The organism is Burkholderiales bacterium (assembly GCA_035518095.1).
In the GTDB taxonomy this organism is placed as follows: domain Bacteria; phylum Pseudomonadota; class Gammaproteobacteria; order Burkholderiales; family JAHFRG01; genus JAHFRG01.
Genome location: DATIXX010000057.1, coordinates 1 through 56,621 on the forward strand (window position 1 = coordinate 1; position 56,621 = coordinate 56,621).

Sequence of the window (56,621 nt, forward strand, 5' to 3'; positions counted from 1 at the left end):
AAGGCGCGGCGCATCGAAAAGCTTTTCCGGGGTTTGCGCTTGCATGCTGTAATTGCCCTTGCTTGCCAGGGTGCCACTCGCGATGATGTGGCTGCTGAAAACGACCATCACCTGCTCCACGTCCATTCCTTTGACATCATAGTCGCCGCTTAGCCCCCACCCGCTATCCCAGTGGATGTCGGCGGTACCTGTTGCCGTGCCCCCATAAAGTCTTGCGCGGATACTGCTCAACTGCATTTCACTGCTTGTCGCCACGCCTTGGGCCTCCAGGGAATCGAACGCGAATTCCGGGCCGATTGGCGATTGCCAACCCCTCGCGCTTAACTTAACCTCGTACTGCCGGTCCTTCCCGGTTACTTCCGCACTCAACTTGCCGTCAGAAGTCTGCAATGAGGCTTGCCGAACTGCTCCGTCCGGCGCCAGGCTGATTATTCCTTGCAACGGCGCCAAGGGAATATTTCGCAGTGCAAGTCTCACGTTTTTAAAGTCGACGCGGCTGATCTGCAGCGCTGGCGTGCCGCCCGTTGCCGTAGTCCACCGCGCAAGCCTGGGGAGTGCGTCCTGATCCAACGCGATGGTATCGACCTGCACATCGCCTAACTGGGTGCTTCCGCCCAGCACCAGATCCAATCCAGGCACGCGCACCGTTTCTATCTTGATATCTTTAAGCGTGCCGATCGTGAAGCCTTCGAGTTTGACTTGTGGGGATGGAAAAAGCGATACATACAGATTATTAATCGAGACGGGTTCATGCAACGTATCGGATGCCAGTTTTTCGATACGCGGAATATAATTATTCAGCGGGATCAACTGAACTAAGCCGACGGCCGCGGCAATAAGCAGTCCAAGTATTAACGCAGCGGGTTTCCAGTTGAACGGCTTCTTGGAGGCTCTCATTTTTTTTGCCGCCTCCCGCTCCTTGGCCTCTTCCTCGGCCTTGGCTTTCGCCTTTGCTACACGCAAGGCCTCTGCGTCCGCCTTGGCTTTTTCTTCTGCCTTGGCTCTTTCCCTGGCCTGGAGCTCCTCCCGTTCCTTGGCTTTTCTTCGTTCTTCCTCTTTTTCAGCCTCTTCCATCCGGCTCGATTTTGCTTTCCCTTCTTTTTTGGCGCTTTCTCGAATGCTTTCCCGGATTTCTGCTTCGGCCTTCGCCCAGGCCGCCTCTTCCGCCTTGGCGCGTGCTTCCTTACGCAATTTTTCCTCGTCTTGAGGTTTGACCGGTGCGCCTTCTCCAGCTCCAAGCTGCGCCTGGATTTCTGCTTGCATGCGTCTTTCTGCTTCGATTTTCGATCTCGCCTCGGTTTCTTCTCTTGCTTTCATTTCCGCCTTGGTTTTGGTCTCGGCCTCTCTCCTGTTCCGGGCTTCTGCCTCTATTTTGGATTTAGCTTCGTGCTCGTACTTAGCGGCTTCGATTTTCGATCTAGCCTCGGCGTCTTCTCTTGCTTTCATTTCTGCCTTGGCTTTGGTCTCGGCGTCTCTCTTGATTTGGGCGTCTGCCTCTATTTTAGCTTTGGCTTCCTGCTCATACTTAGCTGCTAGAGCGGCCTCCTCCTTTTTTCTACGTGCTTCGGCCTCGGCTTTTTCTTCAGCTTCTTTCCGTGCCCTGGCCTCGGCCTCGACTTTCGCGCGGGCTTCAGCCGCGGCCTTGGCTTTGGCCTCTGCTTCGAGGCGCGCCTTGGCTGCGGCCTCTTCTTTTGCTCTTACTTCCGCCGTCGCCCTGGCCTCCGCTTCAGCCCTTGCCTTAGCGTCGGCCTCTGCCTTTGCTTTGGCTTCGGCTTCCGACTTTGCTTTCGCTTCGGCCTCTGTCTTTGCTTTCGCGTCCGCTTCGGCACGTGCGCGTGATTCCGCTTCCGCCCGCAAGCGCGCTTCGGTCTCTCGCTTTGCCTTTGCTTCTGCCTCTACCTTGGCACGTGCTTCGGCTTCCGCCTTTGCTTTCAGTTCGGCCTGTGCCTTTGCTTTTGCTTCCGCTTCGGCACGTGCGCGTGATTCCGTCTCCGCTTTAGCGCGCGCTTCCGCATCATTTTTGGCGCGTGCGTCGGCTTCCGCCTTCGCACGGGCTTCTGCTTCTTTCCTGACTTTTTCTTCAGCCTCTTTTTTGGCTCTTGCCTCCGCTTCCGCGCGCGCCAGGTCGGCAACTGAAGGTGCAGCGGGCGCCGGCCTCGTGGGCTGAGTCAATCCGCCCCGAGGAGGCGGTTGCGTTAATCCGGGTCTAGGAGGCGGTTGCGTTAATCCGGGTCTAGGAGGTGGCTGGGTTCCTACTCTAGGAGGTGGCTGGCTTTGTTCTATCTGACGTGCCTTAGCCTGGTTATAAACATCGGCCTTGACTTCCGAGACGTCAATTCCCTTTCCGCCTTTGGTGAAGTCAAGGTCAGCCTGAAACAGGGTTTCCGGACCGCTGGAAAATATGCGGATGTAGCCTTCGTCCTCCAGCTTTTTCAGCATATCGCGCAGTTTGCTCTCGGTAAGTTTATCGTCTTTGCCGAGGAGACTGCCGACAGTGGATTTGCCGTCGACGAGCGTCAAGATCCGGCTAATGTCCTTGGGCAAGGCCTTGTTCTTCATTTCGAGCATGCCTTTGCCGGTCTTGGTGAATATAGTTTTCAGATTCATTTGCTCAAATAGATTCTGACGATTCCGAACTTTAGCTATGACAACTGTGATTAACGGGCGTGCCCGACCGCGCTCATTGGTTTTGAGCCCATATTATATGCACCTTAGGGTCTTACCGATAGCGGGAATGCGCTTCTGAACTCCAGGCATTACTGGCCATGCCGTGGACGCCCCGGCATCGGGCCCGCGCAGCGTAAACTGGGAAAAGGGGCAATTCACCAATGCGAGTTGCGGTAAAATGCAGAGCCTACCTCGTGCTCCCAGGAGCGTGGAATCTCCGGGTATGCCACCGGTAGGCGAGCGTTGGCCTGCGTATGCACAATCAAGAGTGCGCTCTGCAGTCCGCCTCGCCGTACTGTCTCACAGGAGCGACGCTACGCGAGCGCTGTTCGGCTCGGTAATCCGGGCAATGATCTTCTTCGCGCCTCGCGTTTTTTCGATGCCCCAGGAATATTTCCACGAGCGAACAAACCATGTTCTTAATAGCCCATCGCGGCTACCATCACTCGGTTCCGGAGAATACGCTTGCCGCCTTTGAGGCTGCAGTACAAATGGGTCTGGATGGGATCGAAACCGACGCGCGCTTAAGCCGCGACGGGCAAGTCCTGCTGATTCACGACCGCGTGCTTCACGATCGGCAAGCGGTGGCGGAACTGACCCGGCGTGAAATCGAGCAGGCGCTCGCCCACCCTGTTCCGGCATTGGCCGACGCATTGGAGCAATTCCCTCACGTCATGTGGAATGTCGAAATCAAAACTCGGGATGTTTTTCCGAGAGTACTGGAAGTTCTGCGGCGTTATCAACGAAGCCACAAGCTATTTGTGACCTCATTCCTGCACGAGTTGGTCGTGCGTTGCGCTGAATTGCTGGATGTGGACTGCGGGTTTCTCGTCGCGCATCGCCCCGTGCAATTACAGGAATTGCTAGGCGGCCGCGGCAACCACCCGAAGCTCCGGAGCATCGTTTGGGACTACAATACGCTCGACGAAGATATGCTGCGAGGCGCTGCAGCCGAGGGATGGAGTTCATTTGTATACGGCGCAGTGACGCCATCCGAACATATGAGCTGTGCCGAATTGAACCTTGCGGGCCTGATTACCGATTTTCCACAATATTTGAAAAAGTAAATCCATGTCCTTCATCCTGGCTCTGGACCAAGGCACGACCAGTTCGCGAGCCATAGTCTTCGACCATACCGGATCAATTCGGGCACAGGCGCAGCATGAGCTTACGCAGCATTATCCGAAACCGGGCTGGGTGGAACAGAATCCGAACGAGATTTGGTCAACGCAATTAGCCGTGGCACGCCTGGCACTGCAGCGCGCAGGCGTTCCGGCATCCGACATCGCCGCGTTAGGCATCACCAACCAGCGGGAGACCACCGTGGTGTGGGAACGCAAAAGCGGCGAACCTTTATGCAACGCCATCGTTTGGCAGGACCGCCGCACGGCGACTGACTGCGAGCTACTGCAGAACAAGGGCTTTAGCTCGCTTGTTTCCGTCAACACCGGGCTACTCCTCGACCCCTATTTTTCAGGCACAAAATTGCGCTGGATTCTAGATCATGTCAGCGGCGCGAGGAAAGCCGCCGAATCAGGAAGCCTGGCTTTCGGAACAGTGGATAGCTGGCTCATCTGGAAACTTACCGGAGGGGCCGCGCACATCACCGATGCCAGCAACGCGTCTCGTACCTTGCTGTACAACATTCACACTGGCAACTGGGACGAGAAGCTGCTGGCAATGCTTGACGTGCCGCACGCTGTGCTTCCGGCAGTGTGCCCGTCGAGCGGCGTAATCGCTGAAACCAAGGCGGACGTGCTGGGCGCCCGCATCCCGATCGCGGGAATTGCGGGCGACCAACAGGCGGCGCTTTTTGGACAATGCTGCTTCAGGCCGGGCATGGTGAAGAATACTTACGGAACCGGCTGTTTCATGCTATTGCACACTGGACACAAGCTGGTCAAATCGCATAACCGACTTTTGACGACGGTCGCGTGGCGCTTTGGTAAGCGCCTCGAATATGCGCTTGAAGGCAGCGTCTTCGTCGCGGGCGCGGTGGTACAGTGGCTGCGTGAAGGTTTGGGCATCATTCGTTCCTCGCGCGAGGCGGAAACGCTGGCGGCGAAGGTTCCCGATAACGGCGGGGTGTACTTGGTGCCGGCGTTTACAGGCCTCGGCAGTCCGCACTGGGACGCGTATGCGCGAGGCGCTATCCTAGGTCTTACGCGTGGCACGAATGCGGCGCACATTGCCCGTGCAGCACTGGAGAGCATCGCTTTTCAGAGTTCTGATCTGCTCGATTCCATGCGGGCAGATTCCAGGACTGGATTATCGGAGCTGCGGGTGGACGGCGGTGCGACGCAGAACAATCTCCTCATGCAGTTCCAAGCGGATTTGCTCGGTGTGCCGGTGGTCCGCCCCAAGATTTTCGAAACCACTGCTTTGGGCGCGGCCTATCTCGCGGGTCTGGCCGTGGGCTATTGGAAAAACCGGAAGGAAATCGCAGCGCAATGGCGGGCGGAGCGCAAGTTTGAACCCAAAATGAACCGCGCTGAAGCGCGGCAGATGCAGGCAAAATGGCAAAAAGCAGTTCACCGCGCCAAGGGTTGGGCGCGCAAATGATATTTCATTGGTTCTCGTACAACCGGTGGCGCTTGTGCCAGTTGATAATAGCTTCTCTGGGAAATTCGCCGAAATATCTGTCGCGCTTACGTTTCGGGACTTCTGCCCAGGGCGCCTTGTAATTTAGCATCACGTAATCGTGCCAGGGTGCGACCGGAAGCGGTGTGTCAATGGCCGAAGCAAAGGGGTAGACCCATTGCTTCCAACGCGGATCGGCCAGCCATAGCGCGGAGCCGCATTTGCTGCAGAAATACCTGCGCGCAGAGCTGAGGATATTCTTCCCGTTTTTGCCTTCAATCCGTGCCCTATATACGGAAAGATTTTTGCGGCCTGTCACTTTGAGAGTGTCTGATTCACCCAGGATGTTAACGGCATAACCACCGCCCCCCGCAGTCTTGCGGCAGATTGAACAGTAGCAGTACATGTAGGGATATGGAGTGCGGGATTCAACAGTGAAACGGCCAGCCCCGCAGTGACAAGAGCCCTTGAGCAGCATGATTTGTCTCCTTCGCTAAAGTGTGAAATGCATCTTTGCCAAACTTTGAAAATTGGCGGATATTATATTTTCGTGGAGAAAATCCGGATTATCCAGTCATGGCCAAGCTTGCGGTTTTCAACCAGAAGGGCGGGGTGGGGAAAACCACCGCTACGCTAAATCTCATGTCGGCTCTTGCCAGACAGGGTCGCGAACCGCTGGCAATAGATCTCGACCCGCAGGCGCACCTATCGTCGATCAGCGGCGTGCAGATAGCCTCAAGCGCGGACAGCATTTATGGATTCTACAACGATGGGCGCACGCTTACCGCGCTGATTTGCGACGCCAGCGTTGGCTGGCAGATTATCCCCTCGCACCTGGAACTCTCGAAGGTGGATACGCATTTCGGCAAGGGACCGAATGCGCTCAATCGGCTGAACACGGGTATTGTCAACGAAAACCTCAACACGGGCCGGCCGATATTAATTGACTGCTGCCCGATGTTGGGGGTGTTGTCGCTCAACGCAATTTTCGCAAGCGACAGAGTGCTGGTGCCGGTTTCGGCTGATTATCTTGCACTGAAGGGAGTGATGCAGGTCGAAAAGACCCTCAAAGCCCTGGAGCATGTGTTAAAAAAACGGGTGGAGCGGCGCTTCGTGATCACCCGCTTCGATGCGCGGCGCAAAATGTCGTGGGAGGTCTGCCGGCAGATCACGGACAAATTCGGTTCCGACGTCTGCGAGACGCGTATTTCGGAGAACGTCAGCGTAGCCGAGAGCCCGTACAACAACAAGGATGTGTTCGCGCACGCCCCGGATAGTCGCGGCGCGCAGGATTACCACGCGTTGCTTTGCGAATTGATCGCCTGCGGCTTCGTTGAATAAAACGCTAGCCTGCCTTATCCTGGTTGGCAATAAGAGAAACAATGTCCTCAAACGCTACTTTTTCTTTGGCCGTGATTTCCTTGGCTGCTGTATTTCCTGTTTCCGGAATAACGCTGCGCTCTAGAATTTCGAAATGCAGATACATTTGGCCGAGCTTGCGTTCCGCATCGGCCTGATCTCTTCCGTGGATCACCAAGTTTTGTATGGTGAGCCCGTTGCGGGTCCGGATTACGAAACCGAATTTAGTCATTGACGAATTTACTGCAATACCGCTGCCCCGGCCTCGGCAATCTGGGCGTCTTCAGCCGATTTCACACCGGAAACGCCGATGCCGCCTATCACCTCGCCGTCCGCATTAAGTGGCAGACCGCCTTCAAGCAATACCACGCCCGGTAGCGAAAGGTAGCCCATGCGACCGTCGGCAAGCCGCTCCTCCCAGCTTTTGGTATGGCGCTTGAACGCACTTGCGGAATACGCCTTGCCAATCGCCACTTTGACGCTGCCGAACTGTGTGCCGTCGGCACGCTGCAGATAGACCAGGTGACCGCCGTCGTCGACTATGGCGATCACTACTTTCCATTTATTGGCATTGGCCTTGGCTTCGGCCGCCGCCGCAACGCGCTTGGCCATTTCCAGTGTCAGGGCTTTTTTTTGCATTGTGCACTCCCAAAATCAACGCGTTTCAATCTTGAGCTGTTTCTGATATCGTTTGAAATTTTTTACGTAATCGTCCGCGTTCCATCTAATTAGCTTTATTTCATCCGCCGTTACCCGGCGCACGATTTTGCCCGGCGAGCCCATGACCACGGAACCTTCGGGAATTACCTTGCCCTCGGTGATCAGCGTGTTCGCGCCGATGATGCAATTTTTGCCTATGGAGGCGTGATTGAGAATAATGCTTTTGATGCCGATCAGGCAGTTGTCGCCTATGGTGCAGCCGTGCAGCATCACCAGATGACCTACGGACACATGCTTTCCGATAGTGAATTCGACGCCCTTGTCGGTATGCAGCACCGCGCCGTCCTGGACATTCGAGCCCTCGCCGATAGTGAGCGTTTCATTGTCGCCACGCACCACTGCATTGAACCAGACGCTGGTGTTGTTCTCCATAACCACGTTGCCGACGACCACGGCGTTGTCAGCGACGAAATGATGCTCGCCAATAAATTTGACTTTGTGTTCCCCGAGCGAAAAAATCATAGTTTTTTTGGCTGGTTAATAGATGCTTTGAAGCCACACCATTATAGCGCTGCAGCCGGTAAAATGGCTTTATGAATTTGTACCATTTGCTGAATCTGCGAGCTGAATCTGGCAAACCGCTGCGCGTGGGATTGATCGGAGCGGGCAAGTTCGCCTCGATGTTTCTCGCGCAGGCACGGCGCATGCCGGGAGTTCAAGTTACGGCCGTTGCCGACGTAGCGCCGGAGCGTGCGCTGGAGGCGTTGCGCCGCTGCGGATGGAAGGACAACCAGTTCGATGCCGCGAGTTTCGCTGAGGCGGCCAAGCGCCGCGCGGTTTATGTTGGCGGCGATGCGCTGGGATTAATAGGCGCGGAAAGCGTTGAAATCGTGATCGACGCGACCGGCAACCCGACCGCGGGCATTCAGCATGTTTTGGCGTGCTGCGACCACCACAAGCACATCATCATGGTCAATATTGAGGCGGATGCATTGGCGGGGCCTTTGCTTGCGCGCCGTGCCCGCGAAGCCGGGATCATTTATTCGCTAGCCTATGGCGACCAGCCGGCGCTGATCTGCGAGCTTGTGGACTGGGCGCGTGCTGCCGGCTTTGAGGTCATCGCAGCGGGAAAGGGAACGAAGTATCTGCCCGAGTACCATGCTTCCACTCCGGACACCGTATGGGATTATTACGGTTTCAGCGAAGATATGGTGAAATACGGTGGCTTCAATGCGCAAATGTTCAATTCGTTCTTGGACGGGACCAAGTCGGCGATTGAAATGGCGGCAGTAGCGAACGCCACGGGGCTTAGTCCGCCGCGGCAGGGCCTGAGTTTTCCGCCCTGTGGCGCCAATGAGCTGCCGCAGGTGCTGCGCCCGATATCGGCAGGCGGCGTGCTTGAAAATCCCGGAATGGTGGAAGTGGTTTCCAGCTTGAAGCGCGACGGGACACAGGTTGCGCGCGATTTGCGCTGGGGCGTATACGTCGTTTTTGCCGCGTCGAGCGAATATGTGGCGCGCTGCTTCAAGGAATATGGCTTGATGACCGATGATTCGGGACGCTACGCCGCGATGTACAAGCCTTATCACCTGATCGGATTGGAACTCGGCATCAGCGTAGCCTCGGTCGGCCTGCGCAATGAGCCGACCGGCGCGCCCACCGATTTTCGCGGCGACGTGGCTTCGGTGGCCAAGCGCGATTTAAAACAAGGAGAAATGCTTGACGGGGAGGGCGGCTATACAGTTTACGGTAAGCTCACACCTGCGCGCGACTCGCTTGCCATGGGCTGCTTACCCATCGGTCTTGCACACGGCGTGAAACTTAAGAATTCGATTCGCGCCGGCGCGCTTCTAACCTGGGGCGATGTGGCAATCAAGGAAGAAGATCCTGCGATTCGCTTCAGGCGGGAGATGGAGCTGCAGTTTAAAGAGCATTGGCGAATTGGATCCACTGCAGCGCAAGCAAGTTGATTGCCTTGTTGCAACAAAATCAGAAACTATTGCAGCACTTCTTCTAATTGCTGGAGGAACTGCAATACCGCAGCCTCGTCGCGCCGCAGCGCGGCGGTGCCCCGCTCGCGGCGTTCGGGTTTTGGTAACGGACCGGAGGGGAGCGGGGCGATGAGTCCCTGGAGATAAGCCACCACCAGCCCCGGGTGCACATAGTATTTCCGGCACACGGCGCGCGTGTTGCCGAGCCGCTTGGCGACCGCGTCGATTGCCCGGGCTATGTTTCGCTCCGCGTCTCTGCGGGTCTTTGCGGGCCCCATCGCGCACAGTTCCTTGGCCGCCAGCATCGTCCCGGCCCAAGTGCGGAAATCCTTAGCGGTGATGTCGCGGCCGGTAATTTCGCGCAAATAGGCGTTAACGTCGTCCGATGAAATGATCTGGCGCTTGCCCGATGTGTCGAGGTATTTGAACAATTCCTGCCCCGGCAAATCCTGGCATTGCTGAACGATGCGCGCAAGCCGCCGGTCGGTGATGGCTACCGTGTGATTGATGCCGCTCTTGCCGCGGAAATTGAAGCGCAGTTTTGCACCTTTGACCTCGACGTGCCGGTCGCGCAGCGTGGTGAGCCCGAATGAGCGGTTCTCGCGGAGGTACTCGTAGTTGCCGACGCGAATGAGCGTTTTGTCCAGCAGGCGCACGACGGTGGCGAGAATCTGGCGGCGCGTCAGGTCGCGCGCGCGCAGGTCGTGTTCCACCCGCTCTCGGATTTCCGGAAGGATTTCGCTGAACTCAAGTATGCGGCTGAACTTGGAGCGGTCTCGCGCTGCGCGATATGAAGGATGGTAGCGGTATTGCTTGCGCCCACGCGCATCGCGCGCGGTCGCCTGGATATGGCCTTTGGGATCGGGGCAAATCCATACGTCGGTCCACGCCGGCGGAATCACCAGCGAATTGATACGATTCTTCTCTTCGCTGTTGATACGCGAGCCGTCAGGAGCGAAGTAAATCCACCCTTTCCCCGCCCGCTGCCGCCGGATTCCGGCAACACCGTCCGTTACGTAATTGAGCCCGGCACGAATTGCCGCCTGGCGATGTTCTTCCGTAAGCCGCGAGGTCAATGCATGCTCCTTTTTTTGGCGGCTTATATGATAAAGGACGGACTCACGGCACGCCATGATCAAATGGCGATCGTTATTTCTCGCTTAGCCAACGTATTGCCGAAGATATTCCTGGGCGGCGCATATTCTCAGGAATCAAACGAGCTTAAATCCCGCAATGGGTTCATTTTCACGGGAGTCGTCCAAGTTTTGATGTCTGCCATATTTCCAGGCCTGAAGCGCATTTCTGTTTCTGTGGTTTCCAGGTTCTGGGTCAAGGCCTTATCCGCATATGTGGTTATCGAGATGGAATAATCGAAATTGGTGACCATCTCTTTCTGCAAACAGGTATAGCCGGCCGCATCCTGCGGAGCGAGTTTTTTTACAATTGCGCAACTCTGGCTCGACTCAGGCGAAGAAAAAGTGACCTTGACCCAAAGCGTCCGTGCCGTTTTGTTTTTCAGCATCAGCATCAGTGCCAGCTGTCCTGCTTCTTCACTGACCGTGGTGCCGTTAACAATAACCACCCAACGGGAATTAAACGCGCTCTTTGGCGGTCGAAATTCCTGCATGGCAGCATACCCGCTGCCGACGCATAACGCGAAAATAATTAATTTGGCAATTTGTCGATGCATATGCTCTCCTTGTGGCAATTGCAGTATAAAGTTTGCGATTAAGCAGGCGCTCGCTCATTTTTGCCTGCGCCACACGCTCGCCAGCCACGGCTGCTGTTCGCGCGGCAGGCCGGCAGGGCGGTAATAATGCGTCAGCTCAACGAATCCCGCAGCCGACACAAAGCAGCGCCAGGTTTCGAGATCATGATACGCGCCATAGCGCCCACGGTTCCAGCCTTCCTCGTTATGGCCGCGCGGGTTCGAGCTGAATAGCACCCCGCCCGGTTTCAGTGTCGCATGCAATTCCGCCAGGACGCGCGGCAATTCCTGGCTGGGCACATGAAACAGCGCAGCATTGGCGAACACGCCATCGAAATGGTTATCGGGCAGATCGAGCTTGAGGAAATCCTGCTGCCATACCTCGCGGCCGCTGTATGCGCGCGCCATTCCGACGAAGCGCGGCGCGCCTTCCAAACCCACGGCGACGTGGCCGAGGTCGTCAAATGTCTTGAGATCGCGCCCCGGTCCACACCCAAAATCGAGTATCGTGAATGGCGGTTTACTTTCGATGTATTGCAAAAGTGCCGCGATGTTCTGGCTGACGTCGTGATCCCGCGTGCCCTCCTGGAAATCCTCGGCGCTCCGGTTGTAATGTTCCAGCGTGAGGCTTGAGATTTTTTCCAAGTCTTGCGGATTGAGTCTCAAGGTCGAAATAGTCATGACCGTAGGACCGCCGAGAACGGTCCCAATTCGGCGCGAATGGTCGTCTTACGATGTGCTTTTGTCAGCCGCGAAATCAACACATGCATCCTTCTCTAATCGATTTGCACAGTGTTCAGTGGAGTCGCCAGGTGGTGGTAAAGAACTGCTAAAGACGCAACCGATCCTAGATGTGGTCAGGTAAATCAAGAATCCGCGTCCCAGATGCGCTTGCGAAAGTAATCTCGCCAACCTTTGGGAAGCGCGGGCAAATTGGTTACGCGGCGCAATGTGTCCTGATTTGCTGCATCAGCCGTATACAGATTGACGATATCGGCTACCGTAACGCCATGCTCGTCGTGGGCCAGAAGATCTATCGGGTCGCCGGCGATAACCTCTCCTTCCCGAAGGACAGCAAGATAGAAACCCGTACGGCCGCTGTGCAGGAAGCGCTTTACCATATCCGGACGGCCGAACCGAATGCCGAGCTTGTAGCACGGCATTCGAGGTTGCGTGACCACAAACTCGGCAGATCCAGCCTTGATGCGATCGCCAATGTGAACCTTGTCTTCAAGCATGCCTTCGGTCGTGAAATTCTCACCGAACATCGCCCAAGGTAAATCCATCTCCGGCAGTTCCTCGCGCCAATATGGATAGTGTTCGGATGGATAAACATAAACAGCCTTATCGGCTCCGCCGTGTACCGACAGATCGGATTGCTCGTCGCCGTTTAAGTTGAGCTTCGCAACTTGAACACTGCCGTTAACTGGTGCCTTGAAGATGGAGGTGCGCACCGGCTTTCCGTTCCAAAAGACTTCGCGCGGAAGCCCCACATTGACGGATAAGAGTTTCACCGGTATTGGATTACATCCTTATTGGTTATCGTGCAGTGCGCGGCGCCAGCTTCAAATTACACACCAAAAAGCGATTTTACGTCAGGCATTTTGCATCCGCTTTTTTTATCGCGCAACGGGATATGATTTTATATGCCGGCCACGAGAAGCGGCATGATAGCAAAAACCCCGAGCGTCACTATCTACACCGTTCCCGCTCTGGAGTCTCTGCTCGCAAAGTACTCGCGGATCGTCAGGCCGCGAAGCCAAAAATCAACCGTGAACTGCGCGGCGGGCAACACGCCATGCACGACACACGCCAAGGCGTTTAGTCAGATTCTGCACGACTGTTTTCCGTGACCCAGTGGGCCCGGCGTCAATCCGGCCGGCAACTCCATGGCGCCCAAGACGTTACTCAGCGCCGGGCCGCCCGCCGCTCGCCCTCTCCGTAACCTAAAGTCAAGCCGTTTTTCCCGGGCAGCACTTCAATGTCGAATTGTAGATCCAACCAAACAACAAGCCTCCAACCGCACCATCCACCAACGCGTAGATCGTTCCAATTATGATTTGGCCGATTGTGGGGCCGGAGTTGTAGCCCGGATATATTGAAGCAGCGAGATCAAGGAAAGCCTGGCCGTAGGGCGGCCAAATTGCATTTGCCACAGTAGTAAGCAGGACCGCGGCGCCCCAAAGCAATCCGGTTGTGATGGTCAAAGCGATAACATTGAGTCGCATAATGCCTCCTCGCAGAGCAGGTGAGTTAATACGCTATTTCATTCTTGAAGGCAGCTTGATGCTTCGTCCCGCCACCATGAAGTTGCCCCCGCCGCGGTGGTGTATGGTCCGCGGGTCTTTCCGCGAGGGTTCTTTCCACGCTTTGACAACCTCGAGGATGAAAAAGTTGTATTTTACAGCCAACCGCGCATCGACGACTTTGCATTCGAGATTGGCGTGGCACTCGGCTATGAGAGGTGCCTTAACGCGCGACGCTGCAACTGGCGTCAGACGAAATCTTTTGAACTTATCTACGTTTCGCCCTGACGTGTTTCCGCAGCCTACCGCCTTCATTGCGAGCTCAACTGTCGGGATATTGATTACGCACTCTTTGGTTGCCTTCAAAATGCCGAAGGTAAAGCTCTGGTCGCCGATTACGCAGCCCACAATCGGAGGCTCGAAGTCCATCATCGTGTGCCAGGACATGGTCATGATGTTGGCTCGCCCATTTCTTTCGGTGGTCACCATTACAACCGGCCCCGGTTCAAGCAGGCGGTAGACCCTGGACAAAGGCAGGGTTCTTTTCATCGTCACACCATCAGCGAGCCCCGTTGTCTTTATTGTTTGAAAAAGCAGTAAGCGGCTATTTTGCCGGGTCAGCGCACCCGTTCGGCGCTCAACTGCAGCAAAGAATTTTTATAGCTGAGAGCGAGCCCGGGCGCCTTGATCTAAATCAACAGCGAACCCCTGTTACTTTTCACGGCTCAGCGGAAATGTGAGGCGAATTGCGAGCGTGAACTCCCACCTTCGATGATTAGGAAAACTGTAGCTGCGACGCCGGCAAATGCTCCGGTGGATTGAAAGATCAGTTCAGGTCAATCTTTTTACCGTTTACGGCGCGCCACCAGCGCCACCAGGCCAGGGCCGATAGCACTATCATCATGATTGCGCCCATTCCAAAGCCGATGCGTTCCAACAGATCATGCGTGCTGCTTAGGAAGGCCAGCGTTTCGATGGAAAAACTTCCGCCAGAAGATACGTGTGCCCATACCGCGGCCCATGAAAATATGGCCGCGAACGTAGAGCACATGAGCGCGGCAACCAGCATATAGAGCGCGGGGTACGAGTAACGATACTTGGCGATCAAAGTCAATACGCCCATACAGAGGAACACAATCCCGAGCCCGAGCACGACCAACCTTGGTGCGGTGAGCCTTGAATGGCCTAAATGTATGAAATCGACGGAGATCAGCAGTAGAACCGCGCCCGCCAGCAAGAAGACAAGTTTCCCCAAGAGAGGAAAGTCCATTATGTCAGGAGATTTTTTGATGGTTTTCCTCTTCGGCAATAGTTTGCTAAACAGAGTTTTCGTGGAGCGCTTTTTGCGTGCTTTAGCCATACGGCGACTTGGTTGATTTTTACAAGCTGAACGCGATTACCTGTTAACAATGCGGTCAAGTTCGCGGAACCGGGTCAAAGCCCGTCCCCGCTTCTTTATTCTGCCGAGTCGTAGCATCTTGTCTTTAAGCCTGCATTTTGCCTCTTTCCGCGGCCCCGAACTTGACGGCCAAATCGCCCGCAGAACAACCTTTGATTTTGCGCGTCCATGCTACGTCATTCTGATTCTGCGCGATGTGCATTGCTTCATATTCAAGCGGTTTTGCCCACATTACAATGAGTTGCTTTCAAAGATTCCTCGGTCCACGGGTATTTTTGAGACGAACCGAACCAGAAAATAATTCCAGATTGCCGTTTGAGATCGCGCCCCCCGGTTCCTGAGTACAGGCGAGGCTATTAGGCTGGAAACCAGTCGCATATTCCCCGCGGCATGCTCAAACGGAATGGTCATCTATCCGACAAATCGCATAATGGCTTTACTCCATTGAATATAAACTTAAAAGTTACACAAAAGGCTGGTTTTGGCGGCGAGGGGATCAACATGAACAGCTTCGCAGAGATTCAATCACCGGTAACGTGATTGTCTGCTCAAGTGGTTAGGTGCCGTTCAATTTCCCTGCAACGGCGTATCACGCATGAACCGCAACGAACATGCCCATCGAGAACATGCAAATGAGCTGAACAAAGAAGAACGCGAAGCGGATTGCGGCCGCAAGATTGGTCGGTTTCAGGGAGATATGAACGAGGGTTTGAAATACGCGCGCAAAGATCAAGACAATGGCCAAAGTGTCCAGGACCGGATTTTGCACCCCGGTTGCAACGATTGCCACGACGATGGCCGCGTATACGGCGAGGTTTTCCACACAGTTCGCGTGGGCGCGCATCGCGCGCTGATACCATTCGCTGCCTTGAGGCAGGTCTGCCCGCCATTCACTCATTGTGGCGCGCTTGGTCAAGATTTGGCTCCATCGGTACACACCGTCGCTGCCAAGCAGTGTGACCAGCGTCCAACCCGCAAACCCGAGCAGCACCCACACCGGAATGCTCATTTCAACCGCCTTCGTTTATCGAAAGCGGCGCACCGTTGTCACATGACGAAGCATTCGCATATTGGTTCTCCTGTTAGAATTGGGCGACCTTTCCCAATCTAAAAAACGCCGCAGAAAACGGCTTTGTTGCGCGGCCCGTCGCGTGCAGGTTATTCGGAATTGATTTAACGCCTAATCCGCTGAGGTCACTTCGCCAATATGTCGATGAGCTTCTTGTCATTCAGCAGATTTTGTATTACGTCCGCGAGGGCCTTGTTGATCAGCTCCTGGTTTTTGTCCTGACTTGGCGGGATAAGCAGCGTATTTTTATTTACCACCTCGTACAGGTTCTCGTAAGTCGTTGTCCCGTTTTTAACATCGGCCTTGAGCCTCGCAAGAGTACGGATATAGTCGGTCCAGGAACCCGTTGGCGTGGAATATTGCAGTGCTTGAATTTCCACTTTTAGCAGAAGTGGGGCATCCCCGGACACAATGTTTACTTTGAAACCGTATTTTTGCAATCCTTCATAAATTTTTTCTTGCACAACATCGGCGACATTGGAATCGGTGAGGATGATTGAATCCTTGTCCAACCGCGTGGTGCGATAGCCCAGAACCTTGTCCTCGCGAGCGTCGGTAACCATTAAGGCCACCGTTTTGCCTTGTCCGACACCGGAACTCAGCACTTCGACGTCGGGGTTAATCAGCACTTTCTGCGGGGTAAGGGCGCAACCGCCTAAGATTAACAGCAGGGAAACTGAGAATAAGGATTTGTTCATGATGACCTCGATCTAATTTAACAACACACCAGGCTGACATGCTGGGCGCGCCGCGGTTCCCGCATAGGAGAAATCGCGGTTCAGGGCTCGGCGCGGTTCGCCTTGAACGGCATAAGCGGGTTACAGCAGAGGAACGATCAATAGCGCGACAATATTGATAATCTTTATTAACGGGTTGACCGCGGGGCCGGCGGTGTCTTTATACGGATCGCCGACGGTGTCACCGGTGACCGCCGCCTTGTGCGCGTCGCTGCCCTTGCCGCCGTAATGCCCGTCCTCGATATATTTCTTAGCATTGTCCCATGCTCCGCCACCGGTGGTCATGGAAATCGCTACAAAAAGGCCGGTCACGATGGTGCCCACCAGCAGTCCTCCCAGCGCCTTGACACCGGCACCGGGCCCCAGGATCAAGCGCATGACAAACGCGACCACGATCGGCGTCAGCACCGGCAGTAGCGAGGGTATCATCATTTCCTTGATCGCGGCGCGAGTCAGCATGTCCACCGCGCGTGAGTAATCCGGCTTCGCCGTTCCTTCCATGATGCCTTTGATCTCCTTGAACTGGCGGCGCACTTCAATGACCACTGATCCCGCCGCCCGTCCCACGGCTTCCATCGCCATTGAGGCAAAGAGATAGGGTATAAGCCCCCCAATGAACAATCCGATGATGACTGCGGGATCAGAAAGTTGAAACGGAACATTTTTGTGTACAGATTCCAGCGCATGCGTATAGTCCGCGAACAGCACCAAAGCCGCCAGGCCCGCGGAACCGATGGCGTAGCCCTTGGTCACTGCCTTGGTCGTATTTCCCACTGCATCCAGCGGGTCAGTGATGGCGCGAACTTCGTCGGGCAGTTTCGCCATTTGCGCGATGCCACCCGCGTTGTCGGTAATTGGACCGTACGCGTCAAGCGCCACGATGATGCCGGTCATGGACAGCATCGAAGTCGCCGCAATGGCGATGCCATAAAGACCCGCAGTCACATAGGACGCCCATATCGACAGGCAGATCGCCAGCACAGGGAGCGCGGTAGCCTTCATCGAGACGCCGAGCCCGGCGATGATGTTCGTGGCGTGACCGGTCGTGGACGCTTGTGCGACATGGCGTACCGGACTGAATTCGGTCGCGGTGTAATATTCGGTAATCACCACCATCAAGCCCGTGAGCACCAACCCTACGACAGCCGAGCCGAACAATTTAATCGGGCTGAGAAATGCGTATTGCGCACCGATGTCGCCCATGAGCAGCCAGGTAATCGGGATGTAGCCTATTACCGCGATCGCTCCTGCAACAAAGAGTCCGCGGTAAAGCGCACTCATGATTTTTTTGCCCGGTACCACTTTTACGAAAAGGCAGCCGATGATCGAGGCGATGATAGAAAAGCCGCCGATAACGAGCGGGTACACTGCCGCTTTCCACACAACTTGAGGCGAATTCAGGAGCAATGTGCCTAAGAGCATGGTGGCGATGACGGTTACCGCATAAGTTTCGAATAAATCGGCAGCCATGCCCGCGCAGTCGCCGACATTGTCGCCCACGTTATCTGCAATCACCGCCGGATTGCGCGGATCGTCTTCAGGTATACCGGCCTCAACCTTGCCCACGAGGTCGGCGCCAACGTCGGCGCCCTTGGTGAAGATTCCGCCGCCAAGACGGGCGAAGATGGAAATAAGCGAAGCGCCGAAACCCAGGCCGACCAGCGACTCGATGACCTGGCTTAATACCGCGCCCTGCGGTGCAGTGTTTACCAGGACCACAAAATAGCCCGTGACTCCAAGCAGGGCCAGGCCTACAACCAGCAAACCGGTTATCGCGCCGCCGCGGAAAGCGACCTTCAATGCTTCATTGAGGCCGGTGCGCGCCGCCTCGGCGGTGCGCAGGTTAGCGCGTACGGAAACATTCATGCCAATGTACCCGGCTGCTCCCGAGAGTATCGCGCCGATGGCGAACCCGACTGCGGTTTTCCATGTCAACACAAAGCCGATCACCAGAAACAAGATAACGCCGACCATACTGATGGTTCTGTACTGGCGATTCAGATAAGCCGAAGCGCCCACCTGTACCGCGGCGGAAATTTCACGCATGCGGTCGGTGCCGCTCGGTTGATTCAATATCCACTTGATTGAAATGCCACCGAAAACGATGGCAAGGATCGCGCAGACAAGCGCAAAAGCAAGTGCGAATGCAATGGCCGCTGTCATGATTCCCCCCTCGAATTGACTTCTTTCAATTATGCCACAAAGCCGGAATCGGAATGCTCCGGGCAGTTAAACTTTAAATTCCCCCGAAAGCTTTTTTGGCACCGCTGTGTTTTTTAGCTTGATGTAATCCGGCAATCCGTTTTTGTAGGGAGGATAATCCTCGCCTTTGATGAGCGGTTCGAGGTAAGTCCGGCACTTTCTGGTGATGCCGAAGCCGTCTTCTGAAATGAAATCGCGCGGCATTTTTTTTTCGCGGTTCGCCACGTCCTCAAGTCTCGCCATGCCAATGGTCCATTTGTAAGGCATGTCCGATTTGCGCACCAATGTCGGCATCACCGAATTTTGTCCCCTAACGGCAAATTCGACCGCAGCTTTGCCCACTGCATAAGCCTGTTGGACGTCGGTTTTCGAGGCGATATGGCGCGCCGCACGCTGCAGATAGTCCGCCACTGCCCAGTGATATTTGTATCCCAGTTTTCTTTGCACCAAATTAGCGATTACCGGGGCCACGCCCCCCAACTGCGCATGCCCGAAGGCGTCGCGCAACCCGGACTCCGACAGAAAATTTCCGTCTGCGTTTTTAATGCCCTCGGAAACGGCGACCGTACAATAACCGTATAGCTCCACCGACTGCTTTGCTTTGGCAAGAAATTTATCCTCGTCAAAAGTGATCTCGGGGAAAAGGAGAGCCTGCGGCGCATCGCCAGCTTTTTCCGCCGCAAGTCCGCACGCAGCGGTTATCCAGCCGGCATGCCGGCCCATGACTTCCAACACGAACACCTTGGTCGAGGTCTTGGCCATGGAAGCAACGTCGAATCCGGCCTCGCGGATGCTGGTTGCCACATACTTCGCCACCGAGCCGAAACCGGGACAACAATCGGTGATCGGCAAATCGTTGTCCACTGTTTTCGGTACGTGCACCGCGATGATGGGATAGCCCATTGCTTCCGAAAGCAGCGAAACCTTGAGACAGGTGTCTGCGGAATCGCCTCCACCGTTATAGAAAAAATAGCCGATGTTGTGGGCGCGAAACACTTCAATCAGCCGCTCGTACTGCGCGCGGTTCTCCTCCAGGCCTTTGAGCTTGTAGCGGCAAGAGCCAAACGCACCTGAGGGCGTGTGGCGCAGCGCTCGTATCGCTGCCCGCGATTCTTTGCTGGTGTCAATCAGCTCTTCGGTGAGCGCGCCAATGATGCCGTTTCGGCCTGCGTAGACCTTGGCGATTTTGGTCCGGTATTTGCGAGCGGTTTCAATCACCGCACAGGCGGACGCGTTAATGACGGCAGTTACTCCTCCCGATTGCGCATAAAATGCATTTTTCGGTTTCATGGTCAAATGTGTAAAAAGTAAGGGGCTCGATTCGAGAAATAAGAATCGTAAACGTGTGGGATTTACTTTTGGCCGTCGCGCACCACGCTTTTTTGATCCTCTAGCGCGGCAAGGCACTTTTCACAAATTTCATCAACTCCGCCGATTCCGGAAATCTTCACATATCTGGGCGCGCCCTTGCTACCTTGCGCCGCCCATTTGCAATAGTACTCAATCAGCTGTTTGGTTTGCGAATGATATACGGCAAGGCGCTTTTTTACTGTTGCTTCCTTGTCATCATCGCGCTGCACCAGATCCTCGCCGGTCAAGTCATCTTTGCCTTCGACGTTTGGGGGATTGAACGCTACGTGATAAGTCCGGCCGGAGGCGGGATGCACGCGGCGGCCACTCAAGCGGCGGATGATTTCGTCATCCGGCACGTCGATTTCCAATACCAAATCCAAACTTACTCCCGCCTTTTTCAGTGCCTCTGCCTGCGGGATAGTCCGGGGAAAACCGTCCAGAAGAAATCCATTAGCGCAATCAGGTTGCTTAATGCGTTCCTTGACCAGGCCGATGATGACATCATCCGGCACCAGACCTCCGGAATCCATATATTTTTTGGCCTCGATACCAAGTTTTGTCCCGGCCTTGACCGCCGCGCGCAACATATCGCCGGTGGAAATCTGCGGAATTCCGTACTTTTGCGTGATGTAGGTTGCCTGAGTTCCTTTGCCCGCGCCCGGAGCTCCCAGCAGGATTAGTCGCATGAATTATTTCGCCCTGAAGGCTGAGAAGCGGTGCACCGCCCGAACCTGAATGTGCAACTGCGATAGTTTACTGCAATCAGACCGATTTCGCAGCGCGTCATGCGCGCGCCAGGAGTTCGCGCACTCTTTGCAAATCTTCAGGCGTATCCACGCCGGCCTCGGGGGCGTAGCGGGTTATCACCACCCCGATCCGGTAGCCGTGCCACAGCACGCGCAATTGCTCGAGCGCTTCAAATGCCTCGAGAGGCGACGGTTCAAGTTCTGCATAGGTTTTCAAAAAGGCGGCGCGGTAAGCGTAGATGCCGAGATGGCGATACGCGGGTAATTTTTCAGGCCATTTGTTCTCAGCAAACGCATCCCGGGCATGGGGAATCGGCGAACGCGAGAAATACAACGCGCCGCCCTTTTTATCCAGCACTACCTTCACGATATTAGGGTTGAGCAGCTCCTGGCGCCCATGTATGGAATGGCAGGCGGTCGCCACCTGTGTGTCGGTGTGCTCATCGAGATACTGCGCGACTTCATGGATCAATTCGGGCACAATCAGTGGTTCATCGCCCTGCACGTTGACAATTATCGTCTCGTCGGCAAGCCCTTTTTGCCGGACAACCTCGGCAACCCGCTCGGTGCCGGATACATGTTCCGACCGGGTGAGGCACGCTTTGAAACCGTAATGTTTGACCGCGTCCGCTACCTGCTGGTGGTCTGTGGCTACCCAAACCGAACGGGCGCCGCTTGCGGCCGCTTTTTCCGCGACATGCACCACCATTGGTTTGCCTGCAATATCGAGCAGCGGTTTTCCAGGAAGGCGGGCGGAATTCAGGCGCGCTGGTATCACAACGATAAATTCCATCTTACCCCTTGCGTCTCAATGAACTTCCTCCTCGGGGGGAAGCTTGCGTGCCTCCTCTTCGAGCATTATCGGTATGTCGTCCTTGATGGGGTAGGCGAGGCGGTCTGGTTTGCAGATCAGCTCTTGTTCAGTTTTCTTGTAAACCAGTGGGCCCTTGCATAGTGGACAGACCAGGATGTCAAGCAGTTTGGGGTCCATGATGAATCTCCAGGAATCTCTGATTAAGTCCGCCGCGGATTGCGTTGCCGGCAAAATGCGGATGGATGCGAGGCGCGCGACGAAGGTCGTAGCTTGGACTACGAAGCCGAGGAGCGCAACGACGCAGACACCGCATTTTACCGCAACCCGGAGGGACGGCGGCTTTGCGGGCGGTCTGCTTTGTCGCTCGGCTTGCCAAGGGGAGTGGCCATTGGCTTCGCCTCGCTTCGCGCATCCCTTCCCGCAAAGGCACCGTCGCAGCCGCGTGGGATTTGATCAGAGTTTCCTTAATTTTTTCAGAATCAGTAAGCCCAGTTCGCGCGGCACTTGCGCATCCACCGCAAGCACCCAGTATTTTTCATTTGCGAACGTTTGACATTTTACTGCATCTTTCTCGGTCATGATGATGGCTTCCGCGTCAGGCGCGTACAAATCGTCCGCTTGGTAAGGATAGTGATCGGGAAATGGACGTGCGGCGGCAGTGAGACCGAGCGCCTGCAGTTGGCGGAAAAACCGCTGCGGATGTCCTATTCCCGCCACCGCGTAGGTTTTTTTCCCTCGCAAATCGGCGGCGGATGCTTTGAAGTCGGGGTTGAGCAAATTGTAGAAAATTTCGCCCGCCAGTTTCATGTTGAATGAGTGCGCCGGGGCGCCTGCGGATGGCTCACCGTCCTGTACCACCACCGCGTCAACGGATTCCAGTCGGCCGACCAGTTCGCGCAACGGGCCGGCAGGCAATGGCAGACCGTTGCCGAATTTGCGTTCGCCGTCTACCACCGCGATTTCCACGTCTCGATTAAGGCGGTAATGCTGCAAGCCGTCGTCGCTTATGACGATGTCGCATTCGGAATGCGCAGCAAGCAAAGCTACGGCCGCGGCCGCCCGGTTGCGCCCGACCCAAACCGGGCAGCCGCAGCGCCGCGCCAGCAGTACCGGCTCATCGCCAACAACCGCCGGGCTGCTTTGCGGGGTGACCTCAAGTGGTTCTGTATTTCTGCCGCCATAGCCGCGGCTCACGATACCCGGCTTGAATCCTTCCTGCTGCAGAAAGTATGTCAGCCAGATGACCAGCGGCGTTTTACCGGTACCCCCTACCGAAATGTTGCCGATGACGATCACAGGCACCGGCAATTTAATGGCCGGCAGAAGATGTAGCACGTAGAGAAAGCGGCGCAGGCTGGCCAGGATCCCGAACAGCAGGCTAAACGGAAGCAGCAGAACGTGCCAAGGCGTCAAGCGGTACCAGTATTGTTCCAGCCAGTACACTTTGTCTCCAGGTTGAACGAAAAACGGCAAAGCGGACTATTTTGGCGTTCTGGTCTCGGCGGTAAACGTGACGTGGCTGTAGCCGGCGATCCGCGCGGCTTCCAGGACTCTTATAACCGTCTGATGCGTGGCGTTGGCGTCGGCGTTAATTACGATCACGGGGTTCTTCGCGTTGCCGGCGGCCTTGCGCAATTGCTCGCTCAATTCGTCCGGATCAACGGTGTTGACCGCTTTGTCTTCAATAAAATAATGTCCCGCTGCATCTATGGCGACGTTCACTTCGTTGGGCCGTTCCTCCTGTTTCTCGGCGTTCGCCTTAGGCAGGTTGATTTTCAGTTCCGAGTACTTATTATAGGTAGTGCTGACCATCAAAAAAATCAAAATGACCAGCAACACGTCGATTAGCGGCACCAGATTGATTTCCGGTTCTTCTTTTTGGTAGCCGCGCCTGAAATCCACGCCGGTGCCCCCTCAAGTAATCTACAAGATGATTCCGTTTATTTGGGAACCAGAGCCGTTCCTTTGGCGCCCTGGCGCCACGACGCACAAGCGCATGCGGCTATTCCTGCCGCTCGCCGTGGACGATTTCCATCAGCTTGATTGCCTGCATTTCCATCTCAATCACCAGCGTATCCACTTTGGCTCGATAAAAGCGATAGAAAATCATGCTTGGTACCGCGACCATAATGCCGAACGCCGTGTTATAGAGTGCAATTGAAATTCCATGGGCAAGCTGCACCGGATTACTGCTGGTCGGCGTCTGTGAGCCGAAGATTTCAATCATTCCGATGACTGTGCCGAACAAGCCGAGCAACGGGCTAATGGCGGCAATGGTCCCGAGGCTAGGGAGGAAGCGCTCGAGCTCATGCGCTACCGCGTGGCCCGCTTCATCGATGGCTTCTTTCATTACGTCGCGCGGGTTTTTGACGTTCTTGAGCCCGCCCGCGAAAATCCTGCCGAGCAATGAATTCTGTTCCAGGCGCGCAAGCATTTCCTCGCTCACGCCGTTTTGATTCAAATCGTTGACAAGCGCCGGCAACAATTCCTTCGGGGCTACCAGATTGCGCCTTAACGAAAATGCGCGTTCGAGAATGATGCCTACTGCGATGACGGAAGCGATGATAATGAGCCAGATCGGCCAGCCTGCTGCATCAATGATGGCTAACACGCAACGATTCCCGGTGAAAAGGCGTCACTTTATCGTGCTACATATTTTTCGGCAAGTGTAGCGCCGATTGGTTCGTGCTGATTCGGATCGCGCTGTTATAAATCCGCAGCATCAAAAGGGTTTTTTGTCTTTTCCACATTCTTTGTGGATAACTTTGTGCATAGCTTGTCAAAAATATGTCTAAATGGTTTTTTGCTAAAGAAATTCTCTTTACCGATTAAATATTATGCGGATGGATTACCTATAACAATCAGGAGCTTGTAATTGAAACGCCGGGGACCTGTCAATTTGCGATATGTGATATTTCGCACACTTTACGAATTGTGGATCAAGCGGGTTGGCGAGGCCGCGTCTGGCAAGGGATTTCGGGCAAAATCGGGCGAAAATCCGCGCCGGTGCTTGAGTTTTTTTCGCGTCTCTAGTGCTGGCGCGGCATAACGCCATGTTCGTCAGGCTGCGGTAGAATTCCTGAATGTCCAATCAGCCTGAATTTCTGCCGCGCCCAACCGTGATCAGCGTCAGCGAGCTCAATCGCAGCGCGCGCGATTTGCTTGAGCACGGTTTTCCGCTTACCTGGGTCGCAGGAGAAATTTCCAATTTAACCCGCGCAACCTCGGGGCATTGGTATTTTTCGCTTAAGGATCCGCAAGCGCAAGTGCGCTGCGTGATGTTCCGTCAAAAAAGTTTGCTGCTTGATTGGAAACCGGAAAACGGCATGCAAGTGGAAGTCAGGGCACTCGTGTCGCTTTATGAGGCGCGCGGCGAGTTTCAGCTCAATGTGGAGACCATGCGCCGCTCGGGCTCGGGCGCGCTTTACCAGGCTTTCGAGAGGCTCAAAACAAAGCTGGCGTCTGAAGGTCTGTTTGCGGAGAGCCGCAAAAAATCCCTGCCGCCTTTTCCACGCTCCATCGGCATCATCACCTCGCCGGCCGCGGCGGCGTTGCGCGATGTGGTTACTACGCTTCGGCGCCGAATGCCGGGAATTGCTGTCATTATTTATCCAACCCCCGTGCAAGGGGAAGATGCGGCTGAGAAAATTAGTGAGGCAATTTATACCGCGGGGCGGCGCGCTGAATGCGATTTGCTCATTGTGTGCCGGGGCGGAGGCAGCATCGAGGATTTGTGGGCGTTCAACGAGGAAATCGTTGCGCGAGCGCTCGCAGCCTGCCCGATTCCAATCGTATGCGGGGTGGGGCATGAAACCGATTTCACGATCGCCGACTTTGTAGCGGACCGGCGCGCGCCCACTCCCACCGCGGCGGCCGAACTGGCCAGCCCGAACCGGCTGGAACTCCTCGCGGGTCTCGCGCTCATCGAAAAGCGGCTGCAACGGGTTATAATGCGCGCACTGGAAGGCCGCATGCAGCAGCTCGATTATTTGTCGCGGCGTCTGCAACATCCCGCTGCGCAATTGCTTGAGCGGCGCGCGCACCTGCAGCAATTAGTGCTGCGCCTCAAAAGCGCGTGGTCGAGGCATGCCGATAATCGGCACTGGCGCATTCGCGAGTTGCGGCAAAAGCTGAAAGCGCCGGAAACCGTGCGCTTGCAGCAACGCCAAGTCGACTTGGCGACGCGACTTAGGCGATCTGTTGAAAGCCATCTGGAAAGCATGAGGGCGCGCTTGCGAAATTTGAACTCGCATCTTGCGCACCTAAGTCCGAAACTTGTGCTCGAGCGGGGTTACAGCGTGGTTGAAGATGCCGCGGGAAAAATTATTCGCGACAGCGCGCAAATTGCCAGCGGCGATCAACTTAAAATGACTTTTGCCAGGGGCACGGCCAGAGCACGCGTGACCGGCAAAGGTTGACAACTTATCTACATCTGTTATGTAAGGAGGAATGCCATGGCCAAAAAGAACCAATCCGATGGGATTTACAAAATTGTCGAGATCGTCGGCAGCAGCAAAATATCCTGGGAAGATGCTGCGAAACATGCAGTGCAGATCGCGTCTAGGACATTGCGCGATTTGCGAGTCGCCGAAATTACCAAGCTGGACATGAAGGTGGAAGAAGGCAAGGTCGTCGCGTATCGCGCCAGAGTGACCTTGTCTTTCAAGTACCAGGCCTAAGCGCGAATCAGAGCGTACGGTTTGGTAGCCGGGCGCGGTCATAAGCCCGCGCACGACTACTGCGCAATGCGATTGCACCCGCCGTGCATCGAGCAGGCGGCGCGGGTATCGAGCCGGTTTAATCATTTCGCGGCAGCTGATATCGAGCGCTGCCACGCATTGCGACAGGGCTCGGCATCGGCGTACGATGTTGACAGTCATGTAAATGCCAAGCTAAAGTGGCGGCGTGATTCGCTATTTTAAAGCGTTGTCGTCGCGCGGCCGGCGCTGGTTGCTTCTATTGGCGCTCGTGAGTTTCATAGGTTTTTACGGCACGGGGCCGTTCCACCATCACAAAAACGCCACCGAAGAATTGTTGTGCCCGGCGTGTCAAGTCGCCTCGCATCAAGTTATAGATTTGCCCTCGCCTGATATCGCGCCTCTTCTGGCAAGTCTTTTCCTGATATTTTTACTTCCGCGGCCGCAGCGCTCTGTTCCCACAAACTGCGGCATACGATTCCGACCCCCGTCTCACGCACCACCTGCTGTTACCCCCAACTGAAGCAGTGATCGCGCTCGCCATCGGGTGAGCTTCCATCCATTGTTTCCGCGCCCATGATCGGTCGGCAAGGCTTGTTGTTTTAACCTGCCTTGCCGTATCCGAGGTTCGCGCATGCCATGGGCACATCACGCTTGAGGAGGGTAACACATGAAATTCGCTTACATTTTGCTGAGCGTCATGCTGGTACTGGGCTGTGCATTTTTTGATCTGCAAGCATATGCACAGCCGGCGGAGCAGCAACAGGTAACCGGGACCGCACAAGACGCGCTTGGCAGGCCGCTCGCCGGCGTCAATGTGAGTTTGAAATCTGCAAGCGGACAGGTCTTGGCGCAAACAAAGAGCGCCAGCGATGGCAAATTTGTATTCAAAAATGTGGAGCCTGGAACGTATGAAGTCGCCGCAGAAAAATCTGGATTTCAACAATCCTCGGTGATCGTGACGCTAAATACGGGAAAGAGCGCCTCCGCTACGGTGACGCTCGCATCCAAAGAGGCGCTTAACTTGCATATCGTTACCGAGCGATTGGAGCAGGCGCGCAACGGGTTGCTGCCTGAAACGGGGAGCAGTATTTATCGCTTCGACCTTAACGACATTACCGACTTGCCGCAGGGCGGAAACACGGCGATCAATGACGTGATTCTTCAGGCTCCAGGGGTTGCACAGGATTCGTATGGTCAATTTCATGTGCGCGGCGAACACGCCAATAACCAGTTCCGCATCAACGGGGTGATCCTGCCGGAGGGAATCACCGGTTTTGGACAGACCGTGGATACCCGTTTTATCAACAGAATGGATTTTCTTACCGGAGCGCTGCCTGCGCAGTACGGATATCGCACCTCCAGCGTATTAAGCCTGTACACAAAGACCGGGGCTTTCGAAAATGGCGCTGACCTGGGTGTTTATGGAGGAAGCCACAATACTTTTGAGACCTACGGGGAGGCCACCGGCTCAAAAGGACCATCAAATTTTTACGCAACCGTGTCGTACCTGCAAAACGATTTGGGAGTCAGCCCCCCCACGCCCGGTCCTAATCCCATTCATGATCACTCCGATCAAGCCAGGGGCTTTGGGTATTTCTCGTATCTTCTGAGCGATGAAGCCCGAGTCAATGTTATTGCGGCGGACGTGGAAGGTAACTTTGAGATCCCCAACAACCCGGGGCAACCCCAGGTCTGGACCCTGAATGGTGTTCCCACGTTTGATTCGGCGTTTCTGGATGAAAGCCAAAAGGAAACAAACCGATATGCCGTTCTGTCGCTGCAAGGAACTTCAGGAGCCGCTTTTGATTACCAGGTGTCTGCGTTCAACCGTTATTCCAAGACCACTTTTACTCCCGACCCAAGCGGCGACTTGATATTCACCGGGGTCGCGTCCAACGTGACCCGCAGCAGCTTCCTCAACGGTTCGCAAGGCGATGCCGGTTTCAAGCTGAACCCACAACATACTTTACGCAGCGGTTATTACGTGAGCGCAGAGCGGGCCGACTCCAATAACTCATCCTCGGTCTTTCCTACCGATACCCAGTTTCTTACAGACTCGACCATGCAGACCAGCGATGTGCCGTTCGGCATCATCGACAACTCGGCGATAACGGCGTGGCTGTTTGGCTTTTATCTGCAAGACGAATGGCATCCCATCGATAAACTCACCGTCAATTACGGCGCGCGCGTTGATCGATACCACGGTTACTCCGAAGGGGGTCAGGTGAGCCCGCGCTTGGGGACGGTATATCAATTAAGCCCCCAGACTGCGTTGCATGCTGCATTTGCGCGCTACTTCACGCCTCCACCCACTGAGCTGGTCTCGTCGAAAGACATTGCCTTGTTCGAAAATACCAGCAATGCCCCGTTTAACGGCCAAAACTCTCAAGTGCTGCCCGAGCGCTCTTATTACTTTGACGCGGGGATTACGCATCAGGCGACGCCGAACTTGAGTCTCGGGCTCGACGCTTATTACAAGTACGCGCGGGATCTGATCGACGAAGGGTTTTTTGGCTCGGCTTTGATATTGACTCCGTTTAATTACAACCGGGGCAAGGTTTATGGCACTGAATTCACCACCAACTACAAGAAAGGCCGATTTTCAAGTTATACCAATTTGGCGTATTCACAGGCGTGGGGAGAAGATGTCATCTCCGGCCAATATATGTTCGAAGCAGACGAACTTGCCTATATCGCCAACAATTATATACACCTGGACCACGACCAGCTGATCACAGCGTCCGCCGGCGTCGCGTACTTGCTGGGGGAAACCAAAGTCAGCTTGGACGGACTTTATGGCTCGGGGTTGCGGCAGGGTTTCGCCAACACAGACCATGTCACGCCCAGTCTGCAATTGAACTTCGGTGCCACGCGAAGTTTCGACGCCCCGTTGGTGGGAAAGCTTACTTGGCGCGTTGCAATGCTGAATATTCTTGACCGTACCAATATACTTAGGAGTGGTTCGGGCGTCGGCGTCTTCGCTGCCCAATACGCGCCGAGGAGAGCGGTTTACGGGGGCATTAGTAAACAGTTTTAAGGATGATGCGTTGATTGATGACGAATTAAATTAAGATAGGAGACTAATGATGCTGCATGACATTCACGAAGCACTGACCGCGCTGAAATTCGGCGGTATCATGATTTATCCGCTGATGGCTTTGGCTGTGCTCGCCTTGGCTGTCGTTCTCGACAAGGCGTTCGTGTATTGGCGCTACGTCCGGCTGCCCGCTGATTTACTCGGCTTGGTGGAAACCTACAACTTTGCATGGCCTGATCTGGCGCGGCGGCTGACGGCTCTTGGGCCACGCAACTACTTTGGCCGGTTTTTTCAAGTAATTCTCGCCAACCGCGCGCAGCCGTCCTGGTGGGTCGAGTCGCGAGCTGGGGACGAGGCGCAACAGATCGAAAAATCCCTGGCGCGCGGATTGTGGGTACTGGAAACCACAGTGACGGGTGCGCCGCTTTTGGGTCTGCTTGGAACGATCATCGGCATGATGAACGCCTTCCGGTTAATCGGCAGCAACGGGCTGGTGGATCCAGGCGGCGTGACTGGCGGAGTGGCCCAGGCATTAATCGCCACCGCCATCGGCATTCTTATTGCGGTCATAGCGCTGTTCGCGTTTAATTTTTTCTCACGCTTGCAAGCCCAGGCTTTGGATGAAATGGAGCGCCTGGGCACGCGGCTGATCGACCGTATCCGCCTGGACCGGCAGGAAAAGGAGGTGCGTCGTGAAGTTGCGTAAATCGAGGGACCATCGCCGCGGTCGCGTTGAAATCATCCCGATGATCGACGTCATGTTTTTTTTACTGGCCACATTCATGCTGGCGTCGCTCTCCATGCAAAACCTGCACTCCCTGGCGGTCAATCTGCCCCGGGGGCAGGCCGCTCTACTACAGCCTAATAAATCCGTGACGTTAACCGTAACACAGGACAACCGCATTTTTCTGGATAAAACTCCAGTCACGCTCGACACCCTTTCTGAATCACTGAAACCGATGTTGCAAGGACCCGATGCGCGGGTAATTGTTGCGGCGGACAGCGCGGCATCAAACGGCATCGTGGTGCAGGCAATGCTGCAGGCACGCAAGGCGGGAGCGGAACATTTTCTGATCGCCGTGAAGCATGTGGAGTAGCAGAGTCGCATCAGGAGGCGTTTTGCAGCTGGATAATCCATGGCACCGCCTGCCGTGGGTATTGCCGTGCGCGCTGCTGATCTGGGCGACGATGTTGTGGCTTGCAGGAATTTATTTGAAGCACTTGCAGCAGAATCTTACCGAGGTTAAACCGATCGAAGCGCAGTTGATCGAGTTACCGCCACCCCCGGCACCCGAGGTGCAACCTCCTGCGCCTGAAACGCCGGAACCGGAACCCATAAAAAGGAGAATCATCGTCAAACCCAAGATTCCCAAGCCCGTTATCGAGCACAAGCTGCCTCCGCCCGAGACCCCCCCGCCGCAACCGCGATTGCAAACCGAAACGCCGCCTGTTCAGCAACCGCCCAAGTCTGCGTCCGTTGTCGAGCCGCGCAGCACGATCGGTGGCGGCAATGTTGGCGCTCATGCAATTTTTCAGCCAAAACCTGAAATTCCAGACGAATTGCGCCAGGAGGCGATGAAGGCGATTGCTATTGCCCGTTTCCACGTAGCGCCCGACGGCAGCGCCACCGTCGAACTCATCAAGCCGACCAATAATCCGCGCATTAATCAGCTTCTCCTCAATACGCTAAAACAATGGCGGTTTTTCCCGGCGCTTATCGACGGCAAGCCGGTCGCTTCGACGCAAGATTTGCGCATTCACCTCGAAATCAAGTAAACGCAAAACGACCAACGCGTTTACAAATACAACGAATCGCTTGAAAAACTCCGGTGTGCGTATTGCTGCACGCTGTTTCTGAAAGCGTCGATCACCATCGATCCCTGTAGACAATATACTATACCCCAGTATATTATCGAGCGATCAGCGATCGGAGGATCCATGGGGCACACCATCAGTGAAAAGACCAAACTGCTCGGCCGGGTACGCCGCATCCGCGGACAGATCGAGGCGGTCGAGCGAGCCTTGGAAGTCGAAAAAGGCTGCGCAGAAGTGCTGCAACTCATTGCCGCGGCGCGCGGCGCGATCAACGGTCTGATGGCGGAGGTCATCGAAGACCACATCCGCCTGCACCTCGCCGACCCGGCGCGCGATTCCAAAGCCGAACGATCCAAAGGCGCGGTGGAGTTGATTGAAGTTGTACGCTCTTACCTGAAATAGCCTGAGGCACCGCCATCATGGCATTGAGCGAGAACCGCGCTTCATTGCCCAACCTCACCGAGCGAGCACGACACGGCAGCACGATTCCATTGCTGCAGTATGGAAATGCAGAGGCCCGCGAAGTGGCTTTCACATGGCTTGAAGCGGCGCGAATCGCCCTGGTCGCTTTGAGCGCTGCAGCGGTCTGGCTCCGGCTCTGGGAGCCCTTCGGCAAACTGAGCCTGATCGGTTTACTTGGCGTGATTATCGGCGGCTGGCCGATTTTCCGGGAGGCGGCCCAAAACATTGCGGCGCGCCGCATGACCATGGAGCTATCCATGACCGTCGCTATTGTTGCGGCAGCGGCTATTTCGGAATTTTTTACCGCCCTGATCATTACCTTATTTGTGCTTGTCGCCGAGGTGCTGGAGGGCATGACGGTATCGCACGGCAGAAAAGCGATCCGCAATCTGCTTGATTTTCTGCCGCGCTCGGTTTTGGTTCGCCGCGCAGGCACGCTGCAACAGGTGGACGCGGACGTTCTCCAAGTCGGTGATGCGGTTCTGGTCAATCCGGGCGGGCACATTCCGGTGGACGGCACAGTCATCGGCGGCCATTCTTTTGTCGATCAGGCGCGCATAACGGGCGAGTCGCTTCCGGTAGAGAAAAGCGCAGGAGCGACCGTTTACGCCGGATCGATCAATCAATCCGGTGCTCTGGAGATCCGCGCAGCGCGCATTGGCCGCGACACGAGCTACGGCAAGATCATTGAAGCGGTTGAAGAAGCGGAGCGCTCCCGCGCTCCGGTACAACGTCTAGCCGATCGGCTGGCGGGTTACCTCGTCTACTTTGCGCTGGGCGCCGCGGCGCTCACCTTTGTCATCACTCACGATATCTACTCCACGATCTCAGTGGTGATTGTCGCCGGCGCGTGCGGCATCGCCGCCGGCACGCCGCTCGCAATACTCGGTGCGATTGGCGCAGCGGCGCGCCTCGGCGCAATTGTCAAGGGCGGGCTGTACCTGGAACTGCTGGGGCGAGTGGATACGGTGGTGCTCGATAAAACCGGCACGCTCACTTTCGGCTGTCCCGCTGTGCAGGCGATCATTCCCTGTCCGGGCGTCGCGCGCGGCGCAATAATTGGGATTGCCGCCGCCGCGGAACTGCGTTCGGAACACCCCATCGGCAAAACCATCGTGGCATTCGCGCAGACGTTGGGCGAAATCATCGTCGAGCCCGAGCGTTTCGAATATTTTCCGGGCCAGGGAATCGTTGCGTCCGTCTCGGGCGAAGTGGCACTTGTCGGCAACCGCGCATTGCTGCAGAGCCATGGCATCGCCGCGCCGCGGGATCTGCTCGCGACGCATGAGGGCGCCTCCGAGGTGCTTGTCGCGCGGGAAGGAAAGCTGCTGGGTGCCATCGCCGTCGCTGACACGGTGCGACCCGAGGCGCGCCAAGCGATGCAAGAAATCGACCGCATGGGCATACGAACAATGTTGTTCACGGGTGATAACCAAACAGTCGCTGACGCAGTAGCGCAAAGTCTTGGCATTAAAGAAGTAGCGTTCGAGCTATTGCCGGAAGACAAACGTGCCCGCGTTAAGAGTCTCGTAGCGGCCGGCTCGACCGTCGCGATGGTGGGAGACGGAATCAACGACGCGCCAGCGCTAAGCGAGGCGAGCGTCGGCGTGGCGATGGGGTCGGGCACGGACGTAACGCGGGAAAGCGCGGATGTTGTTTTGCTGGGTAACGATCTGGTGAAATTCGTCGAGACTTTGGCAATCGCAAAACGCACCCGCAAAATCATCTGGCAGAACTTCGCCGGCACGATCCTGGTGGACGCTGTCGGCATCAGTCTCGCAGCGTTCGGAATGTTAAATCCCCTCTTCGCAGCGTTCATCCACGTGGCTTCAGAACTGACGTTTATCCTCAACTCTGCGCGGCTGCTGCCCGTAGTCGACTCAGCGACAGGCTGGGCGAGAATGCGAAGAAACATAGTCTTGCCTAACAACTCATGATGCGGGAACAATCGTTCCCAGCCGCTGCGTTCCACTCGATTTTTATTGCATTAACGTCTGCTCCACGCGGGCCAGTACTTTCTGAGGCAGGCGCGCGGAAAAGCAATCGATCGATTCCACATTCGGCATTGAGCGCAGCCATGTCATTTGACGTTTCGCAAGCTGACGGGTGGCGGCAATGCCTCTTTCGGCAAGGTCCTGATAACCGAATTCCTGGTCCAGGTACTGCCACACTTGGCGATAGCCAACGCAGCGCATGGAAGGCATGGAGCGCTGCAATGCGTAGTTGCTGCGTAGCCACTTAGCTTCCTCAATTAATCCCGAAGTCAGCATCCCGTTGAAACGTTCGGCGATGCGCTTGTGCAGGGCGGCGCGGTCATCGGGCATCAGCGCGATGGAAATAGAGCGGTAGGGCAGCGCCGTAATTTCAGTTTGTCGCAGTACCCGTGACATAGGTTGGCCGGTAAGATAGCAGACTTCCAGCGCACGCTGAATGCGCTGCGAATCGGTACGCTCGAGCCGTGCCGCGGTCACGGGATCGAGCCGCGTCAATTCCGCGTGCAATGCCGGCCATCCTGCTCGCTCCGCCATGGCATCTATTACCGCGCGTATCGCGGGATCGGCCGGCGGAAGCTCGCTCAAACCTTCGCGCAGCGTCTTGAAATAAAGCATGGTGCCGCCCACCAGAAGAGGCACCCGGTCGCGTGCGCTGATTTCTGCCATCAGCCGCAAGGCATTTTCGCGGAACTGTCCTGCAGAAAAACGCTCAGTCGGCTCAATTATGTTGATCAGATGATGCGGAACGCGCTTGAGCGTCGCCGCATCGGGCTTGGCAGTGCCGATATCCATGTGTCGGTAAATTTGTCCCGAATCGACGCTGATGATTTCGCACGGCAGATTTTGCGCAAGCTCGAGCGCAATCGTAGTTTTACCGCTGCAAGTGGGACCCATCAAAAAAACGGCCGGCGGCCATTTTGAGTAATGGGTGAAGGGTAAAAGGTGAGCGGTATTCTCACTTGCTTTTTCTTGATTTTTCTCCTCACTCTTCACTACTCACTCCTCACATATTGTTCATTTGCCGCGCATGAACATCTTGTCCAGCTCTTCCATCGTAATCTGGAACCACGTTGGACGGCCGTGATTACACTGGCTGGCGCGCTCGGTCGTTTCCATTTCGCGCAGCAAAGCGTTCATTTCTTCCACGCCAAGAATTCGTTTGGCGCGAACCGCACCGTGGCAGGCGAGGGTGGCCAACAGATCGTTGCGCCGCTCGTTAAGCACGCTGCTTGCACCGATCTCGCGGATGTCTCTAAGCACCGCACGCGCAAGATCGGCGGCATCAGCGTTTTTGAGCATGGCCGGGACCGCGCGCACCGCCAGTGCATTGGGGCCGACAGGAGCGATTTCAAATCCGAGCTCGCGCAGCAGCGCACTATGTTCTTCAGCAGTGGCGACATCCAGCGTGTCCGCATTGAATGTGGCGGGTATCAGCAACGGCTGCGTTGCCGGTGTTCCGGCGTTGAGCGCGTTTTTTACTTTTTCGTACACGACCCGTTCGTGAGCCGCGTGCATGTCCACAATCACCAACCCCTTGTCGTTTTGGGCGAGGATGTAAGTTCCCTGCAACTGCCCCAACGCAAATCCAAGGGCAGGGATGTCCTGCCGCGCATTATTTATCGGCGACGCTTGGGAACGCGCCATGTCGGCAAACAGGGTTTCATACAATGCTTTCGGCTGGGCAGCCTCGAAGTTCATGCCGGATTGCACTGAATGATCGCGCGCAACAAAAGGATTGGCGGGCGCTGCTCGTGCTGCGTTGTGATCCACGACCGGCGCAGACAAGGCCTTGTTGAGCGAATGGTAAACGAACTGATGCACGGCCCGCGCATCACGAAAGCGCACTTCGATTTTGGTCGGATGCACGTTGACATCAACCACGGCGGGATCGATTTCCAGGAACAGCACGAAGGCCGGGTGGCGCTCATGATGCAGGATGTCATGGTAGGCTTCGCGAATGGCGTGGGCGAGCAGCTTGTCGCGCACGAAACGGCGGTTGACGTAGAAATATTGGGTATCGCGCGCACCCCGGGAATAAGCTGGAAGGCCGGCCATTCCCCACAAGCGCAGCCCTGCGGAGTATTCGTCAATCGCTACCGAAGCTGCGGCGAAATCATCGCCCAGCACAGCTCGAATGCGGTCAGATGCATCTTGCGCCGGCAAGCGCCATTGAGCGCGCGAATTGTGCTGCAGGCTAAAGCTCACGTCCGGGCGGCTTAGTACAGTGCGCTTGAATACTTCTTCGCAATGCGCGAATTCCGTAGCTTCGCTTTTGAGAAATTTGCGCCGCGCCGGAGTATTGAAATACAAATCCCGCGCCTCGACGCTCGTGCCGCGGCTCAGGGCAGCCGGCGCGACAAATCTCGTTGCGCCGCCGGATGATTCGATTTTCCACGCATGCTTGTCTTGCGCTCTCCGGCTTGCCAGAGCGAGCTTTGACACCGCTGCAATGCTGGCGAGCGCTTCGCCGCGAAAGCCGAGGCTTACCACGCGCTCCAGGTCATCTAGAGAAGCGATCTTGCTGGTGGCATGGCGCGCCAGTGCGAGGGTCAAGTCTTCCTTTGCGATACCGCTGCCGTTATCCAGGACCCTCAATAGCTTCATTCCGCCTTGCTCCAGCAGCACCGAAATTTCTCCGGCGCCCGCATCCAGGCTGTTTTCGAGCAGTTCCTTGAGCGCCGAAGCAGGGCGGTCCACTACCTCGCCGGCAGCGATTTGGTTAATCAGCAAATCGGGTAATATACGGATTGCGGACATGTGCGGAGCGGAAAAACTGATGTCCAGTATACAAGATTTTTCGCTTATAATTTGTCGTCCGCCCGATTCTTTAAGAACATTGGGAGATTCATAATAATGCAGATCGGCATTTCCGCGGAGACGCGCAGCGGCGAAAAGCGTGTCGCCGCCACGCCCGAAACCGTTAAAAAACTTACTGCGCACGGCCATCATAAAGTCTTAGTGCAATCCGGTGCAGGCGTGGCAGCCAGCATTCCCGATTCAGAATTTGCCGCCAGCGGCGCCAGCGTTATCGGCAGCGCCGCCGAAATGTATGCGCAATCGGAAATCGTGCTTAAGGTGCGCGGTCCCGAAGCCCCGGAACTGGCTATGATGCGCAAGGACTGCGTGCTCGTCGGCCTGCTGGCGCCGCAGCAGACTTCGCAAATCGAGGCTTACGCCAAACACGGGCTCACTGCTTTCGCGATGGAACTCTTGCCGCGCATCTCGCGCGCGCAAAGCATGGACGTGCTTTCATCGCAGGCCAACATTGGCGGATACAAGGCGGTAATTCTCGCGGCGGATACCTACCAGCGCTTCTTTCCGATGCTCATGACCGCAGCGGGGACGGTGAAAGCCGCGCATGTGCTGGTGCTGGGGGCAGGAGTGGCGGGCCTGCAGGCCATTGCGACTGCGAAGCGCCTGGGTTGCGTGATCGAGGCGTTCGACGTGCGGCCCGCTGTCAAAGAGCAGGTGGCAAGCCTGGGCGCAAAATTTGTGGAAGTGCCCCTTTCCGAAGAAGAAAAGAAGCGGGCAGAAACTGCCGGCGGCTATGCGGGCGAAATGTCCGAGGATTATAAAAAACGCCAGGCGGAATTGATACATCAGCGCGCAATCGCGTCCGATATTGTGATTAGCACTGCCCTGATACCGGGCAGACCCGCGCCGGTGCTGGTGAAAGAGAACACCGTGCAGTCCATGAAACCCGGCTCGGTGATTGTAGACATGGCGGTGGAAGCCGGCGGCAATTGCGAGGCTTCCGAGCTGGACAAAATTGTGGTGAAACACGGAATCAGTATTATCGGCATCTCAAATCTGCCGGCGCTGGTGGCGGCGGATGCCAGCGCCCTTTACGCGCGCAACCTGCTTAATTTCCTGGGCGTCATGCTGGATGCAAAAAGCGGCGCATTCAACATCAACCGCGAGGACGAAATAATTGCGGGCACGCTGGTATGCATGAACGGCGAAGTGATTAAAAAAACGTGAAGAGTGAGGCGCTAGGGGTGAAGCATCCTAAAGCAACTCTGTTTTTACCTCTTGCTCTTGACTGATTTTGCTGAGGAGCCAATATGACCGGAACCATCGACCCAACCATTATCAATATTACAGTATTCGTGCTGGCGGTATTCGTTGGCTACCACGTGATCTGGAATGTCACTCCGGCGCTGCATACGCCATTGATGTCGGTGACGAACGCGATTTCCGGAGTCATCATCGTCGGCGCCATTCTCGCTGCGGGTCCAACCGAATTCGATTTCGGCATGATCGTCGGTTTCGTGGCGGTGGCGCTGGCCTCGGTAAATGTTTTCGGCGGCTTTCTGGTGACGCAGCGCATGCTGGAAATGTTCAAGAAAAAGGCCCCCAAAAAAGAATAAGGAAGCCGCTATGAGCATCAATCAAGTCGCACTCACCTACCTAATCGCCTCGGTGTTTTTCATCTTGGCGTTGAAAGGCCTGTCGTCTCCGGTGGCGGCGCGGCGCGGCAACCTTTTCGGCATGGTTGGAATGGTAATGGCGGTGTTGACGACGCTGGCCGTTACCCGTGGCGTGCCGTACATACTTATGGCAATCGCGGCGGGCGGCACGGTGGGCGCGATTGTCGCCAGGCGGGTGCACATGACCCAAATGCCTGAGCTGGTTGCGGCAATGCACTCCCTGGTTGGATTGGCCGCGGTACTCATCGCAATTGCGGCAATCAACAATCCCGCTGCGTTCAACATTCCGGTGCCGCTGCCCCGGGGCAACCGCATGGAGCTATTCATCGGCACGTTTGTCGGCGCCATCACGTTCTCCGGCTCGGTCATCGCGTTCGGCAAACTCTCCGGCAAGCTTTCCGGCGCCCCGGTGGTATTCAAGGGCCAGCACTGGCTCAACCTGATTCTCGCGATCGTCATGATAGGCTTCGGCCTCGCTTTCTATTTCGCCGCGCCCGACTCGCAGTGGCCGCCATACATTGTAATGGCGGCGATCGCGTTCTTGCTGGGATTCCTGATTATCATCCCCATTGGCGGCGCCGACATGCCGGTGGTGATTTCCATGCTGAATTCCTATTCGGGATGGGCGGCGGCGGGAATCGGTTTTTCGCTTAACAACAACATGCTGATTATTTCCGGGTCATTGGTCGGATCGAGCGGTGCGATCCTGTCGTACATCATGTGCAAGGCGATGAATCGCTCATTCTTCAGCGTCATTCTCGGCGGGTTTGGCGCCGCGGAAGGCGCAACAGCGGCAGGAGCACAAAACAGGACCGTGAAAAGCGGCAGCCCTGAAGATGCCGCTTTCCTGATGGCCAACGCCGAATCGGTCATCATCGTGCCGGGATACGGCTTAGCGGTAGCACGCGCCCAGCACGCAGTAAAGGAAATGGCCGAGAAATTGCGCTCCAAAGGAGTCAACGTGCGCTACGCAATTCATCCAGTTGCGGGGCGCATGCCTGGACACATGAACGTGCTGCTGGCCGAAGCCGAGGTGCCTTATGACCAAGTATTCGAAATGGATGACATCAACAACGAATTCGGCACCACTGACGTGGCGCTTATCCTGGGCGCCAACGACGTAGTCAATCCGGCGGCGAAAACGCCGGGCAGCGCGATTTTCGGAATGCCAATACTCGAAGCATACAAAGCGCGCACGGTTCTGGTTAATAAGCGCTCGATGGCGACAGGCTATGCGGGGTTGGATAACGAGCTTTTCTACATGGACAAGACGATGATGGTGTTTGGGGACGCAAAGAAAGTAGTCGAGGATATTACAAAGGCAATTTAGAAAAAAAGAGCAGGACGGGTGGTCCCCTTTACACTTTCACGACCCCGCCCTGCTTAAGGAGGAACCTTACTCTGTCATTCCATGGCCCGTGGTTAGATCAACGGGAGCATTCAGTCTGGGAGGCTGCAGGTATCCGGTATTCAGTGTGTCCGGCTAATCCGCCGAGCCTGAAAGCCAGCACCGAGATAATTAGCGCCACAGCGAGATTTGCATACATCGGATTCAATTTCGCCAACATGGCACACCTCCCTTTCGTAACCGTCCTGAAATCATTTACTGCCCGTGAAACCACTGCTTTCTGCTCTCACCCATTAATGAGCAACCGCTGTGCCAATAGCGCCTAAAAATCGTGGATTGTCCTTTTAAAACAGACTATTTCAAACGACGAACGTCAATCTGACCCGACAAGCGGTTTTAACCGCAAGAGCGCTTGGTAAGGGGTGTGAAGCAGTTCACAAAAGTGCTGAGAAAATTTCCGGCAGGTGTCTGAGAGTTGACTATATTGCGGAAATTTGGACGCGTTTCATCATGGCAATGTACCGATTTTCCGCCACGATGGCGCCGGTTATTGCGGATGAATGTCGCCGGATTTGAATGCGCTGGCGATCAACTTGATGGCGTTCTGGTGCAGCTCATCCAGCGACGCCAACGGCTCCAATTTGCAGGACTCGCGCGTGTAAACCGGCGCTTCAAGCTCGACTTTGACTGAGTAGTCTTTGAGGTTTACCTGAAACTCAAAACGCTTGCGGAGGCTTTCTTCAGTTTGCAATTGCTGATTGCAGCGGCCGCAGTAAAAATGCTTCTTGAGCAAACCTTTCTTTTTGCCTGCAGATATCGTCCCGAGATTGGCGTCATCCATGAAAAAATCCATGAAGCCGGCGCCAAATGCGGGATAGACAAACCAGCGGTGATTTCCCGGACAATACCATCGCCGGCACGTTATGTAACGTAATCTTGAAAGAACCTGCTTCCCCAGCGACGCTGGAAAAAATTTCGAGCTTTCCTTCCTTTGCGCATTTACTGCAATTTTTCTGTTTTGCAGTAGCCGTGTAGGCGCTCCTCCCTGGAAGGCTGCAAGGCGCTGCAGCAGCCGGCCGCAAGCCTGGGCCTGGTCCTAGCATTTAATGTACTTGCGCGAACCTGGATTTGGCGAGAGGGGGATTATTGGCGAAATAACGCTTGATGCCGTCGACGATCGCGTCGGCGATTTTATTCTGGTAGCTGTCGTCCTTCAGTTTTCTTTCTTCTACCGGGTTGCTGATAAATGCGGTCTCCACCAATACCGAGGGGATATCGGGCGCCTTCAGCACCGCGAATCCCGCCTGTTCGACTGACTCGCGGTGCAGCTCGTTGACAGTTCCCAGTTCGGTGAGCACGGCTCTGCCAAGCTTTACGCTGTCATTGATAGTCGCGGTTTGTGCGAGGTCAAGCAAGGTCTCCTTGAGGTATGGATCGCGGACATTAAGATTGACTCCGCCAATCAGGTCCGACTGATTTTCGCTGTTCGCAAGCCAGCGGGCAGCGGCCGACGTAGCTCCGCGCTCAGAGAGTGCGTACACGGACGAGCCGCGCGCATTTGGCCGGATGTACGCGTCGGCGTGTATGGAAATAAACAGGTCCGCTCTTACTTTTTCCGCCTTGCGCACGCGGTCCTGTAAATCAATAAAATAATCGCCGTCGCGGGTCAGAATGCTCCGCATATTCGGCTCCTGGTCAATCCTGGCCTTGACTTTCCGCGCAATCGCCAGCGTCACGTCTTTCTCGCGTGTGCCGAAGCGTCCGCGGGCGCCCGGATCTTCGCCACCGTGCCCGGGATCGATCGCGATGGTGATGAGCCGAGTCACATTCTGGTTGGCGTCGGCATCGCGCTTGCCGGCAGTAGACCCCACCTTTTGGCTCTTGGTTTGATCATTGGCTTCCTTGCCGGCTACGGTGGGCGCGGTGGGCACGTCTGTCTTTTCCGCAGATGCAGAGGCGTTGTCTTGCTGCGCCATTTTGCTTTCGGATTTCTGCACCAGTGCCATCAGCGGATCAATCGGCTGCGCGGGGTATATGTCCAACACCAGGCGGTAGCCGTAATCGCCCACGGGCTGCAACGCGAATATTTGCGGTTTGACCTCGCCCTTTAAGTCGAGCACCATGCGCACTACGCCGGGCTTGAAGGTGCCGACGCGCAGCTGCTTGATATACGGATCTGTCGCGGAAATTTTTGACGAACCGTCATTCAGCGCGTTGTTCAATTCAATTTTTTCGAGATCAAGTACCAGGCGGTCCGGATTCTTGATCGTGAAAAGATTGTAGGTAAGCGGCGCATTGGATTCTATGGTCAAGCGTGTGTAGTCCTGTGCAGGCCACACACGTACCGCACTTACCTGGGTCGCAGCATCAACCGGGAGAGAAGCGAGTAGTGGAATACACAGAGAACAAGCTGCCGCGAGCGCTTTGCACAGCGCATTTGGACTCACCCCCCGTGCATTTGAGCTAAACATTGACTGCCTGTCTCCGTCGCTCCTTCGATCGTGGCATCGCGGCCTGCACCTTCTATCCGCAGACTGATTTTGATATCTGGCGCGGGCAACCACGCTCCGGCATTCTCCGGCCATTCCACCAAACAGACCGAGCGCGTGCCGAAATATTCGCGGAAGCCCGCATCGTGCCATTCCTTGGCATCTTCGAACCGATAAAAATCAAAGTGATATAAGTCTAACCTAGAAAGTGGGTAAAGTTCAACCAGTATGTATGACGGGCTTTTGACTTTTCCCCGGTAGCCCAGCCCTTCGAGAATGCCACGCACCAGCGTGGTTTTGCCGGCACCCAGTTCGCCGTAAAAGTACACCTTCAGCCCCGGCTGCAGGATTGGCGCGATCTGCATGCCGAGTTCGCGTGTCGCTTGTGCGTCGGGCAAGTGGCGTATGATTTTCATTTCCGGCTGATTATGATGAAGGCCATGCAAGGTACTGCAATCCGAGATTCCTGTTCAAATGCCGACTATGAGCAGCTCGCCGCGGCGATCAAGACGTGGGGGAAAGCGCTTGGCTTCCAGGAAGTCGGCATTGCGGATACCGATCTTGGCGAAGCTGAACTGCGGCTCCTGGAATGGCTGGAAGAAGGATGCCACGGCGACATGGATTATATGGCAAAACACGGCGCGAAACGCAGCCGCCCCGGCGAACTTTTGCCCGGCACCGTGCGCGTCATTTCAGTTCGCATCAACTACCATCCGCAGCACGCGCGCGACAGCGCAGAGGTGCTGGCGGACGGCTGCAAAGCCTACATTTCGCGCTACGCGACCGGGCGTGATTACCATAAGGTTCTGCGCAGCCGACTGCAGGCGCTGGTGGACAAGATTCATGAGCGCAGCGGCGGTCGCTGCCGGGTATTCACGGATAGCGCGCCGGTAATGGAAGTCGAGCTCGCGCGCAAAGCCGGTTTGGGTTGGCGCGGAAAGCATACCTTGTTGCTCACCCGTGAAACCGGTTCGTGGTTTTTCCTGGGTGAGATTTATACTGACCTGCCGCTGCCGGCGGACGGCGTGCAGCAGGACCATTGCGGCACCTGCGAAAAATGCATTGATATCTGTCCCACGCAGGCGATTGTCGCGCCCTACAAGCTCGATGCGCGGCGCTGCATTTCCTATCTCACCATAGAGCACAAGGGAAGCATCCCCGCCGAGCTGCGCCCGCTGATAGGAAACCGCGTTTACGGCTGCGACGACTGCCAGCTGATCTGTCCGTGGAATAAATACGCGCAGCCTTCCTGTGAAGAGGATTTCGCGGTGCGCCACGGCCTTGATGACGCGGATCTCATCGCGCTGTTTGCCTGGAGCGAAGAGGAATTTCATGACAAGCTTGCTGGCAGCGCGATTCACCGCATCGGTTATGAACGCTGGTTGCGCAATCTGGCGGTCGGGCTTGGAAACGCGCCACCTTCGAAAGAAGCGGCAGCGGCACTGCGGCGGCAGACGAATCACCCCTCGCCGCTGGTAAGGGAACATGTGCAGTGGGCCCTCGAGCGGCAATGCGCCTAGCGCATGCATCATGAAAAGCTCGATTGTTCTGCTTTCGCTATTGCTGCTCGAGGTCTCCGCGCCAGCGCAGGCGGCCGATTCCCCAGATGCTTATACGGTCGAAATCGCGGGCAGCAGCCTGGATATCGTGTTCGCTTCGGGCGAATTGGAGCTTCAACGATCCAAGGTGCTCGACTGGATCTCAAGCTCCGCCCAAGCGGTGGCGGGTTATTACGGTCGCTTTCCGGTACGCCGCGCGCAAATCACCTTCATTCCGGTCGCAGGCAGCGGCGTGCAATCGGGCAAATCGTTTGGATATCCTTCCGCGCGGGTGAGAATTTGGATTGGCACTTCTGCCACAGAAACGGATCTCAGGAATGACTGGAAGCTGGTGCATGAACTGGTGCATCTTGCATTTCCCTCCGTGAGTGAAAGTCACCACTGGATCGAGGAGGGAATCGCCACCTATGTCGAGCCCATCGCGCGCGCCGAAGCGGGGCAGTTGAGTGTGGAAAAAGTATGGGGTGACCTGGTGCACGGATTGCCCCACGGGCTGCCGCAACCGGGCGACCGCGGGCTTGACTACACGCCGACCTGGGGGCGCACTTATTGGGGCGGAGCGCTGTTCTGTTTGCTGGCCGACATCGAGATTCACAAACGCACTCAAAACCGCTTCGGATTGCAGGATGCGCTGCGCGCCATCAACGCCGCCGGCGGCAGCATCGAAGTCAGTTGGTCATTGCGGCGCGCTCTCAAGGTCGGCGATGATGCGACCGGCGTTCCAGTGCTGACCGAGCTCTACGAACGCATGCGCGCCGCGCCCGTGGGCGCCGATTTACCCGAGCTGTGGCGCAACCTCGGCGTCGCCGTTGATGGCGGAAGCGTGACGTTCGACGACCACGCGCCGCTTGCCAAGGAGCGGCTCGCAATTACCGCCGCTCATTCGGGATAAACCCGGTTCAGGGATTCTTCCAGCGCTTGAATCCAGTGCTTCACCGGAAGTTCGGTTGCACTTTGCAAATGCGCAAGGCAGCCGATATTGGCGGTTAGAATTCGACTGGGCGCGCCTGACGTGAGCGCCTTGATTTTGTTCGCCAGCAGTTGTTGTGAAAGTTCGGGCTGCAAAATCGAGTAGGTCCCGGCCGAACCACAGCACAGATGCGAATCGGCTACACGAGTCAGCTCAAAGCCGCAATCCGAAAGAAGCTTTTCTACCACGCCTCCCAGCTTGAGCGCGTGCTGCAGCGAGCACGGCGAATGAAAAGCGGTCTTCGCTTCGCGTTTTGGCGGTTGCAGAAGCTGCGCGCGGATTTTGTCTTTTTCCGCAACGATGACTTCGACAATGTCTTTGGAAATCGCTGAAACGCGCCGCGCTTTTTCGGAATACACGGGGTCATCATTAAGCAGATGCCCGTATTCTCTCAGCATGGCACCGCAGCCGCTGGCGGTAATCACCAGCGCTTCCGCGCCTCGCTTGATGTCGGGCCACCAATTATGAATGTTGCGGCGCATGTAGTGCAGACCCTCTTTCTGCGCGTTCATGTGATATGGAAGCGCCCCGCAGCAGCCGCGAACCGGAATGAGCGAAATACCGAGCCGGTCCAGCACTCGCGCCGCCGCGCTGTTAATGGCGGGGGCGATCGCGGGTTGCACGCAGCCTTCAAGCACCAGCATTTTGCGCGCGTGATGGGTTGAAGGCCATGCGCCCGCGCGGGCGGCTCGCGGAATCGTGCGCCGTATTTTTTCAGGCAGCAGCGGGCGCACCAGCCGGCCCAGCCCGAGCAGCGGATTAAACAAAGCGGGATTAGTGAATGTTGTTCGCAGCGCAGCGCGCTTCAAGTTCTCGATGAAACTGCGCTTCACGCGTTGTTCCACCAGGTCGCGGCCGATGTCGGCAAGGCGCCCGTAGCGCACCCCCGAAGGGCAGGTGGTTTCGCAGGCGCGGCAGGTCAGGCAGCGGTCCAGATGCAAGCGCGTTTTTTCGGTCGGCTGCGCGCCTTCCAGCATTTGCTTGATGAGATAAATTCGCCCGCGTGGTCCGTCGAGTTCGTCTCCCAGCAATTGATACGTGGGGCAGGTGGCATTGCAAAATCCGCAATGTACGCAGGTGCGCAGAATGGAATCCGCTTCCCGCCCTTGCGGCGTGTCTTTGATGAATTCTGCGAGCCTGGTTTCCATTCAAAATTGTGGGTACATGCGCCCGCGGTTGAAAATCGCAGCGGGATCGAAATTCTCCTTTAGCCGCCGGTGAATTTTGAGCAGCGCCGGCGGTAGCGGTTGGAAGACGCCCACAGATTTATCGCTGGCCCGGAATAATATGGCATGTCCGCCAGCAGCGGTAGCTGCGTCGCGAATGGTTTTGGCATTCGCGTCGCTTTTCAGCCAGCGCAAGCTCCCGCCCCACTCGATGAGCTGATGACCTGGAAGTTTCAAAGGCGGCGTGGTGGATTTGATTGAAAGCCGCCACAACGGCGCGGCGCCGCTGAAAAACGGATCGGTCTGTTCGCGAACGCCGTTCCAGAAGCCCGCGCCTTGTTCATCGCCGATGCGCTCGCCGCCGAGCTTTCTGGACATCGCTTCCACTGCCGAGATTGCGCCGGAAAGCCGCACACTGAGCTTGCCACCCGAATAAGCGCTAGCGGAAATCGGCAGCGGCTGGCCCGCCCATTGGTTCAGCATCTCGATGGCTTTTTCTTCCGTCTGCTCGAAACGCAATGTGCTTTCCGCGGGCGGGAGCGGTAGCACCTTGAGCGAAACTTCGAGAATCAAACCCAGCGTGCCGAGTGAACCGGTCATCAAGCGCGACACGTCGTAGCCCGCGACGTTTTTCATGACCCGTCCGCCGAAGCGCAAATCGTTGCCGCGCCCGTCCATCATGCGCACGCCGAGCACGAAGTCGCGTGTCGAGCCCGCTGCTGCGCGGCGCGGCCCCGAAAGCCCGGCAGCGATGCAGCCGCCCAGCGTGGCGCCGCCAAAATGCGGCGGCTCAAACGCCAGCATTTGCCCGTGTTCTTTTATTGCCGCCTCGATTTCGACAAGCGGTGTGCCGGCGCGCGCGGTCATCACCAGCTCGCTGCATTCGTAATCGATGATGCCGGAATAGGGTTTGGTATCGAGTATTGCGCCGTTCAGTTCGCCGCCGTAGAAATCCTTGCTGCCGCCGCCGCGGATGCGCAACGCGGCTTTTTTCTCAGCGGCATTGCGGATGGTTTCAGAGAATTGTTGGATTAATTCTTGCATCGGGATCAGACGAGAGTCAGGGTGTTAGAAATCGCTAAAACTGCAACAGGCGCTCTTCAGAACCCCTCACTGCTTACCGTTTACTTCTCACACCCTAAAATCTCGGTAGTTCTGGGAATTTTTCTTGGCCGCGGTGCACGTGCATGCGCCCGAACTCGGCGCAGCGGTGCAATGTGGGCACCGCCTTGCCCGGATTCAGCAGGCCGGGTTCGTCGAATGCCCGTTTCACGCCGTGAAACGCTTCCAGTTCATTGGAGCGGAACTGGATGCACATCTGGTTGATTTTTTCGATGCCGACCCCGTGCTCGCCGGTGATAGTGCCGCCGACTTCGACACAAAGCTCCAGGATCTCCCCGCCGAACTCCTCCGTTCGACGCAGTTCATCGGACTGGTTGGCGTCGTACATGATGAGCGGGTGCAGATTTCCGTCGCCGGCATGAAACACGTTGGCGCAGCGTAAGCCGTATTTGTTTTCCATGTCGCCGATCGCGTGCAACACCCGGGAGAGCTGTTTCCGCGGAATGGTTCCGTCCATGCAATAATAATCCGGCGTAATCCGTCCCACCGCGGGAAATGCCGCCTTGCGCCCCGCCCAGAACCTCTGGCGTTCATCGTCGCTTTGGGACACTCGCGTTTCAGTTGCGCCGCTTCGTTTCATCACGTCCTGGATACGCCTGATTTCATCATCCACGTCTTCGGCGCAGCCGTCCGATTCGCACAGCAGAATCGCTTCCGCATCCAGCGGATAGCCGGCGTTGGCGAACGGTTCCACCGCCTGAGTCATGCGTTTGTCCATCATTTCCAGGCCTGCGGGAATAATTCCGGCATTAATGATATTTGCCACCGCGTCTGCCGCGCGGCCCACCTCGTCAAAGGCCGCCAATACCACCTGCGCGCGCTCGGGCAGTGGCAACAGCTTCACCGTGATTTCGGTAATTGCTCCGAGCATGCCTTCGGACCCGGTCATCAACGCCAGCAAATCGTAGCCCGGCGAATCCAGCGCCTCGCTCCCGATTTCCAGGAGCTCGCCTTCAATGGTAAATACGCGCAGCTTGAGAATATTGTGCAAGGTGAGGCCGTATTTCAGGCAATGCACTCCGCCGGAATTTTCCGCGACGTTGCCGCCGATGCTGCACGCAATCTGGCTGGACGGGTCGGGCGCATAATAAAGCCCGTAGGGCGCGGCTGCTTCGGAAATGGCGAGATTGCGCACGCCCGGCTGCACGCGCATGGTGCGCGCGACTGGATCGATTTCCAGGATGCGCATGAATTTACCCATCGCAAGCAGCACGCCTTCCGAGTGGGGAAGCGCGCCCCCTGAAAGTCCGGTGCCCGCGCCGCGCGCAACAACGGGTACGTTGTGCTCGCGGCATGCGCGCAAAACGCGCTGCACTTGCTCTTCGTTTTCAGGCAGCACCGCCATTAAGGGTAGCTGGCGGTAAGCGGCGAGCCCGTCGCATTCATAAGGCTTAAGCTCTTCGCGTTCCGCCAATACCGCTTGCGCTGGCATGAAGCTGCGCAATTGCGCAAGCAGCGATGTGCGAACAGGTAGTTTTTCAACTGCGGCGTGCATGGAGTCTGCTTAATTTAAGTTACTTACAACTTTACGCGACTTCCAGGAGGTTGGAAAGCGCGGCGCGGATTTATTCCTGCGCCATTTCCGGGTCTATTTTCGGCTCGCGCAGGCCGAGCAGGCTCAGGAGTAAAAGCGCAGCGCCGATCGACAGCATGCCGGCGATTTCCCATTGCTTGGGTTGTTCTCCGAGTTCCAGCCACGCGGCGAGCACGCCGACTACGGGAACCATGAGTGAACCCAGTCCCGCGGTTCCCGCCGGCAAATGCTCCAGCACGTAAAGCCATAACAGCCAGGCTAGCGCGGTGCCGAGAACTGCGTTGTAAATAACCGCGAACCAGAAGTAGCCGCTCAACTCGATCGGCTGCTGCGGTACAAGGAAAGTAATTCCGACCAGTACGATTGCTCCGAGCAGCATCTGCCAGGCGGTGAGCGAAAGCAAATCGAGCTGCACGCGGCTGCGCAGTTTTTTTGCCACGATGACCGCCGCCGCCCAGCTAATCCCGGCCGCGGTGGCGATGATGCTGCTGGCAAGGCTGCCTTGCGGATTCCACGGCTGGAGGATAAAAAACAAGCCCGCAAGCGCCATGGCAACCGCGAGCCACTGCATGCCGTGTATGCGTTCATGCAGCAGCGGCCATGCAAGAATCAACAGCCAGAAGGTCATGGTGTAGGAAAGCACCGCGGTCTTGCCGGCGCCGCCGTCCACCACCGCCCACATGATTAGTGCGGTAAATATCGTGGTTTGCAGCAAGCCCAGCAGCAGCGTGGATTTTAGTTCCACCGGGCGCAACGGTTTTCTCATCCAGGCCAAAACCGCGAACAAACACAGCGCGCCGAAAAAGGTGCGCAGCGCGGCGAAATCAAAAGGCCCGCAGAAGGCCAGCACTTTTTTCATCACCACCCAGTTATAGCCCCAGATGAAAGCGAGCACGATGAGCGCCAAGGCGGCGGAGCGGGGGTGGGATTTATTATTCAATTTACTCTTCGCATGAAAATCTAGGGTCTTGGCGGATTTTACCTTTTATTTGCTAACGTTATTGCATCATCCGTGCAACGGCAGTGCGAATTTTATTGCTTTTTAATTGGGCCTGCGGGTATATTCTTTCCTATAAAACGTGCTTGAACATTCCATTATTAAATCGACGGCACGTATTTATATGTCGGCGGGGTAACAAAAATCAAAACGCCGGCGAGACTTTAAACCTTAAAAAACTCGCGGAAACCGGCTCGGAACCATTGATCCTGATGAGGGAGGCATCAGTGGATGCAAATCGACCTATTTCGACGCAAGCTTTTGTCTGGGGGTTGGGCGGCATTTGCCAACTGCAGAGAATTCCGTTTGCCCCTGAGCTGGTCCTGCGGCAAATCCCTCCGCCTTATAATCTGCTTTCACTGCAGCGGGCTGCACAAGGGCTCGGAATTAAAAGCAGCTTTCGCGCGGTTTCCGCAGCCGACCTCAACAAACTGGTTTTGCCGTGCATCGCTGTCCTAAAACTAAAAGCTTCCGCTTCTCCTTCTCGGGGTGAGGGTAAGGAAGAAGCCCATTTCAGCATTGCTCTTGTCGTCAAAACTGATGAGAAGCAAATAGTGCTTTTCGAGCCGGGCGATCCTAATCCCAAATCGTATCCTGTCGCCGAATTCGAAACGCGTTATGCCGGCCAGGTCATGCTGTTCACCCGGAAAGAGCAGGCTGCCACCGACAAGGATGCTGCGCGGTTGCAGCAACAGACTTTCGGTTTCAAGTGGTTCATTCCCGAACTCCTCAAGCACAAGCAAATCTGGCGCGATGTGCTGCTGGCCTCGCTTGCCATTCAGCTCATGGCGCTTGCCACGCCGTTGTTCACCCAGGTCGTGATTGACAAGGTGGTGGTGCACCAAACCATGAATACCCTGGTGGTGATAGGAATCGGGCTCGCCGTATTCATGCTGTTTACCTCTGCCATGAGCTGGGCGCGCCAGTATTTGGTGCTGCACACCGGCAACCGCGTGGACGCAGTGCTGGGCGGCCAGGTGTTCGAGCACATTTTGAAATTGTCGCCGCGCTATTACGAACACCGCCCAACCGGCGTGGTTGTGGCGCGAATCCACGGGGTGGAGACCATTCGCGAATTTGTGAGCGGCGCGGCGGTGACGCTGATCCTTGACTGCCCGTTCCTGCTGATATTCCTCGCCATCATGTTTTATTACAGTTGGCTGCTGAGTCTGATTACGCTTGCGCTGCTCGGGGCTATCATCGCCTTGAGCGTGGCCGTGGTGCCGTTCCTTCGCCAGCGGCTCAACCAGCAGTTCCTGCTGGGTGCGAGAAACCAGGCGTTCCTTACCGAATACATCGCCGGCATGGAAACCGTGAAATCCTTGCAAATGGAGCCGCAGCTCAAAAGCCGCTATGGCGACTACCTGGCCGCTTATCTCAATTCCAGCTTCAATACTCGCAGCCTGTCCAATGCCTACAACGTCGCCGCTAACACGCTGGACCAACTTCTGACCTTGCTCATTCTCTGCGCCGGCGCCTGGCTGGTGATGCAAAACGAAGGCTTCACCATCGGCATGCTGGTGGCTTATCAGATGTTCGCAAGCCGCATGTCTCAGCCCATGTTGCGCATAGTAGGTTTATGGCAGGAATTCCAGCAGGCGGCCATTGCAGTGAAGCGCCTTGGTGACATCATGAACGCGCCCCCCGAACCCTATTCGCTGATTCCGGGGCGGGCATCGGCGGAGCGTGGCCGGGTGGAGATTGTCAATTTGAGTTTCCGTTACGCGGAGAATCTGCCTTATCTTTACACTGGTCTTAACATCAAGCTCGAGCCCGGAGTCTGCATGGCACTGATGGGGCCGAGCGGCTGCGGAAAGAGCACTCTGGCGAAACTCCTGCAAGGTTTTTATCTTCCCTCGGACGGTCAGATCAAAATAGACGGCCACGATATCCGCCATCTTGCTGCCAATGAACTGCGGCAATACTTCGGCGTGGTGCCGCAGGACACCATCCTCTTCTCAGGCACCATTTATGAGAATCTTTCCCTCGCCAATCCCCGTGCGACTTTCGAACAAGTGGTGCAGGCCTGCAAGATGGCGGAGATTCACGAAACCATCGAGCAACTGCCCGAAGGCTATCAGACGCAAATCGGAGAGCACGGCGTGGGGCTTTCCGGCGGGCAGAAGCAAAGAGTCGCCATCGCCCGCGCGCTCCTGAAACGACCGAGAATCCTGATATTTGACGAAGCCACCAGCAACCTCGATCTGCCCACTGCCGAGCATTTCGCAAGAACGGTTAATCAACTTAAAGGCAAAGTCACCATGCTATTCATCACGCATCAGCTGCCAAAAGGACTGCAGGTGGATGAGATTGTGGCTCTAGGCCAGCATGAAAAACAAATGAGCGTGGTCAAGGGAGAAAAGAATCAGGATGGATAATTTGTAATGCGATGGAAAATAGGCATTGGACCCTTTGTTTGCTGTAACCAAGAATTTGGATGACGGCTGAAGGTAAGCTGGGCAAAAGCTTGGATAAGTTAAATGTAAACCCGTACTATTAATGGAAAAAACGCTCTCATGGATATGTGCAAGCCAAACTATTGCAAGAGCGGTAGCGTGGAGCCCCGGGGCGGCAGCGGAGTCGACGATGCTGGAGGCGCGTTCGCCGCGTGGCGGTGTGCATCAGCAACTGGGTCAAGTGTTGTAGGGCCTGCGCGGGGCAAGTGCAGCGAAACTATGAGCGAAGGAAATGAAACATCATGACACGCCCACGCGATCAATCGAGTCTAGCCGTATTTCTAGGGAATTTAAAATGGTTCGTTGTTGTCATCATGCAACTCGGGCTGATTTCTCACGCAATGGGAGGGGAAATGGTTAAGCATCATTTCAGCTTTGATACGATAGTCGACAGCCCAGATGTGGAGGTGCTGGACTATCAGTATGGAAGCAGCTGGCAGTTTGGCACCCACGCGAACAAAGAAAGGGTTAAGCTTAGACAGGTGTTCCCGGCATGGAATACGGCTGGAGTGATGCCGAAAATCCGAACCTCGATCACTGGCGCATGGTGAATAGCCTGCTCGATGCCCATTTGGCGGGCAGCGATACTGAGGCCCTGGGTGGCGATCTTGCCTATCAATACGGCAAGAACGGCACGCTTACGGGAACCGGATTAACTGCAGCGCAGGACGTGCTCAATGCGCCGCAGTTTGGGACGCAGCCGCAGACCCTGCGTCCGCTTGACACCTTGAAGGAAGGCACGGTTAAATTAAGCTGAAAATAATGAGGATTAAGACGTGACGCGGCAAATCATTCTCGACACTGAAACTACGGGGCTCGAGCCGAACCTTGGGCACCGCGTGGTGGAGCTCGCGGCCGTGGAGCTTCTCAACCGGCGGTTATCGGGCGACCGTTTCCACAGCTATCTCAATCCGCAACGCGACAGCGACGCGGCGGCTTTGCAAATCCACGGGCTCTCCAGCGAGTTTCTGCAGGACAAGCCCGGGTTCAAGGAGATCGCCCAGGAATTTCTGCAATATATCGAGGGCGCTGAACTCATCATTCACAATGCGGCTTTCGACCAAGCGTTTCTCGACTACGAACTGGGATTGCTGGGCTTGAAGCCGCTCACGGAATATTGCTCGGGGATTGTGGATACGCTCAAGATGGCCAAGGAATTGCATCCCGGCAAAAAAAATTCCCTGGATGCACTGTGCGAACGTTATCAGGTGGACAATTCCAAGCGCACCCTGCATGGCGCGCTGCTAGATGCCGAGCTGCTCGCTGACGTTTATCTGGCAATGACTCGCGGACAGGAGAGCCTGATGATGGACGGGGACGACGCCCGTTCGCGGCGCACCGAAGTCGCGCACGCTTTCGTAAAGCGCGAGCTCGTGGTGCTTACCGCTTCCGCGGATGAGCTGCGGGCACATATGCAGGTGCTAAAGGAAATCGAAAAGGCGAGCGACGGCAACTGCTTGTGGAATAAGCTCGATAATGCCGGCTAACGCAACCCCGCGCAGCACACTCCATCGCGCCGCACGCGCTAATGAGTAAGATCCCAGCCGCTTGAGCGTTTAAACCGCTTTTGCTTTGTGCAACTCTTCCCACCCCGGAAGATGCGCAAGGCGCCGGTAATCATCGGGGCGGTCCACGTCCCACAGCACCGGCAACTCATACCAGCGCCAGCCGAGTTTGTGCAGGCGTTGGCGCGTTTGCTCCAATACGTGCGATCCACCCCACGTGATTCCCTGAAACAGGCGCGGCGAGCAGCGGGTCAGGCCGATGAGTATGTAGGCACCGTCTTCCGTAGGGCCAAGCAAGACCTCGTTGTCATTCTTGAGCATTTCTACGGCATGGCGCAAATTCTGCGAAGTAAGCGCAGGACAGTCGCTTCCCATCAACAGCACCCGCTCGCTATGGCACAGCGATTTTTGAAACGCATGGAACATGCGCTGGCCAAGATCGCCCGGCCCTTGCGAGCGTAACGCAACGCCGAATTCTTTAGCGCAGCCGGCAAAATAGGGATGCTCTGTGGAAGGCGTGCACCACAGCTCGACTGCGCCCACCTGGGCCTCCACTGCCGCCGCCAGAGCGCGTTTTACCAGCTTCTCCTGCAGCGCCTTGGCCCCGTCCACTCCGAGTGACGGAATCAGCAAGGTTTTGACCTCGCCGGCTTCAGGCGCTTTGGCAAATATCAATATTCTGCACGCATCTTTGTGATTTACTCGATCCAAGACGCCCTCGGTTCTTTCTTTTGGTTAAAATTTCCACCTACCAGAATAACAGATTTCTGCGAAGTTACGCATCCACACGTAAACTGCCCGCCGCGCGGAAAATACTGGCCGTAAGCAGCAGCACGCCCAAATCATAGCATCCGCTGGCCGTAAAGGCCCGTGACAGAAACTCCCCGCAAAATGCCGCGCTGATGAATGTCAACACTCCCATTGACGCCACGACCAGCCCGCGAAACACTTTGTCTTTGAGCCGGACGCTGTACCAAAGGTGCAGAACATAAATGTATGAGGGGATCAGGAGCACCAGGTAATGCTTTTGCATTACTGTGGCAAACATCGGCACCAGGCTGAAGGTAAGCGCGATCCCGCCCCAATGCGATATCAGCGCGCCACGCTTGCGGAAAAGAAGCGCGTACAAAACCACCAACCCGGCGACCGCGGCAACCACCACGTATTCCAAGACGCGAAGTATTGCAGTGGGCAAAACGAAAAGCGTCAGATGATATTGTCTGCCGTTGTATTCGAAAGCTACGCTGTCGCTGAAAAAGCGGTAAAGCTGCGCCTGCAACGACAAATTGACGTGAAAAGGCCATTTGGCACTTCTCAAGTCGCTGTAGAGCACGACGTTATGGAACCAGTAACTGAGAAAGTGCAAATTTTTGTCGAACCCTACCAGAATTGCGGGTAACAGCAGGCCTATGAGCAGACCGCATGCAATGCCAAGCGTTACCCGCACGTTGCGCCTTGCTGCGAACCAGATTGCGAATGGCAGCGAGATGATTTTTATCGCAATGGATATCCCAATTGCTGCGCCGCCCATGAACGCGCGGTTCTTCTGAAGCCAGACCAGCCCCAGCACCACGAGCGCCAGCACCAGAATATTCGACTGCCCAAAAGCGAGGTGGTTGAAGATAAACCTGAATGTAGGCAGCAATGCAAAGAAACCGACCGTCCACCGCGTCTTGCTCGGGATCTCGAAAAACGGCGTCCCTGCGAGCAATTCATAAAATGCCTTCATCGCCCAGCCCAGCAGAAAAACGTTCAGCACGCACCATCCCACCACCGTCACGTTAATGGGCAGAAATGTGAAGGGAATAAACAGCACTGCGAAAAGCGGCGGATAAAGGTAGTAGAACACGCCGGCCCGGATGGGAGTAAGGTAGGGATTGTTGCCGCCGAGAATGAGGCTCGCGGCATGCAGATAAACCTCCAGGTCGGGCTTGGCAATCGGGTTGCGGATTAGTTTGGCGCTGGCGAGGACGATGACGGTGAGGATTGTGATGACTGCCAGAACGCGATAAAGATTTAACAGCTTTTCAAACGGCGGGAAGCGGATGCGCTCGTGCATTTTGCTTTTCAGCCGGGATTTTTCGGCGATGTGCCGGCCGGCAAATAGTCCTTGACGATATAAAGCGGTCGATGCTTGGCTTCGTTGAACATCCTTCCCAGGTATTCCCCGATGATGCCGATGGTAAAAAGCTGCACGCCGCCGAGAAACAGGATCACCACCATCAACGAAGGATAGCCACGCACCGGCTCGCCGAAAGCCAGAGTTTTGTAGATGATCCACACGCCGTAGGCAAACGCAGCGAAAGCGGTAAACAGTCCGATGTAGGTTGCGAATTTCAGCGGCGTCGTGGTAAACGAGGTAATTCCTTCCAGCGCAAAGTTCCAAAGGCGCCAGTAGTTCCATTTGGTTTTGCCGGCCGCGCGCGCTTCGCGCTGGAATAATACCGCTTTCTGCGGATAGCCGATCCAGGCAAAAAGACCCTTCATGAAGCGGTGATGTTCGCGCAACTGCTTGAGCGAATCCACTGCGCGTCGCGAGAGCAGCCGGAAATCGCCTGCGTCTTCGGGAATTTTCACGCGGCTTGCACGCTGCATGAGCCGGTAAAAGACGTACGCCGTGGCTTTTTTCAGCGCGCTTTCGCCTTCGCGCTCGGTGCGGCGCGCATAGACTACATCGTAGCCTTCGCGCCAGCGCTCCAAAAATTCCGGAATCAGCTCCGGAGGATCCTGCAGGTCCGCGTCGATTACAATCACCGCTTCGCCCACGGCGTGATCCAGTCCGGCGGTGAGCGCGATTTCCTTGCCGAAATTGCGGCTCAGATCGAGAATTGCGACGCGCTCGTCGCTTGACTTCAACGAGCGCAGGATGTCGAGCGTGCCATCGCTGCTCCCATCGTTGACATAGATCACTTCCACAGGGGAGCCAAGTTTCGCCAGCACGGGGGAAAGCCGCTCATGAAAAGCGCGCAGCACATCCTGTTCGTTATACGCCGGCACGACGATGGAGATGAGCCCGTTCGAACTCATCGACCTTTTTCCCTGAAGGTCCACGATTTATTTCCCCCGAAGTTCCAAAGAAGCACCAAGCCCGTTGCGATTATCTGCACCAGCAGATAATGCAAATGCAGCATGTGTACGCCCGCAGCCATGATCATGGTATTGATGCCGAGGCCGACCACTGCGATGACGAAAAATTTGAACATGGCCTCGCGGTGCGGCAGGCTGCTGCCGAAGACATAACGGTGGCTTAAGAAATAATTCACGAATGCGCCGCATACGAATCCGATAAATGAGGCCGTCACTGCTGCTGCCCACGCGAGTTGAACCAGCGCGATAAGCACGACATACTGGACTGCGGTGCCGATCGCACCGGCTCCGGCAAAGCGCAGGAACTGCTTCAACAAGACATATTTCGCATCGCTGGCAGGCTCGGGGCCTCGCATGAGTTCTTCCAGGAATGGCATATAGGCGGCTTAAATTATTTCACAGCGCATGTTTCGCCGGCG

Annotated in this window: 56 protein-coding genes; 20 read left to right on the top strand and 36 right to left on the bottom strand. The window is 56.1% G+C overall.

Annotated elements, in window-relative coordinates; translation table 11 throughout:
• Positions 1–2,607 (bottom strand): AsmA family protein (locus tag VLV32_09785; protein ID HUL42174.1); only part of this gene is annotated, 2,607 nt, incomplete at its 3' end.
• A gap of 473 nt (positions 2,608–3,080) precedes the next feature.
• Between VLV32_09785 and VLV32_09790 the strand changes: the two genes are divergently transcribed.
• Complete coding sequence (locus VLV32_09790; GenBank protein HUL42175.1) at positions 3,081–3,734, top strand: glycerophosphodiester phosphodiesterase; 654 nt, start codon at positions 3,081–3,083, stop codon at positions 3,732–3,734.
• A gap of 4 nt (positions 3,735–3,738) precedes the next feature.
• Positions 3,739–5,229, top strand: a complete 1,491-nt coding sequence (glpK, locus tag VLV32_09795; protein HUL42176.1) for a glycerol kinase GlpK — start codon at positions 3,739–3,741, stop codon at positions 5,227–5,229.
• 4 nt (positions 5,230–5,233) lie between these two features.
• Here glpK and VLV32_09800 read toward each other — a convergent pair whose 3' ends face one another.
• On the bottom strand, positions 5,234–5,725 hold the full coding sequence (locus VLV32_09800) for a GFA family protein (protein ID HUL42177.1): 492 nt from the start codon (positions 5,723–5,725) through the stop codon (positions 5,234–5,236).
• 98 nt (positions 5,726–5,823) lie between these two features.
• On the opposite strand from VLV32_09800, the gene VLV32_09805 reads away from it, so the two are divergent.
• The gene (locus tag VLV32_09805; GenBank protein ID HUL42178.1) at positions 5,824–6,588 is read left to right on the top strand and encodes a ParA family protein; all 765 of its coding nucleotides are present in this window, start codon (positions 5,824–5,826) and stop codon (positions 6,586–6,588) included.
• A gap of 4 nt (positions 6,589–6,592) precedes the next feature.
• Here the strand turns inward: VLV32_09805 and VLV32_09810 are convergent, their stop codons facing one another.
• From VLV32_09810 to VLV32_09820, 3 genes are read right to left on the bottom strand one after another with little or no spacing between them, the layout of a single operon-like run.
• Positions 6,593–6,838, bottom strand: coding sequence for a hypothetical protein (locus tag VLV32_09810; protein ID HUL42179.1), 246 nt, complete (start codon positions 6,836–6,838; stop codon positions 6,593–6,595).
• Between the two features lie 8 nt (positions 6,839–6,846).
• Complete coding sequence (locus tag VLV32_09815; protein ID HUL42180.1) at positions 6,847–7,245, bottom strand: heme-binding protein; 399 nt, start codon at positions 7,243–7,245, stop codon at positions 6,847–6,849.
• A 15-nt stretch (positions 7,246–7,260) separates the two neighbouring features.
• Entirely contained in the window at positions 7,261–7,788 is a 528-nt protein-coding gene (locus VLV32_09820) for a gamma carbonic anhydrase family protein (GenBank protein HUL42181.1), read from the bottom strand.
• 71 nt (positions 7,789–7,859) lie between these two features.
• Here VLV32_09820 and VLV32_09825 point away from each other — a divergent pair, with 71 nt between their 5' ends.
• Positions 7,860–9,236 carry a Gfo/Idh/MocA family oxidoreductase gene (locus tag VLV32_09825; GenBank protein HUL42182.1) on the top strand — a complete coding sequence of 459 codons (1,377 nt, stop codon included), beginning with the start codon at positions 7,860–7,862 and terminating at the stop codon, positions 9,234–9,236.
• A gap of 26 nt (positions 9,237–9,262) precedes the next feature.
• On the opposite strand, the gene VLV32_09830 is transcribed toward VLV32_09825, so the two are convergent.
• The 17 genes from VLV32_09830 to VLV32_09910 form a co-directional block, all read right to left on the bottom strand.
• Positions 9,263–10,333, bottom strand: a complete 1,071-nt coding sequence (locus VLV32_09830) for a DNA topoisomerase IB (protein HUL42183.1) — start codon at positions 10,331–10,333, stop codon at positions 9,263–9,265.
• 128 nt (positions 10,334–10,461) lie between these two features.
• Positions 10,462–10,947, bottom strand: coding sequence for a hypothetical protein (locus tag VLV32_09835; GenBank protein ID HUL42184.1), 486 nt, complete (start codon positions 10,945–10,947; stop codon positions 10,462–10,464).
• 54 nt (positions 10,948–11,001) lie between these two features.
• Positions 11,002–11,646 (bottom strand): class I SAM-dependent methyltransferase, encoded by a 645-nt coding sequence (locus tag VLV32_09840; GenBank protein HUL42185.1) that lies wholly within the window; start codon positions 11,644–11,646, stop codon positions 11,002–11,004.
• Positions 11,647–11,831: 185 nt separating this feature from the next.
• Positions 11,832–12,479 (bottom strand): MOSC domain-containing protein, encoded by a 648-nt coding sequence (locus tag VLV32_09845; GenBank protein HUL42186.1) that lies wholly within the window; start codon positions 12,477–12,479, stop codon positions 11,832–11,834.
• Positions 12,480–12,917: 438 nt separating this feature from the next.
• Complete coding sequence (locus VLV32_09850) at positions 12,918–13,193, bottom strand: hypothetical protein (protein ID HUL42187.1); 276 nt, start codon at positions 13,191–13,193, stop codon at positions 12,918–12,920.
• 33 nt (positions 13,194–13,226) lie between these two features.
• A complete protein-coding gene (locus VLV32_09855; protein ID HUL42188.1) occupies positions 13,227–13,760 on the bottom strand; it encodes a flavin reductase family protein in 534 nt (177 codons plus the stop codon).
• A 277-nt stretch (positions 13,761–14,037) separates the two neighbouring features.
• A complete protein-coding gene (locus tag VLV32_09860) occupies positions 14,038–14,481 on the bottom strand; it encodes a hypothetical protein (protein ID HUL42189.1) in 444 nt (147 codons plus the stop codon).
• A 718-nt stretch (positions 14,482–15,199) separates the two neighbouring features.
• Complete coding sequence (locus VLV32_09865; protein ID HUL42190.1) at positions 15,200–15,619, bottom strand: MAPEG family protein; 420 nt, start codon at positions 15,617–15,619, stop codon at positions 15,200–15,202.
• A gap of 185 nt (positions 15,620–15,804) precedes the next feature.
• On the bottom strand, positions 15,805–16,377 hold the full coding sequence (locus VLV32_09870; protein ID HUL42191.1) for a YajG family lipoprotein: 573 nt from the start codon (positions 16,375–16,377) through the stop codon (positions 15,805–15,807).
• Between the two features lie 120 nt (positions 16,378–16,497).
• Entirely contained in the window at positions 16,498–18,579 is a 2,082-nt protein-coding gene (locus VLV32_09875; protein HUL42192.1) for a sodium-translocating pyrophosphatase, read from the bottom strand.
• Between the two features lie 66 nt (positions 18,580–18,645).
• Complete coding sequence (locus VLV32_09880) at positions 18,646–19,908, bottom strand: 6-phosphofructokinase (GenBank protein ID HUL42193.1); 1,263 nt, start codon at positions 19,906–19,908, stop codon at positions 18,646–18,648.
• A 62-nt stretch (positions 19,909–19,970) separates the two neighbouring features.
• Entirely contained in the window at positions 19,971–20,657 is a 687-nt protein-coding gene (gene adk, locus VLV32_09885; GenBank protein HUL42194.1) for an adenylate kinase, read from the bottom strand.
• A gap of 97 nt (positions 20,658–20,754) precedes the next feature.
• Positions 20,755–21,510: a 3-deoxy-manno-octulosonate cytidylyltransferase gene (gene kdsB / locus VLV32_09890; GenBank protein HUL42195.1), complete on the bottom strand. Its 756-nt coding sequence runs from the start codon at positions 21,508–21,510 to the stop codon at positions 20,755–20,757.
• A gap of 15 nt (positions 21,511–21,525) precedes the next feature.
• Complete coding sequence (locus tag VLV32_09895; GenBank protein ID HUL42196.1) at positions 21,526–21,708, bottom strand: Trm112 family protein; 183 nt, start codon at positions 21,706–21,708, stop codon at positions 21,526–21,528.
• Positions 21,709–21,984: 276 nt separating this feature from the next.
• Positions 21,985–22,974: a tetraacyldisaccharide 4'-kinase gene (gene lpxK / locus VLV32_09900; protein HUL42197.1), complete on the bottom strand. Its 990-nt coding sequence runs from the start codon at positions 22,972–22,974 to the stop codon at positions 21,985–21,987.
• Positions 22,975–23,010: 36 nt separating this feature from the next.
• Complete coding sequence (locus VLV32_09905) at positions 23,011–23,433, bottom strand: biopolymer transporter ExbD (protein ID HUL42198.1); 423 nt, start codon at positions 23,431–23,433, stop codon at positions 23,011–23,013.
• Between the two features lie 100 nt (positions 23,434–23,533).
• A complete protein-coding gene (locus VLV32_09910) occupies positions 23,534–24,142 on the bottom strand; it encodes a MotA/TolQ/ExbB proton channel family protein (protein HUL42199.1) in 609 nt (202 codons plus the stop codon).
• A gap of 472 nt (positions 24,143–24,614) precedes the next feature.
• Between VLV32_09910 and xseA the strand changes: the two genes are divergently transcribed.
• The 8 genes from xseA (at position 24,615) to VLV32_09950 (ending at position 33,482) form a co-directional block, all read left to right on the top strand.
• Positions 24,615–25,949 (top strand): exodeoxyribonuclease VII large subunit, encoded by a 1,335-nt coding sequence (gene xseA / locus VLV32_09915; protein ID HUL42200.1) that lies wholly within the window; start codon positions 24,615–24,617, stop codon positions 25,947–25,949.
• A 36-nt stretch (positions 25,950–25,985) separates the two neighbouring features.
• Positions 25,986–26,210, top strand: coding sequence for a dodecin family protein (locus tag VLV32_09920; GenBank protein ID HUL42201.1), 225 nt, complete (start codon positions 25,986–25,988; stop codon positions 26,208–26,210).
• Between the two features lie 688 nt (positions 26,211–26,898).
• A complete protein-coding gene (locus VLV32_09925; protein ID HUL42202.1) occupies positions 26,899–29,268 on the top strand; it encodes a TonB-dependent receptor in 2,370 nt (789 codons plus the stop codon).
• 46 nt (positions 29,269–29,314) lie between these two features.
• Positions 29,315–29,974, top strand: a complete 660-nt coding sequence (locus VLV32_09930; protein HUL42203.1) for a MotA/TolQ/ExbB proton channel family protein — start codon at positions 29,315–29,317, stop codon at positions 29,972–29,974.
• Positions 29,961–30,365, top strand: a complete 405-nt coding sequence (locus VLV32_09935) for a biopolymer transporter ExbD (protein ID HUL42204.1) — start codon at positions 29,961–29,963, stop codon at positions 30,363–30,365. The genes VLV32_09930 and VLV32_09935 overlap by 14 nt, the downstream gene beginning before the upstream one ends.
• On the top strand, positions 30,355–31,044 hold the full coding sequence (locus VLV32_09940) for an energy transducer TonB (GenBank protein HUL42205.1): 690 nt from the start codon (positions 30,355–30,357) through the stop codon (positions 31,042–31,044). Before VLV32_09935 ends, VLV32_09940 begins: the two co-directional genes overlap by 11 nt.
• Positions 31,045–31,206: 162 nt before the next feature.
• Positions 31,207–31,485 (top strand): metal/formaldehyde-sensitive transcriptional repressor, encoded by a 279-nt coding sequence (locus VLV32_09945; protein HUL42206.1) that lies wholly within the window; start codon positions 31,207–31,209, stop codon positions 31,483–31,485.
• A 17-nt stretch (positions 31,486–31,502) separates the two neighbouring features.
• A complete protein-coding gene (locus VLV32_09950; GenBank protein HUL42207.1) occupies positions 31,503–33,482 on the top strand; it encodes a cation-translocating P-type ATPase in 1,980 nt (659 codons plus the stop codon).
• Positions 33,483–33,524: 42 nt separating this feature from the next.
• On the opposite strand, the gene miaA is transcribed toward VLV32_09950, so the two are convergent.
• Both miaA and mutL read right to left on the bottom strand, forming a co-directional pair.
• On the bottom strand, positions 33,525–34,433 hold the full coding sequence (gene miaA / locus VLV32_09955) for a tRNA (adenosine(37)-N6)-dimethylallyltransferase MiaA (protein ID HUL42208.1): 909 nt from the start codon (positions 34,431–34,433) through the stop codon (positions 33,525–33,527).
• 120 nt (positions 34,434–34,553) lie between these two features.
• On the bottom strand, positions 34,554–36,296 hold the full coding sequence (gene mutL / locus VLV32_09960) for a DNA mismatch repair endonuclease MutL (GenBank protein ID HUL42209.1): 1,743 nt from the start codon (positions 36,294–36,296) through the stop codon (positions 34,554–34,556).
• 96 nt (positions 36,297–36,392) lie between these two features.
• Here mutL and VLV32_09965 point away from each other — a divergent pair, with 96 nt between their 5' ends.
• The 3 genes from VLV32_09965 to VLV32_09975 all read left to right on the top strand — a co-directional run bounded on the left by VLV32_09965 (position 36,393) and on the right by VLV32_09975 (position 39,299).
• Positions 36,393–37,520, top strand: coding sequence for a Re/Si-specific NAD(P)(+) transhydrogenase subunit alpha (locus VLV32_09965; protein ID HUL42210.1), 1,128 nt, complete (start codon positions 36,393–36,395; stop codon positions 37,518–37,520).
• A gap of 83 nt (positions 37,521–37,603) precedes the next feature.
• The gene (locus VLV32_09970; protein ID HUL42211.1) at positions 37,604–37,909 is read left to right on the top strand and encodes an NAD(P) transhydrogenase subunit alpha; all 306 of its coding nucleotides are present in this window, start codon (positions 37,604–37,606) and stop codon (positions 37,907–37,909) included.
• A gap of 10 nt (positions 37,910–37,919) precedes the next feature.
• Complete coding sequence (locus VLV32_09975) at positions 37,920–39,299, top strand: NAD(P)(+) transhydrogenase (Re/Si-specific) subunit beta (protein ID HUL42212.1); 1,380 nt, start codon at positions 37,920–37,922, stop codon at positions 39,297–39,299.
• A 97-nt stretch (positions 39,300–39,396) separates the two neighbouring features.
• Here the strand turns inward: VLV32_09975 and VLV32_09980 are convergent, their stop codons facing one another.
• The 4 genes from VLV32_09980 to tsaE form a co-directional block, all read right to left on the bottom strand.
• Positions 39,397–39,537 (bottom strand): hypothetical protein, encoded by a 141-nt coding sequence (locus VLV32_09980; protein HUL42213.1) that lies wholly within the window; start codon positions 39,535–39,537, stop codon positions 39,397–39,399.
• Positions 39,538–39,864: 327 nt separating this feature from the next.
• On the bottom strand, positions 39,865–40,170 hold the full coding sequence (locus VLV32_09985) for a hypothetical protein (GenBank protein ID HUL42214.1): 306 nt from the start codon (positions 40,168–40,170) through the stop codon (positions 39,865–39,867).
• 250 nt (positions 40,171–40,420) lie between these two features.
• Positions 40,421–41,788 carry an N-acetylmuramoyl-L-alanine amidase gene (locus VLV32_09990; protein HUL42215.1) on the bottom strand — a complete coding sequence of 456 codons (1,368 nt, stop codon included), beginning with the start codon at positions 41,786–41,788 and terminating at the stop codon, positions 40,421–40,423.
• Positions 41,761–42,222, bottom strand: a complete 462-nt coding sequence (tsaE, locus tag VLV32_09995) for a tRNA (adenosine(37)-N6)-threonylcarbamoyltransferase complex ATPase subunit type 1 TsaE (protein HUL42216.1) — start codon at positions 42,220–42,222, stop codon at positions 41,761–41,763. The genes VLV32_09990 and tsaE overlap by 28 nt, the downstream gene beginning before the upstream one ends.
• 15 nt (positions 42,223–42,237) lie before the next feature.
• Between tsaE and queG the strand changes: the two genes are divergently transcribed.
• Both queG and VLV32_10005 read left to right on the top strand, forming a co-directional pair.
• Positions 42,238–43,326 carry a tRNA epoxyqueuosine(34) reductase QueG gene (gene queG / locus VLV32_10000; GenBank protein ID HUL42217.1) on the top strand — a complete coding sequence of 363 codons (1,089 nt, stop codon included), beginning with the start codon at positions 42,238–42,240 and terminating at the stop codon, positions 43,324–43,326.
• Between the two features lie 10 nt (positions 43,327–43,336).
• Entirely contained in the window at positions 43,337–44,257 is a 921-nt protein-coding gene (locus VLV32_10005; protein HUL42218.1) for a hypothetical protein, read from the top strand.
• Here VLV32_10005 and glcF read toward each other — a convergent pair.
• The 4 genes from glcF to VLV32_10025 form a co-directional block, all read right to left on the bottom strand.
• Positions 44,245–45,483, bottom strand: coding sequence for a glycolate oxidase subunit GlcF (gene glcF / locus VLV32_10010; protein ID HUL42219.1), 1,239 nt, complete (start codon positions 45,481–45,483; stop codon positions 44,245–44,247). The genes VLV32_10005 and glcF overlap by 13 nt on opposite strands.
• The gene (gene glcE, locus VLV32_10015; GenBank protein HUL42220.1) at positions 45,484–46,551 is read right to left on the bottom strand and encodes a glycolate oxidase subunit GlcE; all 1,068 of its coding nucleotides are present in this window, start codon (positions 46,549–46,551) and stop codon (positions 45,484–45,486) included.
• An 88-nt stretch (positions 46,552–46,639) separates the two neighbouring features.
• The gene (locus tag VLV32_10020; protein HUL42221.1) at positions 46,640–48,118 is read right to left on the bottom strand and encodes an FAD-linked oxidase C-terminal domain-containing protein; all 1,479 of its coding nucleotides are present in this window, start codon (positions 48,116–48,118) and stop codon (positions 46,640–46,642) included.
• Positions 48,119–48,188: 70 nt separating this feature from the next.
• Positions 48,189–49,097, bottom strand: coding sequence for an EamA family transporter (locus VLV32_10025; protein HUL42222.1), 909 nt, complete (start codon positions 49,095–49,097; stop codon positions 48,189–48,191).
• Between the two features lie 284 nt (positions 49,098–49,381).
• Here VLV32_10025 and VLV32_10030 point away from each other — a divergent pair, with 284 nt between their 5' ends.
• The 3 genes from VLV32_10030 (at position 49,382) to dnaQ (ending at position 53,097) form a co-directional block, all read left to right on the top strand.
• Positions 49,382–51,532 carry a peptidase domain-containing ABC transporter gene (locus VLV32_10030; protein ID HUL42223.1) on the top strand — a complete coding sequence of 717 codons (2,151 nt, stop codon included), beginning with the start codon at positions 49,382–49,384 and terminating at the stop codon, positions 51,530–51,532.
• Positions 51,533–52,103: 571 nt separating this feature from the next.
• The gene (locus VLV32_10035; GenBank protein HUL42224.1) at positions 52,104–52,367 is read left to right on the top strand and encodes a hypothetical protein; all 264 of its coding nucleotides are present in this window, start codon (positions 52,104–52,106) and stop codon (positions 52,365–52,367) included.
• Positions 52,368–52,386: 19 nt separating this feature from the next.
• Positions 52,387–53,097: a DNA polymerase III subunit epsilon gene (gene dnaQ, locus VLV32_10040; protein HUL42225.1), complete on the top strand. Its 711-nt coding sequence runs from the start codon at positions 52,387–52,389 to the stop codon at positions 53,095–53,097.
• 69 nt (positions 53,098–53,166) lie between these two features.
• On the opposite strand, the gene VLV32_10045 is transcribed toward dnaQ, so the two are convergent.
• The 4 genes from VLV32_10045 to VLV32_10060 all read right to left on the bottom strand — a co-directional run bounded on the left by VLV32_10045 (position 53,167) and on the right by VLV32_10060 (position 56,558).
• Positions 53,167–53,826 carry a TIGR04282 family arsenosugar biosynthesis glycosyltransferase gene (locus VLV32_10045; GenBank protein ID HUL42226.1) on the bottom strand — a complete coding sequence of 220 codons (660 nt, stop codon included), beginning with the start codon at positions 53,824–53,826 and terminating at the stop codon, positions 53,167–53,169.
• Between the two features lie 64 nt (positions 53,827–53,890).
• Complete coding sequence (locus VLV32_10050) at positions 53,891–55,174, bottom strand: glycosyltransferase family 87 protein (protein ID HUL42227.1); 1,284 nt, start codon at positions 55,172–55,174, stop codon at positions 53,891–53,893.
• 8 nt (positions 55,175–55,182) lie between these two features.
• Positions 55,183–56,142: a glycosyltransferase family 2 protein gene (locus VLV32_10055; GenBank protein HUL42228.1), complete on the bottom strand. Its 960-nt coding sequence runs from the start codon at positions 56,140–56,142 to the stop codon at positions 55,183–55,185.
• Complete coding sequence (locus VLV32_10060) at positions 56,139–56,558, bottom strand: GtrA family protein (GenBank protein ID HUL42229.1); 420 nt, start codon at positions 56,556–56,558, stop codon at positions 56,139–56,141. Before VLV32_10060 ends, VLV32_10055 begins: the two co-directional genes overlap by 4 nt.
• Positions 56,559–56,621 lie beyond the last annotated feature (63 nt).

What these genes read in the sequence shown, in the direction of transcription:
- VLV32_09790 (HUL42175.1), top strand. Translation starts at nt 3,081, where the DNA reads ATGTTCTTAATAGCCCATCGCGGCTACCATCACTCGGTTCCGGAGAAT.
- glpK (HUL42176.1), top strand. Translation starts at nt 3,739, where the DNA reads ATGTCCTTCATCCTGGCTCTGGACCAAGGCACGACCAGTTCGCGAGCC.
- VLV32_09800 (HUL42177.1), bottom strand. Translation starts at nt 5,725, where the DNA reads ATGCTGCTCAAGGGCTCTTGTCACTGCGGGGCTGGCCGTTTCACTGTT.
- VLV32_09805 (HUL42178.1), top strand. Translation starts at nt 5,824, where the DNA reads ATGGCCAAGCTTGCGGTTTTCAACCAGAAGGGCGGGGTGGGGAAAACC.
- VLV32_09810 (HUL42179.1), bottom strand. Translation starts at nt 6,838, where the DNA reads ATGACTAAATTCGGTTTCGTAATCCGGACCCGCAACGGGCTCACCATA.
- VLV32_09815 (HUL42180.1), bottom strand. Translation starts at nt 7,245, where the DNA reads ATGCAAAAAAAAGCCCTGACACTGGAAATGGCCAAGCGCGTTGCGGCG.
- VLV32_09820 (HUL42181.1), bottom strand. Translation starts at nt 7,788, where the DNA reads ATGATTTTTTCGCTCGGGGAACACAAAGTCAAATTTATTGGCGAGCAT.
- VLV32_09825 (HUL42182.1), top strand. Translation starts at nt 7,860, where the DNA reads ATGAATTTGTACCATTTGCTGAATCTGCGAGCTGAATCTGGCAAACCG.
- VLV32_09835 (HUL42184.1), bottom strand. Translation starts at nt 10,947, where the DNA reads ATGCATCGACAAATTGCCAAATTAATTATTTTCGCGTTATGCGTCGGC.
- VLV32_09840 (HUL42185.1), bottom strand. Translation starts at nt 11,646, where the DNA reads ATGACTATTTCGACCTTGAGACTCAATCCGCAAGACTTGGAAAAAATC.
- VLV32_09850 (HUL42187.1), bottom strand. Translation starts at nt 13,193, where the DNA reads ATGCGACTCAATGTTATCGCTTTGACCATCACAACCGGATTGCTTTGG.
- VLV32_09855 (HUL42188.1), bottom strand. Translation starts at nt 13,760, where the DNA reads ATGAAAAGAACCCTGCCTTTGTCCAGGGTCTACCGCCTGCTTGAACCG.
- VLV32_09860 (HUL42189.1), bottom strand. Translation starts at nt 14,481, where the DNA reads ATGGACTTTCCTCTCTTGGGGAAACTTGTCTTCTTGCTGGCGGGCGCG.
- VLV32_09865 (HUL42190.1), bottom strand. Translation starts at nt 15,619, where the DNA reads ATGAGCATTCCGGTGTGGGTGCTGCTCGGGTTTGCGGGTTGGACGCTG.
- VLV32_09870 (HUL42191.1), bottom strand. Translation starts at nt 16,377, where the DNA reads ATGAACAAATCCTTATTCTCAGTTTCCCTGCTGTTAATCTTAGGCGGT.
- VLV32_09875 (HUL42192.1), bottom strand. Translation starts at nt 18,579, where the DNA reads ATGACAGCGGCCATTGCATTCGCACTTGCTTTTGCGCTTGTCTGCGCG.
- VLV32_09880 (HUL42193.1), bottom strand. Translation starts at nt 19,908, where the DNA reads ATGAAACCGAAAAATGCATTTTATGCGCAATCGGGAGGAGTAACTGCC.
- adk (HUL42194.1), bottom strand. Translation starts at nt 20,657, where the DNA reads ATGCGACTAATCCTGCTGGGAGCTCCGGGCGCGGGCAAAGGAACTCAG.
- kdsB (HUL42195.1), bottom strand. Translation starts at nt 21,510, where the DNA reads ATGGAATTTATCGTTGTGATACCAGCGCGCCTGAATTCCGCCCGCCTT.
- VLV32_09895 (HUL42196.1), bottom strand. Translation starts at nt 21,708, where the DNA reads ATGGACCCCAAACTGCTTGACATCCTGGTCTGTCCACTATGCAAGGGC.
- xseA (HUL42200.1), top strand. Translation starts at nt 24,615, where the DNA reads ATGTCCAATCAGCCTGAATTTCTGCCGCGCCCAACCGTGATCAGCGTC.
- VLV32_09920 (HUL42201.1), top strand. Translation starts at nt 25,986, where the DNA reads ATGGCCAAAAAGAACCAATCCGATGGGATTTACAAAATTGTCGAGATC.
- VLV32_09925 (HUL42202.1), top strand. Translation starts at nt 26,899, where the DNA reads ATGAAATTCGCTTACATTTTGCTGAGCGTCATGCTGGTACTGGGCTGT.
- VLV32_09930 (HUL42203.1), top strand. Translation starts at nt 29,315, where the DNA reads ATGATGCTGCATGACATTCACGAAGCACTGACCGCGCTGAAATTCGGC.
- VLV32_09940 (HUL42205.1), top strand. Translation starts at nt 30,355, where the DNA reads ATGTGGAGTAGCAGAGTCGCATCAGGAGGCGTTTTGCAGCTGGATAAT.
- VLV32_09945 (HUL42206.1), top strand. Translation starts at nt 31,207, where the DNA reads ATGGGGCACACCATCAGTGAAAAGACCAAACTGCTCGGCCGGGTACGC.
- VLV32_09950 (HUL42207.1), top strand. Translation starts at nt 31,503, where the DNA reads ATGGCATTGAGCGAGAACCGCGCTTCATTGCCCAACCTCACCGAGCGA.
- miaA (HUL42208.1), bottom strand. Translation starts at nt 34,433, where the DNA reads ATGGGTCCCACTTGCAGCGGTAAAACTACGATTGCGCTCGAGCTTGCG.
- mutL (HUL42209.1), bottom strand. Translation starts at nt 36,296, where the DNA reads ATGTCCGCAATCCGTATATTACCCGATTTGCTGATTAACCAAATCGCT.
- VLV32_09965 (HUL42210.1), top strand. Translation starts at nt 36,393, where the DNA reads ATGCAGATCGGCATTTCCGCGGAGACGCGCAGCGGCGAAAAGCGTGTC.
- VLV32_09970 (HUL42211.1), top strand. Translation starts at nt 37,604, where the DNA reads ATGACCGGAACCATCGACCCAACCATTATCAATATTACAGTATTCGTG.
- VLV32_09975 (HUL42212.1), top strand. Translation starts at nt 37,920, where the DNA reads ATGAGCATCAATCAAGTCGCACTCACCTACCTAATCGCCTCGGTGTTT.
- VLV32_09980 (HUL42213.1), bottom strand. Translation starts at nt 39,537, where the DNA reads ATGTTGGCGAAATTGAATCCGATGTATGCAAATCTCGCTGTGGCGCTA.
- VLV32_09985 (HUL42214.1), bottom strand. Translation starts at nt 40,170, where the DNA reads ATGGATTTTTTCATGGATGACGCCAATCTCGGGACGATATCTGCAGGC.
- VLV32_09990 (HUL42215.1), bottom strand. Translation starts at nt 41,788, where the DNA reads ATGTTTAGCTCAAATGCACGGGGGGTGAGTCCAAATGCGCTGTGCAAA.
- tsaE (HUL42216.1), bottom strand. Translation starts at nt 42,222, where the DNA reads ATGAAAATCATACGCCACTTGCCCGACGCACAAGCGACACGCGAACTC.
- queG (HUL42217.1), top strand. Translation starts at nt 42,238, where the DNA reads ATGAAGGCCATGCAAGGTACTGCAATCCGAGATTCCTGTTCAAATGCC.
- VLV32_10005 (HUL42218.1), top strand. Translation starts at nt 43,337, where the DNA reads ATGAAAAGCTCGATTGTTCTGCTTTCGCTATTGCTGCTCGAGGTCTCC.
- glcF (HUL42219.1), bottom strand. Translation starts at nt 45,483, where the DNA reads ATGGAAACCAGGCTCGCAGAATTCATCAAAGACACGCCGCAAGGGCGG.
- VLV32_10020 (HUL42221.1), bottom strand. Translation starts at nt 48,118, where the DNA reads ATGCACGCCGCAGTTGAAAAACTACCTGTTCGCACATCGCTGCTTGCG.
- VLV32_10035 (HUL42224.1), top strand. Translation starts at nt 52,104, where the DNA reads ATGGAATACGGCTGGAGTGATGCCGAAAATCCGAACCTCGATCACTGG.
- VLV32_10050 (HUL42227.1), bottom strand. Translation starts at nt 55,174, where the DNA reads ATGCACGAGCGCATCCGCTTCCCGCCGTTTGAAAAGCTGTTAAATCTT.
- VLV32_10055 (HUL42228.1), bottom strand. Translation starts at nt 56,142, where the DNA reads ATGAGTTCGAACGGGCTCATCTCCATCGTCGTGCCGGCGTATAACGAA.
- VLV32_10060 (HUL42229.1), bottom strand. Translation starts at nt 56,558, where the DNA reads ATGCGAGGCCCCGAGCCTGCCAGCGATGCGAAATATGTCTTGTTGAAG.